The organism is Paraburkholderia unamae, from assembly GCF_003268775.1.
Lineage (GTDB): Bacteria > Pseudomonadota > Gammaproteobacteria > Burkholderiales > Burkholderiaceae > Paraburkholderia > Paraburkholderia unamae.
Map to the genome: position 1 here is coordinate 54,975 of NZ_QLSU01000022.1, position 53,571 is coordinate 108,545.

General features: G+C 63.3%; 68 protein-coding genes and 1 pseudogene (2 of these 69 running past the window's edge). 41 read left to right on the forward strand and 28 right to left on the reverse strand.

The genetic code is table 11. The annotated features are described in order from the left end of the window. Positions 1–71: pseudogene (gene phoU / locus C7401_RS29775) on the forward strand (phosphate signaling complex protein PhoU); it begins 637 nt to the left of the window's first position. 119 nt (positions 72–190) lie between these two features. Then, positions 191–409, forward strand: a complete 219-nt coding sequence (locus C7401_RS29780) for a DUF3188 domain-containing protein (protein ID WP_112175073.1) — start codon at positions 191–193, stop codon at positions 407–409. A 218-nt stretch (positions 410–627) separates the two neighbouring features. Here the strand turns inward: C7401_RS29780 and C7401_RS29785 are convergent, their stop codons facing one another. The 18 genes from C7401_RS29785 to C7401_RS29865 all read right to left on the reverse strand — a co-directional run bounded on the left by C7401_RS29785 (position 628) and on the right by C7401_RS29865 (position 14,486). Next, the gene (locus C7401_RS29785) at positions 628–909 is read right to left on the reverse strand and encodes a hypothetical protein (protein WP_112174976.1); all 282 of its coding nucleotides are present in this window, start codon (positions 907–909) and stop codon (positions 628–630) included. Positions 910–1,342: 433 nt separating this feature from the next. Further along, positions 1,343–1,612: a hypothetical protein gene (locus C7401_RS45365; RefSeq protein WP_133254420.1), complete on the reverse strand. Its 270-nt coding sequence runs from the start codon at positions 1,610–1,612 to the stop codon at positions 1,343–1,345. Between the two features lie 318 nt (positions 1,613–1,930). Then, on the reverse strand, positions 1,931–2,716 hold the full coding sequence (locus C7401_RS29790) for an IclR family transcriptional regulator (RefSeq protein WP_112174977.1): 786 nt from the start codon (positions 2,714–2,716) through the stop codon (positions 1,931–1,933). Positions 2,717–2,761: 45 nt separating this feature from the next. Next, positions 2,762–3,247 (reverse strand): hypothetical protein, encoded by a 486-nt coding sequence (locus tag C7401_RS29795; protein ID WP_112175074.1) that lies wholly within the window; start codon positions 3,245–3,247, stop codon positions 2,762–2,764. Further along, positions 3,244–3,570 carry a (2Fe-2S) ferredoxin domain-containing protein gene (locus C7401_RS29800; RefSeq protein ID WP_112174978.1) on the reverse strand — a complete coding sequence of 109 codons (327 nt, stop codon included), beginning with the start codon at positions 3,568–3,570 and terminating at the stop codon, positions 3,244–3,246. The genes C7401_RS29795 and C7401_RS29800 overlap by 4 nt, the downstream gene beginning before the upstream one ends. A 10-nt stretch (positions 3,571–3,580) precedes the next feature. After that, positions 3,581–3,880, reverse strand: a complete 300-nt coding sequence (locus tag C7401_RS29805; protein WP_112174979.1) for a ferredoxin family protein — start codon at positions 3,878–3,880, stop codon at positions 3,581–3,583. After that, complete coding sequence (locus C7401_RS29810) at positions 3,877–5,187, reverse strand: FAD-dependent monooxygenase (RefSeq protein WP_112174980.1); 1,311 nt, start codon at positions 5,185–5,187, stop codon at positions 3,877–3,879. The genes C7401_RS29805 and C7401_RS29810 overlap by 4 nt, the downstream gene beginning before the upstream one ends. A 10-nt stretch (positions 5,188–5,197) precedes the next feature. Continuing rightward, a complete protein-coding gene (locus C7401_RS29815; protein ID WP_112174981.1) occupies positions 5,198–6,316 on the reverse strand; it encodes an electron transfer flavoprotein subunit alpha/FixB family protein in 1,119 nt (372 codons plus the stop codon). Continuing rightward, positions 6,313–7,161, reverse strand: coding sequence for an electron transfer flavoprotein subunit beta/FixA family protein (locus tag C7401_RS29820; protein ID WP_112174982.1), 849 nt, complete (start codon positions 7,159–7,161; stop codon positions 6,313–6,315). Before C7401_RS29820 ends, C7401_RS29815 begins: the two co-directional genes overlap by 4 nt. 12 nt (positions 7,162–7,173) lie before the next feature. Beyond that, positions 7,174–7,512, reverse strand: a complete 339-nt coding sequence (gene nifW / locus C7401_RS29825; protein WP_112174983.1) for a nitrogenase stabilizing/protective protein NifW — start codon at positions 7,510–7,512, stop codon at positions 7,174–7,176. A 5-nt stretch (positions 7,513–7,517) separates the two neighbouring features. After that, on the reverse strand, positions 7,518–8,303 hold the full coding sequence (gene cysE, locus C7401_RS29830; RefSeq protein ID WP_112175075.1) for a serine O-acetyltransferase: 786 nt from the start codon (positions 8,301–8,303) through the stop codon (positions 7,518–7,520). A gap of 17 nt (positions 8,304–8,320) precedes the next feature. Then, positions 8,321–9,457, reverse strand: a complete 1,137-nt coding sequence (gene nifV / locus C7401_RS29835; protein WP_112174984.1) for a homocitrate synthase — start codon at positions 9,455–9,457, stop codon at positions 8,321–8,323. 312 nt (positions 9,458–9,769) lie between these two features. Continuing rightward, positions 9,770–10,105: an ISC system 2Fe-2S type ferredoxin gene (gene fdx / locus C7401_RS29840; RefSeq protein WP_112174985.1), complete on the reverse strand. Its 336-nt coding sequence runs from the start codon at positions 10,103–10,105 to the stop codon at positions 9,770–9,772. A gap of 15 nt (positions 10,106–10,120) precedes the next feature. Continuing rightward, positions 10,121–11,995: a Fe-S protein assembly chaperone HscA gene (gene hscA / locus C7401_RS29845; protein ID WP_112174986.1), complete on the reverse strand. Its 1,875-nt coding sequence runs from the start codon at positions 11,993–11,995 to the stop codon at positions 10,121–10,123. A 23-nt stretch (positions 11,996–12,018) separates the two neighbouring features. After that, positions 12,019–12,342 carry an iron-sulfur cluster assembly protein IscA gene (iscA, locus tag C7401_RS29850; RefSeq protein WP_112174987.1) on the reverse strand — a complete coding sequence of 108 codons (324 nt, stop codon included), beginning with the start codon at positions 12,340–12,342 and terminating at the stop codon, positions 12,019–12,021. An 11-nt stretch (positions 12,343–12,353) separates the two neighbouring features. Further along, positions 12,354–12,728, reverse strand: a complete 375-nt coding sequence (erpA, locus tag C7401_RS29855) for an iron-sulfur cluster insertion protein ErpA (protein WP_112174988.1) — start codon at positions 12,726–12,728, stop codon at positions 12,354–12,356. A 29-nt stretch (positions 12,729–12,757) separates the two neighbouring features. Continuing rightward, a complete protein-coding gene (iscU, locus tag C7401_RS29860; RefSeq protein ID WP_112174989.1) occupies positions 12,758–13,201 on the reverse strand; it encodes a Fe-S cluster assembly scaffold IscU in 444 nt (147 codons plus the stop codon). Positions 13,202–13,247: 46 nt separating this feature from the next. Next, the gene (locus C7401_RS29865; protein WP_112175076.1) at positions 13,248–14,486 is read right to left on the reverse strand and encodes an IscS subfamily cysteine desulfurase; all 1,239 of its coding nucleotides are present in this window, start codon (positions 14,484–14,486) and stop codon (positions 13,248–13,250) included. A 283-nt stretch (positions 14,487–14,769) separates the two neighbouring features. Here C7401_RS29865 and nifA point away from each other — a divergent pair, with 283 nt between their 5' ends. The 18 genes from nifA to C7401_RS29955 all read left to right on the forward strand — a co-directional run bounded on the left by nifA (position 14,770) and on the right by C7401_RS29955 (position 28,472). Next, the gene (gene nifA / locus C7401_RS29870) at positions 14,770–16,482 is read left to right on the forward strand and encodes a nif-specific transcriptional activator NifA (RefSeq protein WP_112174990.1); all 1,713 of its coding nucleotides are present in this window, start codon (positions 14,770–14,772) and stop codon (positions 16,480–16,482) included. Between the two features lie 369 nt (positions 16,483–16,851). After that, on the forward strand, positions 16,852–18,453 hold the full coding sequence (gene nifB / locus C7401_RS29875; RefSeq protein WP_112174991.1) for a nitrogenase cofactor biosynthesis protein NifB: 1,602 nt from the start codon (positions 16,852–16,854) through the stop codon (positions 18,451–18,453). Between the two features lie 62 nt (positions 18,454–18,515). Next, entirely contained in the window at positions 18,516–18,710 is a 195-nt protein-coding gene (locus tag C7401_RS29880) for a 4Fe-4S binding protein (protein WP_112174992.1), read from the forward strand. A gap of 68 nt (positions 18,711–18,778) precedes the next feature. Next, the gene (locus C7401_RS29885; protein WP_112174993.1) at positions 18,779–19,174 is read left to right on the forward strand and encodes a HesB/IscA family protein; all 396 of its coding nucleotides are present in this window, start codon (positions 18,779–18,781) and stop codon (positions 19,172–19,174) included. Between the two features lie 15 nt (positions 19,175–19,189). Next, positions 19,190–19,789 (forward strand): hypothetical protein, encoded by a 600-nt coding sequence (locus tag C7401_RS29890; protein WP_112174994.1) that lies wholly within the window; start codon positions 19,190–19,192, stop codon positions 19,787–19,789. Next, complete coding sequence (locus tag C7401_RS29895; RefSeq protein ID WP_112174995.1) at positions 19,786–20,622, forward strand: 4Fe4S-binding leucine-rich repeat protein; 837 nt, start codon at positions 19,786–19,788, stop codon at positions 20,620–20,622. The genes C7401_RS29890 and C7401_RS29895 overlap by 4 nt, the downstream gene beginning before the upstream one ends. Beyond that, positions 20,615–21,025: a nitrogen fixation protein NifZ gene (locus tag C7401_RS29900; RefSeq protein ID WP_112174996.1), complete on the forward strand. Its 411-nt coding sequence runs from the start codon at positions 20,615–20,617 to the stop codon at positions 21,023–21,025. Before C7401_RS29895 ends, C7401_RS29900 begins: the two co-directional genes overlap by 8 nt. After that, positions 21,022–21,297 (forward strand): nitrogen fixation protein NifZ, encoded by a 276-nt coding sequence (locus C7401_RS29905; RefSeq protein WP_110387924.1) that lies wholly within the window; start codon positions 21,022–21,024, stop codon positions 21,295–21,297. Before C7401_RS29900 ends, C7401_RS29905 begins: the two co-directional genes overlap by 4 nt. 104 nt (positions 21,298–21,401) lie before the next feature. After that, on the forward strand, positions 21,402–21,698 hold the full coding sequence (locus tag C7401_RS29910; protein ID WP_112174997.1) for a DUF3024 domain-containing protein: 297 nt from the start codon (positions 21,402–21,404) through the stop codon (positions 21,696–21,698). Between the two features lie 22 nt (positions 21,699–21,720). Continuing rightward, the gene (locus C7401_RS29915; RefSeq protein ID WP_112174998.1) at positions 21,721–22,869 is read left to right on the forward strand and encodes a cysteine desulfurase family protein; all 1,149 of its coding nucleotides are present in this window, start codon (positions 21,721–21,723) and stop codon (positions 22,867–22,869) included. Positions 22,870–22,896: 27 nt separating this feature from the next. Continuing rightward, positions 22,897–23,115: a putative nitrogen fixation protein NifT gene (nifT, locus tag C7401_RS29920; protein ID WP_042270809.1), complete on the forward strand. Its 219-nt coding sequence runs from the start codon at positions 22,897–22,899 to the stop codon at positions 23,113–23,115. A 1-nt stretch (position 23,116) separates the two neighbouring features. Continuing rightward, entirely contained in the window at positions 23,117–23,398 is a 282-nt protein-coding gene (locus C7401_RS29925; protein WP_112174999.1) for a hypothetical protein, read from the forward strand. Beyond that, on the forward strand, positions 23,385–24,548 hold the full coding sequence (locus tag C7401_RS29930; protein WP_112175000.1) for a DegT/DnrJ/EryC1/StrS family aminotransferase: 1,164 nt from the start codon (positions 23,385–23,387) through the stop codon (positions 24,546–24,548). The genes C7401_RS29925 and C7401_RS29930 overlap by 14 nt, the downstream gene beginning before the upstream one ends. A 12-nt stretch (positions 24,549–24,560) precedes the next feature. Then, positions 24,561–25,412, forward strand: a complete 852-nt coding sequence (locus C7401_RS29935) for an SIR2 family NAD-dependent protein deacylase (protein WP_112175001.1) — start codon at positions 24,561–24,563, stop codon at positions 25,410–25,412. Positions 25,413–25,457: 45 nt separating this feature from the next. Beyond that, a complete protein-coding gene (locus C7401_RS29940; protein ID WP_112175002.1) occupies positions 25,458–25,754 on the forward strand; it encodes a 2Fe-2S iron-sulfur cluster-binding protein in 297 nt (98 codons plus the stop codon). A gap of 12 nt (positions 25,755–25,766) precedes the next feature. After that, complete coding sequence (locus C7401_RS29945; RefSeq protein ID WP_112175003.1) at positions 25,767–27,386, forward strand: flavin monoamine oxidase family protein; 1,620 nt, start codon at positions 25,767–25,769, stop codon at positions 27,384–27,386. Continuing rightward, positions 27,383–27,757 (forward strand): hypothetical protein, encoded by a 375-nt coding sequence (locus C7401_RS29950; RefSeq protein WP_112175004.1) that lies wholly within the window; start codon positions 27,383–27,385, stop codon positions 27,755–27,757. Before C7401_RS29945 ends, C7401_RS29950 begins: the two co-directional genes overlap by 4 nt. A gap of 343 nt (positions 27,758–28,100) precedes the next feature. Then, the gene (locus C7401_RS29955; RefSeq protein WP_224043835.1) at positions 28,101–28,472 is read left to right on the forward strand and encodes a Fis family transcriptional regulator; all 372 of its coding nucleotides are present in this window, start codon (positions 28,101–28,103) and stop codon (positions 28,470–28,472) included. A 348-nt stretch (positions 28,473–28,820) separates the two neighbouring features. On the opposite strand, the gene C7401_RS29960 is transcribed toward C7401_RS29955, so the two are convergent. The 9 genes from C7401_RS29960 to C7401_RS30000 all read right to left on the reverse strand — a co-directional run bounded on the left by C7401_RS29960 (position 28,821) and on the right by C7401_RS30000 (position 34,525). Then, entirely contained in the window at positions 28,821–29,075 is a 255-nt protein-coding gene (locus tag C7401_RS29960; RefSeq protein WP_112175005.1) for a hypothetical protein, read from the reverse strand. Next, entirely contained in the window at positions 29,072–29,509 is a 438-nt protein-coding gene (locus C7401_RS29965; RefSeq protein WP_112175006.1) for an Ohr family peroxiredoxin, read from the reverse strand. Before C7401_RS29965 ends, C7401_RS29960 begins: the two co-directional genes overlap by 4 nt. Positions 29,510–29,585: 76 nt before the next feature. Beyond that, positions 29,586–29,822 (reverse strand): FmdB family zinc ribbon protein, encoded by a 237-nt coding sequence (locus tag C7401_RS29970; RefSeq protein WP_112175007.1) that lies wholly within the window; start codon positions 29,820–29,822, stop codon positions 29,586–29,588. A gap of 19 nt (positions 29,823–29,841) precedes the next feature. Next, the gene (locus C7401_RS29975; RefSeq protein ID WP_112175008.1) at positions 29,842–30,276 is read right to left on the reverse strand and encodes a thioredoxin domain-containing protein; all 435 of its coding nucleotides are present in this window, start codon (positions 30,274–30,276) and stop codon (positions 29,842–29,844) included. A 10-nt stretch (positions 30,277–30,286) separates the two neighbouring features. Next, positions 30,287–31,048: an ankyrin repeat domain-containing protein gene (locus tag C7401_RS29980; RefSeq protein WP_112175009.1), complete on the reverse strand. Its 762-nt coding sequence runs from the start codon at positions 31,046–31,048 to the stop codon at positions 30,287–30,289. Next, on the reverse strand, positions 31,045–32,688 hold the full coding sequence (locus C7401_RS29985) for a nitroreductase family protein (protein ID WP_112175010.1): 1,644 nt from the start codon (positions 32,686–32,688) through the stop codon (positions 31,045–31,047). Before C7401_RS29985 ends, C7401_RS29980 begins: the two co-directional genes overlap by 4 nt. A 17-nt stretch (positions 32,689–32,705) precedes the next feature. Next, on the reverse strand, positions 32,706–33,329 hold the full coding sequence (locus C7401_RS29990; RefSeq protein WP_112175011.1) for an ankyrin repeat domain-containing protein: 624 nt from the start codon (positions 33,327–33,329) through the stop codon (positions 32,706–32,708). Between the two features lie 87 nt (positions 33,330–33,416). After that, positions 33,417–34,025, reverse strand: coding sequence for a hypothetical protein (locus C7401_RS29995; protein ID WP_112175012.1), 609 nt, complete (start codon positions 34,023–34,025; stop codon positions 33,417–33,419). A gap of 80 nt (positions 34,026–34,105) precedes the next feature. Beyond that, positions 34,106–34,525 carry a group II truncated hemoglobin gene (locus tag C7401_RS30000; RefSeq protein ID WP_112175013.1) on the reverse strand — a complete coding sequence of 140 codons (420 nt, stop codon included), beginning with the start codon at positions 34,523–34,525 and terminating at the stop codon, positions 34,106–34,108. Between the two features lie 394 nt (positions 34,526–34,919). Here C7401_RS30000 and nifH point away from each other — a divergent pair, with 394 nt between their 5' ends. The 21 genes from nifH to C7401_RS30105 all read left to right on the forward strand — a co-directional run bounded on the left by nifH (position 34,920) and on the right by C7401_RS30105 (position 52,669). Further along, on the forward strand, positions 34,920–35,801 hold the full coding sequence (gene nifH / locus C7401_RS30005; RefSeq protein ID WP_112175014.1) for a nitrogenase iron protein: 882 nt from the start codon (positions 34,920–34,922) through the stop codon (positions 35,799–35,801). A gap of 107 nt (positions 35,802–35,908) precedes the next feature. Then, entirely contained in the window at positions 35,909–37,372 is a 1,464-nt protein-coding gene (nifD, locus tag C7401_RS30010) for a nitrogenase molybdenum-iron protein alpha chain (RefSeq protein WP_112175015.1), read from the forward strand. A gap of 90 nt (positions 37,373–37,462) precedes the next feature. Further along, the gene (gene nifK / locus C7401_RS30015) at positions 37,463–39,022 is read left to right on the forward strand and encodes a nitrogenase molybdenum-iron protein subunit beta (RefSeq protein WP_112175016.1); all 1,560 of its coding nucleotides are present in this window, start codon (positions 37,463–37,465) and stop codon (positions 39,020–39,022) included. A 13-nt stretch (positions 39,023–39,035) separates the two neighbouring features. After that, complete coding sequence (locus C7401_RS30020; RefSeq protein ID WP_112175017.1) at positions 39,036–39,356, forward strand: hypothetical protein; 321 nt, start codon at positions 39,036–39,038, stop codon at positions 39,354–39,356. A gap of 148 nt (positions 39,357–39,504) precedes the next feature. Further along, on the forward strand, positions 39,505–39,984 hold the full coding sequence (locus tag C7401_RS30025) for a hypothetical protein (RefSeq protein ID WP_112175018.1): 480 nt from the start codon (positions 39,505–39,507) through the stop codon (positions 39,982–39,984). A gap of 265 nt (positions 39,985–40,249) precedes the next feature. Next, entirely contained in the window at positions 40,250–41,128 is an 879-nt protein-coding gene (locus C7401_RS30030; RefSeq protein WP_112175019.1) for an LLM class flavin-dependent oxidoreductase, read from the forward strand. Between the two features lie 192 nt (positions 41,129–41,320). Beyond that, complete coding sequence (locus tag C7401_RS30035) at positions 41,321–42,055, forward strand: HD domain-containing protein (RefSeq protein ID WP_112175020.1); 735 nt, start codon at positions 41,321–41,323, stop codon at positions 42,053–42,055. 192 nt (positions 42,056–42,247) lie between these two features. Next, a complete protein-coding gene (gene nifE / locus C7401_RS30040; RefSeq protein ID WP_112175021.1) occupies positions 42,248–43,741 on the forward strand; it encodes a nitrogenase iron-molybdenum cofactor biosynthesis protein NifE in 1,494 nt (497 codons plus the stop codon). 21 nt (positions 43,742–43,762) lie between these two features. Then, the gene (gene nifN, locus C7401_RS30045) at positions 43,763–45,178 is read left to right on the forward strand and encodes a nitrogenase iron-molybdenum cofactor biosynthesis protein NifN (RefSeq protein WP_112175022.1); all 1,416 of its coding nucleotides are present in this window, start codon (positions 43,763–43,765) and stop codon (positions 45,176–45,178) included. After that, on the forward strand, positions 45,175–45,588 hold the full coding sequence (gene nifX, locus C7401_RS30050) for a nitrogen fixation protein NifX (protein WP_112175023.1): 414 nt from the start codon (positions 45,175–45,177) through the stop codon (positions 45,586–45,588). The genes nifN and nifX overlap by 4 nt, the downstream gene beginning before the upstream one ends. Then, a complete protein-coding gene (locus C7401_RS30055) occupies positions 45,581–46,075 on the forward strand; it encodes a NifX-associated nitrogen fixation protein (protein ID WP_112175024.1) in 495 nt (164 codons plus the stop codon). Before nifX ends, C7401_RS30055 begins: the two co-directional genes overlap by 8 nt. Before the next feature lie 14 nt (positions 46,076–46,089). Then, positions 46,090–46,287 (forward strand): CCE_0567 family metalloprotein, encoded by a 198-nt coding sequence (locus C7401_RS30060; RefSeq protein ID WP_042270764.1) that lies wholly within the window; start codon positions 46,090–46,092, stop codon positions 46,285–46,287. A 21-nt stretch (positions 46,288–46,308) separates the two neighbouring features. Beyond that, on the forward strand, positions 46,309–46,614 hold the full coding sequence (gene fdxB / locus C7401_RS30065) for a ferredoxin III, nif-specific (protein ID WP_112175025.1): 306 nt from the start codon (positions 46,309–46,311) through the stop codon (positions 46,612–46,614). Positions 46,615–46,624: 10 nt separating this feature from the next. After that, the gene (locus tag C7401_RS30070; RefSeq protein WP_112175078.1) at positions 46,625–47,194 is read left to right on the forward strand and encodes a nitrogen fixation protein NifQ; all 570 of its coding nucleotides are present in this window, start codon (positions 46,625–46,627) and stop codon (positions 47,192–47,194) included. Positions 47,195–47,292: 98 nt separating this feature from the next. Beyond that, complete coding sequence (locus C7401_RS30075) at positions 47,293–47,910, forward strand: globin family protein (RefSeq protein WP_181565724.1); 618 nt, start codon at positions 47,293–47,295, stop codon at positions 47,908–47,910. Next, complete coding sequence (locus C7401_RS30080) at positions 47,898–48,449, forward strand: DUF2325 domain-containing protein (protein WP_112175026.1); 552 nt, start codon at positions 47,898–47,900, stop codon at positions 48,447–48,449. The genes C7401_RS30075 and C7401_RS30080 overlap by 13 nt, the downstream gene beginning before the upstream one ends. 73 nt (positions 48,450–48,522) lie before the next feature. Further along, a complete protein-coding gene (locus tag C7401_RS30085; protein ID WP_112175027.1) occupies positions 48,523–49,509 on the forward strand; it encodes an LLM class flavin-dependent oxidoreductase in 987 nt (328 codons plus the stop codon). A gap of 97 nt (positions 49,510–49,606) precedes the next feature. Further along, positions 49,607–50,281, forward strand: coding sequence for a molybdate ABC transporter permease subunit (gene modB, locus C7401_RS30090; protein ID WP_112175028.1), 675 nt, complete (start codon positions 49,607–49,609; stop codon positions 50,279–50,281). 17 nt (positions 50,282–50,298) lie between these two features. Further along, positions 50,299–51,051 (forward strand): molybdate ABC transporter substrate-binding protein, encoded by a 753-nt coding sequence (gene modA, locus C7401_RS30095; RefSeq protein ID WP_112175029.1) that lies wholly within the window; start codon positions 50,299–50,301, stop codon positions 51,049–51,051. A 12-nt stretch (positions 51,052–51,063) separates the two neighbouring features. Further along, on the forward strand, positions 51,064–51,855 hold the full coding sequence (locus tag C7401_RS30100; RefSeq protein WP_112175030.1) for an ABC transporter ATP-binding protein: 792 nt from the start codon (positions 51,064–51,066) through the stop codon (positions 51,853–51,855). A gap of 1 nt (position 51,856) precedes the next feature. Next, complete coding sequence (locus C7401_RS30105; protein WP_112175031.1) at positions 51,857–52,669, forward strand: TOBE domain-containing protein; 813 nt, start codon at positions 51,857–51,859, stop codon at positions 52,667–52,669. Positions 52,670–53,150: 481 nt separating this feature from the next. On the opposite strand, the gene C7401_RS30110 is transcribed toward C7401_RS30105, so the two are convergent. Next, positions 53,151–53,571 carry the 3' portion of an ABC transporter permease subunit gene (locus tag C7401_RS30110; protein ID WP_112175080.1) on the reverse strand. It continues 1,262 nt past the right edge of the window, so the window shows 421 of its 1,683 coding nt (coding positions 1,263–1,683); its start codon lies beyond the right edge, outside the window; its stop codon occupies positions 53,151–53,153.

Genomic DNA, 53,571 nt, shown 5'->3' on the forward strand with positions numbered 1-53,571 from the left:
ATGTTGTCAAGGGCAAGGACGTCCGTCACCTTTCGCGTGATCGACTTGAGCGCGAGGCCCTGGACGATTGAGCGCGGCATGGCAGCGACATGAAATCTCAATGGTCGTAGGCGAGGTGGCCGTCAGCTGGTTGGGAGTTGAGGTTCGTGAAGTGTACGTAGTGAATACGCGCGTGTTGTGGAGTACGACAATGAAGATGTCTCACAGATTGCAGTCCCATTCCGCCGGACCGGTTTGGGGGCTGGTTATGGGGATGTTCCTCGTGGCGATCGGAATCGTCATCTGGATCTATGCGAAGTCATCGCAACCTGGCGACTCACTGGATGAATCGCTCGCAATGGCTGCGATGCTTGTTGGGGTTTTTCTGGCTGTCTATGCCGGACGGGAAATCAGCCGCGCACGACGATGATATCCGCGCGCAACAGTCGTCGGGAATGAACTGTTGACACGTCTGGTGGATGTCCGGCGTTGGGCCGCACGCATCGAACTGCGCCGGGCCCGCGACACGGGAGGAGCGGGTAGTGACGCCCGTGCTGATTTGCGCTATGCCGCAAGCCCTGATCGATCCCGTAGCAATGTCTGGTGCCGCAGCGACAGGTGTACTCGCTGTTTGAATCGCGCCCTCATTCAATGCTGGTAAGCCATGATAAACGCGCCCAGTCCTCCAACCACCAGGGCGAGCGGACACAACGCCGACGACCAGCCCTGCTGTATCCGGATTACGGTGTCGTAGAAACGCCATACAGCCACGACGCCGCAATAGGCTGTAATGACAGTGCCGGCTCCGCGAAGAGCTGGCAGCCACTGATGCCACACGGCGAGGCAATAAATACCGAGGGCGATGATCGCAATACCGACCGCAGCATCGCAAACTTTACTCGGCTGCTGGTTGCTCGTCGGGGCGTTCATTACGATTGCCCTTTATTTCGTTGAGCCGTGTCTTCGGCTCTCAGATCAGGCGACTCTGGACCACTGCGGGAGGGCCATGGACGGCCGAGATGGCTTCGGACATGGCTCGCGAAATCCCGGAGTTCCGCTCGCATGTACCACGGCCACCATGCGAGGTGGTAAAAAAGCACAAGCGAGCGTCGCCGACCGCGCAACCAGCTGCGCGGAATGCGGTCGGTCGGAAAGTCCTCAAGGGAGCGGTAGCCCAGCGTACAGACGCCTATCGTCATCCATGCGATTGCAATGATGAATGTCGCCAGGCAGAACGAGCCAGCGACCAGGAAATGACAAGCGGTGCGCAGATCTCCAGCGACGAGCGGTTTCTCATGATTGATCGCCCCTCCCGCGCTGTGGCTGCCGGTTCACGTGAGGCCTTGCTACAAATATAGCAGTTCTATGAAAGCACCCAAGCGTTGCAAGAGCGCGCCATGCTGGCAGCACAACCCGATGCTTCTGTTAGCCCGAGGGTGCTCGAGTTGGGCCACCCAGCGTCACGATCTTGCGGGCGAAATCCCCACCGGAAGCTGCCGGGCGCGAGTTTGAAGAGCGAACGGACCTGCCAGCCCATGCGCCCGGATATCTCTTCCAGTTTGGCGGCGCCAGCAAGTTGCATCACTTTCTCTGGATCAATTTTCTGCTGGCAGCCACGCATGGTTTTTTGCACTGCTGGGGGCTCTCCGTGCGCCAACATCAATATGCAGCCGTTGGTTACATGCCGGAGCGGGAGTCTTGCGAAATTGAGTGATACGCAGTTGGTCGAGCGGCTGTTCATTCAGCGACAGGTTCACGACCAGTCGCTTCTGGATTGCCCCGAGTGGTTGGATCGGTCAGCACATCTGGAATCTCAACGAGTGTCGACAGGCAGTCTTCAGGAACTGCCTGCCGCGCCGGATGCCGCACTGAGCACGTTGGAGGCCAACAAGCCGCACGTTGACCCTGATACGGGACTCGCGCTTGGCTCAGTCGACTATATTGTCGCCATTCATCTGCACATTCTCTTGGTATGCGGTGCGGGGCGATCGGAGAGAGTGGAAATCGCTGTGCTTTCGTCGTTGTTCGGCGACCCCGGCAGTGGGAACTGTCCGCCCAATTGCTGGCTTAGCGCCTGGGCGCTTTCACGGACAGACGCTATCCATGAGCCTTGTACCCGCTGTAACGGAACGATCAGGGTAATTGCGCCCAGCACGTCTTCAAGGGGACCAAATACCGGCGCTGCGATGCCCGCGAGTTCGGGTGAGCGGTCCCCGGCGAGCAATAGCACCTGTTCATTGCGGATCTGCTCCCCGAGCGCGGGGTCGCCGGTGTGCATGTAAGCCTGCAATACCCGGCCTGCCGCGCCCCTGCCCAGGGGGAGCAGATCTCCCGTTTCAATGCTGTCCCTGACCGCGTGCGGCGAGGCGATTCGATGAAGACATAGCCGGAATTCACCCTGGCGGACGTAAAACGCGGCGCTCTCACCGGTCGTTCTGACCAGTTCGTGCAGCGCAGCGACGGTCCAGTGCGAAAGAGAAAAGGACCGCATGTAAGCTGCATGGAACCTTGCAACCGCAGGCCCCAGGACGTAACGCCCATCGGGTTGCTGCGCAACGGCGTGCGCGTGGATGAGCGAGGCGATCAGACGCAGTATCGTGCTCTTATGGAGGCCCGTGTTGTTCGCGATCTCTTTGAGCGACAGGCTGCCGTTACCGTTTGCCAGTGCGGACAGCACACATAGCGCCCGATCGACAGCAGCGACTCCGGACGGTGGCGGATGGCTGATGGTCGGCATGGTGGTCGGGTGGCGTTGGGGCACGACGAGCGGACGGCTACGTGGTTACTGGGACCTGGATTGTGTTAGCAATCCCTCCACGACGCCGAAACCGAGGCGGTCGGCCGGATCGAGTACTCGGAGCTTCTCGACAAGTTGGCGAGCCACCACGCGCTCGCCGCGCCGCACACTGATGAACGCCAGCGCCTTGAGCGTAAAGAGCCAGAAGCGGGCGGGCCCAGGCATGGAGAAATCGGCGTCTGTGGGCTGAACCGCGCGCCAGTCACGATCGATTGACGCCTGTGCCGCAGCGACGGCGAGGCCCTTTCGGGCGACCTCGTTCGCCGGCTCCAGTTCGCCTCGGCTCGCGTGGAACTTGTAGAGCAGATAGTACGGAGGCAGGCAATTTGGAAACGTGAGCACTGCCGTCCATAGCGCGGCGCCCGCCCGCTCGGGCCCCATGCCGCGCGCCTCGTCAACGAGACGCTTCACGGCAGGCGGGACTTCACCACCGAACAGTTCAGTGGACTCGACGCCAGTGAACAGGTTCACCACACAGCCTCCGGTGCGATGAGACGTGCGACCGGCGTGCCGCCTTCGAGATGCGAGGTGAAGATCTCCGCCACGTCGTCGGGTGTCACGCTGCGATAGAGCACCGCTTCCGGATAGACGATCACGTTGGCCCCCTGGTCGCAGGGGCCGAGGCAACCGGAATATGTGATCGCGACAGTTTCGTACGCGTTGCGCTTTTGCTGCTCGGCCCAGAAAGCCTGAACAAGGGCGACCGAGCCCTTGCCACCTCCACAAGAGCCGCGTGGATGCTGCGCAGGCCGGTTCTGGGTGCAAACGAAGACATGTCGTTGCGGTTTGCTCATTGCCGTTTCCTTAGCCAAATTTGAACAGGATGCCGTGCCCGCCGCGCGGGTATTCCCATTCGATGTTGTTGTGCTCGGCGCACAGGATGCGGCAACTGCCGCATTCGAGACACCCATCCGTGATCAGCGTGACAGAGCCGTTGCCTTCAGCCTTGTAGCACGATGCCGGGCACACAAAGGTGCAGCTTTTCGCGCCGCACTCGCTGGTACAGACATCCGCGTTCCTGATGCGGATATGCGGCCGCCCCGCGTCCACACGGTAGCGGTTCTGGAACAGTTTTTCCTCGACGTTGACAGCGACGGTGTTCATCGAAATGCCCTCCAAAGTTTGTATGCGTCGCCCATGAGGCCGGTGAGCGAGCGACCTTTGCGAAAGCTCGCGATGACCTCCTGCTTCTTGGTCGTTTTGTCGACGCCGTCGACGGTGATCATTGTCCGGGCGGCGTTCGCAACGAGGTCCGGGTAGGTCGTGAAGAACTGCGGATTGCGGTGCAGAATCCCCGGCATGTCGCGGTATTTGTGCAGATCCTTCATCACGAAGCTGCCATCCAGCGCGGCCTTGTACGGCGAAAGTGCATTTGCACGGTAGCCTCGTCCGGCCGCTTTCGCGTCGATCACCGTTTCGGCGGCGAGTCGCCCGGTCGTCATCGCGAGATTGGAGCCCTCGCGATGTGCGGCGTTGACGAAGCCGCCCGAGTCGCCCACGATCATCCAGCCGTTGCCGTATACCTGCGGGATGGCGTGGAAGCCGCCCTCGGGTATCAAATGCGCGCAATACTCTTTCATTTCCCCGCCGGCAATCAGCGGCGCGATGGAAGGGTGGCGTTTCATCTGTTCGAGCAGTACGTAGGGACTCGTCCGGTTCGGATTCCTCTTGAAGTCGCTCAGCATGCAGCCGACGCCGATGGTCAGCGACTCCTTGTTCGTGTAGAGGAATCCCGTTCCCATCATCCCGTCGGTGATCCGGCCGACCATTTCGATCACGACGCCTTCTTCTTCGCCAATGTTGAAACGCTGGCGAATCGTCTCTTCGGGCATGAAGAGAATCTCCTTCACGGCCAGCGCGACGTTGTGGGCCTGGATTTCACCGTGGAATCCGGCCTTGCGTGCAAGCGTGGAGTTCACGCCGTCTGCGAGGATCACCACGTCTGCGTAGACGTCGCCCTGCTCGCGATCGCATTGCACGCCAACCACCTGGTCGCCGTCCATGATGAGATGGTTGACCGTCGTCTCGCAGATCAGTAGTGCGCCGGCTTCACGCACCTTGGCCGAGAACCACTTGTCGAACTGGGCACGGATGATCGTGTAGCGGTTGTACGGTGGCTTGTTGTAGTCATCGCTACGCATGTGTGTGCCCACGAACGACGTGTCATCGAGCATCCACATGCGCTGCTCGATGATGTGGCGCTCGAGCGGAGCATCGTCCCGAAAGTCGGGAATGATTTCTTCAAGCGCTTTCGCGTAAAGGATCGCACCTTGCACGTTCTTGCTGCCTGGATACTCGCCGCGTTCAATCTGGAGCACTTTCAGGCCGGCCCTGGCCATCACGTAAGCTGCGGCGTTACCGGACGGCCCGGCGCCGACGATAATTGCATCGAACTGCGAGGGTTTCTTCATCATGTTCTCCTCACGCGGCCTGTTTGCCGCGCAGCGCCAGGTGATCCGCGAACGCCTGCGTGAGCGCCGGCAGCACCTGTAGCGCATTGCCGACGATACCGTAGTGCGCAAAATCGAAGATCGGCGCGTTCGGATCAGTGTTGATCGCGACGATCACGTCCGAGCTTTCCATGCCGACGCGGTGCTGGATTGCGCCGGATATGCCGGCCGCGATGTAGAGCTTCGGCCGCACGGTCTTGCCGGTCTGGCCGACCTGGCGCTCGGCGTCGACCCAGCCCGCCTGCACGCATGGACGCGTAGCGCCGACTTCGCCGCCCAGCACGCGAGCTAGCTCGAACACTAGACGAAAGTTCTCCGGATTCTTCAAACCTTTGCCGCCGCTGACGATCACGTCGGCATAGGGCAGGTTGATCCGGTTGCTGTTAGCGTCCGCGATGAAGTCGAGCAGCTTCGTGACGATCTCTGTTTCGATCATGCCGAGTGTTTCCTGCACGATCTCGCCGCTGCGATCGGCCTGCGCGTTCGGCATCGCCATCACACGCGGACGTACCGTGGCCATCTGCGGTCGATAGGCGAGCGTCATGATCGTGCACAGCAGCGAACCGCCGAAGGTCGGCCGCGTGGCTGCGAGCGCGCGCGACGCCGGGTCGATGTTCAGCTCTGTGCAGTCTGCGGTGAGACCGGTGGCGAGCGTCGTGGCGACCGAGCCCGCGAGATCGCGCCCCATCGAGGTCGCGCCGAGCAGCAGGATCTCTGGCTGATACCTGTTGACGAGATCGGTGAGCCCCTTCGTGAACGGCTCGTTGCGATAGCCAAGCAGTGCCGGGTCGTGCATCACGTAGGCCTTGTCAGCACCGAAGCCAAACGCCTCGGCAGCGAACCGTTCAAGCGGCTCGTCGGGGCCGCCCAGCACGGCGACCGCTACGTTGCCGCCAAGCTTGTCGGCGAGCTTGCGCGCCTCACCGAGCAGTTCCCACGATACGCTGTGCACGTGGCCGCGATCGTGCTCCAGAAAGACCCAGACACCTTTGTAGGATTTCAGGTGTTCGGGCAGTTCGAGGTTGCGACCGCCGGCGCGCTTTGCGGGTGCAGCCGGTTGTTTGTTGTTGGGGACGGCGGGCGAGTTCATGGAGTTTCCTTCATCAACAGATCTGCTTCCAGCGTCGGATGGCGGGTAAAGATCTTTTGCAGCAGATTCAGCGACACGTCGCGCAGGCTTGAGGTATCGAGTTCGAGCATTTCCGCTTTCTCGCTGCGGGGCGTGGGGCCGAACACCTTGCTGACCACGGTCGGCGAGCCTTTCAGCCCGATCTTGCTGATGTCTTCGATGCCGGCCTGTTCGCGGTTCCATTTGCGCACCGGATAACCCGCTGCATGGATCATTGAGGGCAGTGATGCGAAACGCAACTCGTTGGTGTTCTCGAGCATCGTTACAAGGCACGGCAGTGCGGTTTTCAGCACCTGCACGCCGCCTTCAGCGCGGCGCTCGACGACGATCGTGCGCGCATCAAAATCAGGTTCGACGATCCGCGACACGTAGGTGAGCAGTTGCAGCCCCATGCGTTTCGCGATGCCGGGACCGACCTGCGCAGTGTCGCCGTCGATGGTCTGCTTGCCGGTGAACACGATGTCCACGGCCTGCTCTTTTGCGATCTGCCGGATCGCGGCAGCAAGCGCGTAGGAGGTTGCGAGTGTGTCGGCGCCAGCGAACGCGCGGTCGGTGACGAGCACCGCGTCGTCAGCGCCGTAACTGATGCACTTGCGCAGCGCATCTTCGGCCTGTGGCGGTCCCATGCAGAGCATGGTGACCTTGCCGCCGAAGCAGTCCTTCAGCCGCAGCGCTTCCTCCAGCGAGAACAGGTCGTACGGGTTGACGATCGCCGGCACGCCCTGGCGCATGATGGTGTTGGTGACAGGATGAACCCGGATTTGCGCTGAATCCGGAACCTGCTTGATGCAGACGACGATGTGCATGGCGGCTCCAGATCAGGCGGCATCGCGGGCCGGTAACGACGCGCGCAGGTTGTCGAGGGAGACGTGCTGCCTTCCGTCCACGTCCTGAAAGACCTTGAACACTTTTTCCTCGGCGGGCGTGGAGATAACGAAATCGTTGTACGCCTTCAATAGCAGGCCGTGATAGAGCGCAAACATTGCCGCCTCGTTGTCCTGCGGCAGCGCATCCTGTTGACGGATGTACTGGAAGAAGCGCTTGAGAATATGCAGACGGCTCACGTTCACCACTTTCTGGTCGAAGCTAATGCGGAAAAACTGGAGAAAATCCTCGGCGGACGAGAGGCTCTCCAACTGCTCGATGAATCCTTGCATGTTGGCTACTCCCCAATGTACGAAGCGGACGATGACGGAAAGCGCGTGGCCTGCGCACAGGACTCGTCGCAGCATCCGCACTTGCTGGCTGCGGCGCACGGGCCGGTATGCGCGGTCTGCTCAAGATGCGCCACGCGCTCAAGCAGACAGGCGAGAGCCTTGCCGACCGGGTCGGGTATCAGATGGTGGTTCAGGTCGAAACCATAGGGAGCAGGCCTCGTGGCCCGTGCGACGATGCGCCCTGGTATGCCGACCACGGTGACCCCCTCTGGCACCGGGTCGATGACGACGGAGTTGGCTGCGATGCGGGCGTGGTGCCCGACCACAATGGGACCAAGAATCTTCGCTCCCGCGCCGACGACGACGTGGTCACCGAGCGTCGGATGCCGCTTGCCCGGATGCCAGCTCGTGCCGCCGAGCGTGACCCCGTGATAGAGCGTGACATCGTTGCCGATTTCTGCGGTTTCACCGATTACGACGCCCGCGCCGTGATCGATGAAGAAACGCTCGCCGATCACTGCACCCGGATGGATATCGATATGGGTGAACATCCGTGCGACATACGAAAGCCAGCGCGGCGCATAGCGCCAGCCGCGACACCACAGCGCGTGGCCGATACGGTACGCCGTGATCGCGTGTATGCCTGGATAGATCGTCCATACTTCGAGATGGCTCCGTGCAGCGGGATCACGTTCGTGGACGCAGCGAAGATCCCCCCGCAGCAGCGTCCACCACGAACGCCTCGATGCGTCCAGTGCATACTGCGGTGCGGACGATGCCGCGTCAGGCATGGTGCTTCGAAGCTCGCTCATGACACTGTCTCCAGCGCGCCGTTTGCTTCGGCCAGGAATCGGTACAGATCGCTCTCGCTCGGCGCCTGCTTGTACTGGATCGCGAAATGACGGATGCGGTGGAGCAGCATTGGGACGAGCCGATCGGCGATGCGCAGGCCGAGCGCATCGTAAGCCTGGCGCACACTCTGGGAACCCGAGTGCTTGCCGAGTACTACTAAGCGCTGCCGGCCGAGTTCGGCGGGATCGAATCCTTCGTAGGTAGTCGGGTGCTTGGCGATACCGTCGGCGTGAATGCCCGACTCGTGTGTGAAAACACCTGCACCGACGATACTCTTGTTGAGTGAGACGGTGCGGCCAGATGCCTGTTCAACCAGGCGTGAGATGCCCAGCAGCGCCGTGGTGTCGACTCCGGTGTCGCGGCCGAGCAGGTGACGCGTGCCCATGACGACTTCCTCGAGGGCGGCATTGCCAGCCCGCTCGCCGAGACCGTTGACGGTCGTATTGGCGTGCGTGGCGCCCGCGCGCAGGGCGGCGAGTGTGTTGGCCGTGGCCAGTCCGAGATCGTCGTGCGCATGTATCTCGATTTCAAGATCGACCACGCCGCGCAGCCGTGCGATAGCTTCGTAGGTGGAGAACGGGTCCAGCACGCCCAGCGTGTCGGCAAAGCGAATCCGTTGCGCGCCACATTGCTGAGCATGCTGTGCGACCACAGCCAGGAATGCCGGGTCGGCACGGGAAGCGTCTTCCATCCCGAGCGAGACCTTGCGGCCGCTTTTTGCCGCGTTGGTGATCACGCGCGTGACCTGCCCGAGCACCCAGCTGCGCGGTTGCCGCAGCTTGTGCTGAAGGTGAATGTCCGAAACCGGAATCGACAGATGGACGATGTCCGGGTTGCAGCGCAGGGCGGCGGCAAGGTCGTTGTCGGTGAGCCGTCCCCAGACCATCATGCCCGCATGAAGGTTCAGGTCGACAATTGCCTTGATGCAGGCGATTTCATCTTCGCCCATGGCAGGGATGCCGATTTCGAGTTCGGGGACTCCTGCGCGTGATAGCGCAGTGGCGATTGCGCATTTCTCTGCGATCGTGAATGCGACGCCGGCTGTCTGCTCGCCATCGCGCAGCGTGGTGTCATTGATGATCGGGTTGGACATCGGTGACCTCTCTGGTTGTTGCAGACTTGGATTGCAAGGGCTGTGCCAGGCGATATCACGGCGAAAATCAGCTTTAACCGTATGATTTTCGTCGGCGCGTGTCGTTTCCGAAGCGGGGGCTGCCGGTTGTCCGTGTCGTGAATGTCCTGTTTCGAACAGGCGCGGTAGTGTTCGGATGGTACGGGCAGCGCTGGGTCTTCCGCGCCGCGCGTAACTGACTGTCATGGACAGAGAAGGAGAGGCAAGGGGAGCCCGATATCGGTGGATCCCGGATGATTGCTGCGACGGATGAGTGCTCGCGAGCCGGAAACGTCAGTGCTCGCGCGCGAGGTTGCGCGTATGTCTTGGCAGTTCGATGACCAGATCGATGTCTCGCAATTTCACGCAGCAGGCAAGGCGCGACTGCGCTTCGAGTCCCCATGCATGGTCGAGCTGGTCGCTTTCGTCGTCCTCCGGCGGCGCGAGCGATGTGCCGCCTTCGCGTATGTACACGTGGCAGGTCGCGCAGGCTGCCACCATTTCACAGGCATGTTCGAGCGCGATACCCGAGCGCAGCAGGTTTTCGCACAGCGACGTGCCGCGCCTGGCTTCGACGATCTGTCCATCGGGGCACAGCTCGGGGTGGGGAAGTACGTGTACGCGAGGCATGGTGTCGTTCGTCCCTCAGGCAAGGCTGTCGAGTTCACGGCCAGCTAGCGCCTTTCGTATCGATGCGTTCATGCGCCGCGCAGCAAATTCTTCCGTGGCCTGGGACAGGTCGGCGGCCGCCATTTTGAGCGGCCCGAGGGATGCGCCGGTCTCGAGTGCATCGGCCACACGGAAGGTGGCCTGCCGGACGTTGGCCAACTCTTCGGCCGATAGCAGTGCAGCATCGCTCGCGAGTGCGGCCCCGGTCGCATCCAGCAGACGCCGTGCGTCGACCTGCGCTTCGCGCAATGTGCGCAGTTGCATGTCATCGAGCGAAGTTTCAATCGCCTCTTTCAGCATGTCAGCCACCTGCGCGTCGGTGAGACCGTACGACGGTTTGACGTCGACATGTGCTTCAATACCGGTCGTCTGCTCGCGGGCGGTAACGGCAAGCAGGCCGTCGGCGTCGATCTGGAACGTGACGCGAATACGTGCGGCACCGGCGACCGCGGGCGGAATGCCGCGCAATTCGAACCGCGCGAGGGAACGGCAGCCCGATACGGCTTCACGTTCACCCTGCACGACATGAATCGACATCGCGGTCTGTCCGTCCTTGAACGTCGTGAATTCCTGTGCTCGCGCCACGGGTAACGTGGAGTTGCGCGCGATGATCTTTTCGACGAGGCCGCCCATGGTTTCGAGGCCGAGCGATAGCGGGCACACGTCGAGCAGCAGCCAACTTTCGCCGTTGCCGTTGCCGACCAGTACGTCGGCCTGTTTGGCCGCGCCAAGCGCGACGACCTGGTCGGGATCGATGTCGACGAGTGGGTCTCGCCCGAAAAATTCGCGCACCGCTTCGCGTGCGAGCGGCATGCGGGTCGAGCCGCCGACGAGGACCACACCGCTAATATCGGTCGTCCGCAGATTCGCATCGCGTAGCGCACGACGGGTCGCGGCAAACGTGCGATCGATCAGCGGTTGGCAGAGCGCAGCGAAGGCTGCGCGGGACAGGGCTCGTTGCCAGACAGTGCCATCCGTTAGCGTCATTGCGACACTGGCCGTTTCCGATTGCGAAAGCCCCTCTTTTGCGGCGCGTGCGGCTATCAGCAGGCTGCGTTGTTCATGCGGTGCGAGCGATGCGAGACCGGCAACACCGTTTGCCTCACATAGCCATTGCGCAATCGCCTGATCGAAGTCGTCGCCCCCGAGAGCTGAATCGCCACCCGTTGCGAGCACTTCAAAGACACCCTTCGAGAGACGCAGGATCGAAATATCGAAGGTGCCACCTCCCAGATCGTAGACCGCGAAAGTGCCCTCAACCGCGCGGTCCAGGCCGTAGGCCACCGCCGCTGCGGTTGGCTCGTTCATCAACCGCAGCACTGTCAGTCCGGATAGCCTTGCGGCGTCCTTTGTCGCCTGGCGTTGCGCATCGTCGAAGTATGCCGGTACGGTGATGACCACGCCCGCGAGTTCTCCGCCGAGTGACGCTTCGGCCCGAACACGCAGAGTGCGCAGGATTTCCGCCGACACTTCCACTGGCGAGCGCTCACCCGCAACGGTCGCAAGGCTCACCATGCCGGGACGATCGATAAACCGGTACGGCAGGGTGTCGGCATTGGGCAGATCCGCAAGGCGTCGCCCCATGAAGCGTTTTACCGAGACGATCGTGTTTGCAGGATCGTCGGCCTGGTGTATCTGCGCGTCGCGCCCTGCCTGCACTTCGCCCGAGGGAAGGTAACGCACGACGGACGGCAGCAGGGTTTCGCCCGCGGTATCCACCAGCACCCGGGCCGCAGCGCTCTGTACGGTGGCCACGAGCGAATTGGTCGTGCCAAGGTCGATTCCGGCCGCGAGCCGGTGCTGGTGCGGGGCGGCGGCGCGGCCTGGTTCCGCGATCTGTAGCAGGGCCATGGTCAGGATGTCCGGTTGGTGGTTCAGACGGCGAAACTTTCCCCGCATCCACAGTTCGCGGTCGCGTTCGGGTTGTGAAATTTGAATCCCTCGTTGAGTCCCTCGCGTACAAAGTCGAGTTCGGTGCCGTCGAGCATAGGCAGACTGCGCGGATCCACAACGATCATCACGCCATGGGCTTCGAAGCATTGGTCCTCCGCGGCGGGCGCATCGACGAACTCGAGCGCATATGCGAAGCCAGAGCACCCGCTTGTCTTGACGGCGACTCGAAGTCCGACGCCGCTGCCGCGCTTTTGCAGGGACTTCTCGACGTGCCGTGCCGCAGCGGGGGTGAGTGAGATGGTCATGATCTGCCGCCTCACACGGAAAACGAGCTGCCGCAGCCGCAGGTACTCTGGGCGTTGGGGTTCTGGATGACGAAGCGCGCGCCTTCGAGGCCGTCTTCGTAATCGACTCGCGCGCCGAGCAGATACTGCTGGCTCATCGCATCGACCAGCAGCGTGACGCCGTCGGTGACGGTTTGCATGTCGTCTTCGGCAATCTGGTCGTCGAAGGAGAAACCGTACTGGAAGCCGGAGCACCCGCCGCCCGAGACATAGAGCCTGAGCTTGAGCAGCGGGTTGCCTTCTTCCTCGATCAGCGATGCGACCTTGGCAGCGGCGCGTGGGGTGAAATCTAGAAATGCCGGCGTCGCATTCTGAGGGGCGACGCCCGTGTGTTGAAGCGATTCCATTGTGCTTATCCTCGTTCGGGTGAGCGCGTTCAGTTTGCGCCGGACGCGCAGGCCGGCTGATCCGTGGTGAGGTCGACGTCGTGCGAATCCGCTGCGCGCTGGCGCGATCGGAAGTCCGCGACCGCGGCCTTGATGGCGTCCTCTGCGAGGATCGAGCAATGGATCTTCACGGGCGGTAACGCGAGTTCCTCTGCAATCTGGGTATTCCTGATCGACATCGCTTCATCGAGCGTCTTGCCCTTGACCCATTCGGTCACGAGCGAACTCGATGCGATGGCCGAACCGCAACCGTATGTCTTGAACTTCGCGTCCTCGATTACACCGTCTCGGTTCACGCGGATCTGGAGCTTCATGACGTCACCGCACGCCGGAGCCCCAACCATCCCTGTGCCGACCGCATCGTCGTCTTTCCCGAATGAGCCGACATTGCGGGGATTTTCGTAGTGGTCGAGAACCTTGTCGCTATAAGCCATGACGTGCTCCACTGGACTACCAGAGTGAAATGAAAAGGCCGGGGTGTCAGTGCTCGGCCCACTGGATGGAATGAAGATGAATGCCGGCCTGCGCCATGTCCCACAGCGGGCTCATGTTGCGCAGGCGGTTGACTACCTGAGTCACCTGGGCAATCGTGAAGTCGATTTCCTCCCCGGTTGTGAAGCGACCGAGAGAGAAACGGAGCGACCCGTGTGCGAGCGTGTCGTCGCGGCCCATCGCGCGCAGCACGTAGCTCGGCTCAAGGCTGGCGGACGTGCAGGCGGAACCAGACGACACGGCGACGTCCTTCATGCCCATCAGCAGCGATTCGCCTTCGACGTACTGGAAACTCACGTTCAGGTAGTGCGGCGCCCCGCGGGCGAAGTCGCTGTTCAGGGTGACGGCCTCGATGGTCTGGAGTCCGATCCATAGACGCTCGCGCAGAGAGCGGATCCGTTTGTTGTCCGCATGCATGCATTCGCGCGCGAGCCAGAACGCCTCACCCATGCCGACGATCTGGTGTGTCGGCAGGGTACCCGAGCGCATGCCGCGCTCGTGACCGCCCCCATGCATCTGCGCCTCGATCCGCACGCGTGGCCGGCGCCGTACGTAAAGAGCGCCGATGCCCTTCGGTCCGTAGAGCTTGTGCGCCGAGAACGACATCAGGTCGACCGGTAGCGTGTCGAGATCGATCGGAACCTTGCCGGCCGCCTGGGCGGCATCGACGTGTAACAGCACGCCGCGCTCGCGGCACAGCGCCCCGAGCGCCGCGATGTCCTGGACGACACCGGTTTCGTTGTTCACGAGCATCACCGATGCGAGCACGGTGCCAGGCGTCAGCGCAGCCTCGAACACGGCCGGATCGACAAGGCCGTCAGGTTGTACCGGCAGCACGATGACCTCGAAGCCATCGCGCTCGAGTTCGCGCATCGTGTCGAGCACGGCCTTGTGCTCGGTCGCAACCGTCACCACTCGGTTGCCGCGCGAGCGGTAGAAGCGCGCGGCACCCTTGAGCGCGAGATTGTTCGATTCGGTGGCGCCTGAAGTCCAGACGATTTCGCGAGGGTCGGCGTTCACGAGGCTCGCCACCTGCTCGCGCGCCAGTTCCACGGCTTCCTCGGCGGCCCAGCCGTAAGCATGCGAGCGGCTTGCCGCGTTGCCGAAGATCTGGGTCATATATGGCAGCATGCGCCGCGCGACGCGCGGGTCGACCGGCGTGGTGGCGGCGTAGTCCAGGTAGACGGGCTGGATACGGCGTTCCTGATCGCGTGCGACATCCGGCATGGCGGGCTCCTCGGCGACGGATGAGAGACGGGCGACAATTTGCAACATCTGTGCCATGGCTTTTTTTTCGGTTGTATCGTTCCTTTCGAACGACAGTTGTTTTTTTTGTCCGTAACCTGTACTGCACGGTGGAGCGGACTTGTTGCGTTTGTAGGCTTTGTCGCCACGAGTGCAAACTCAGACGCATGTTTGTCTGGCATGGGCTGATTCTTGCTTTATCGCGTCTCATGCTGTTGTTGCGCAGTGGTGCCGCGATCGGGCCATCGCACGAGCGGAGGGATTCATGCAGAAGTCAGGTGCGAGCGAGGCCCGTCGTGAGCTCGACGCGGTCTACGAAGTCAGCAAGACACTCGTTTCGTCGCTGGATGTCGCACAGACGTTCCGGATGTCGCTGCAATATCTGTTGCACGCTCTCGACTGGACGCGTGCGTTCGTCGTACTGGCGCAGTCCGACGGGCAACTGCATGGACTTTGCAGCGCGGGCCTGTCGGGCGATGAGCATCGGCGGGTCCAGTTTCTGCCGGGAGAGGGGATCGTCGGGCGCGTCTACAAGAGCGGCATGCCCGTGATCGTGCCGGATGTGCGCGACGAACCCGCATTTCTCGACCGGACAGGCAGCGCCGGGGGCGACGCCAATGCTCACGTCGCGCTGCTCGCAACGCCAATCCGGCAGGAACGGAACACGCTCGGGGTTCTTGCGGTGTTTTGCGACAATCCGGGCGGCACGCGCAGGTTTGCTGGCGACCTGCACCTGATGAAGATCGTGTCGACGTTGATGGGCCAGGCGTTGCAGCTTCATCGCAGCGTGAGCGCCGCGCACGACCGGATGCAGGAAGAGGCACGTCGCATGCAGAAGACGATCAAGCCGTTTCAGGCGCTTGATCAGGTAGTGGGGGTGTCCGAGCCCATGCAGGAGATCTTCGCGCAGGTTCACCAGGTGGCCCCAGCGCGAACCACGGTGCTGCTGCGAGGCGAAAGTGGCACAGGCAAGGAAGTGATTGCCCGATCGATTCATCGGCACTCGCCGCGCAGCGAGCACGCGTTCATCTCGGTGAATTGTGCGGCGCTAACAGAATCGTTGCTCGAGAGCGAACTCTTCGGACACGAAAAGGGGGCCTTCACGGGCGCCCAGGGTCAGCGCAAAGGCCGGTTCGAACTGGCGCACGGCGGCACGCTGTTCCTCGACGAGATCGGGGACATTTCGCCGTCGTTTCAGGCGAAGCTGCTGCGCGTGTTGCAGGAGCGGGAATTCGAGCGGGTGGGCGGCGCAACGCCCGTGAAGGTCGATGTACGACTGATTCTCGCGACCAATCGAAACCTCGAGCGAATGGTGAAGGAGGGGGAGTTCCGGGCCGACCTGTATTACCGGATCAACGTGGTCAGCATCCAGCTGCCGCCATTGCGTGAGCGGCGCGAGGACATTCCGGCAATGGCGCAGTATTTCCTGGATCGGTTCAATCGCGACAATGGCCGCGCGCTGCGCTTCAGTCCCGACGCGATGCGCGTGCTGACCGGTTGTTACTGGCCCGGCAACGTTCGGGAACTGGAAAATTGCGTTGAGCGTACCGCGACGATGACACATCACGAGATCATCGACCGCCTTGCCTTTCTGTGCCAGGAGGACCGGTGTCTGACTCGCGTGCTGCATCACCTCGAACGTGAGGACGCAGTTAATCCCGTGCGTCTTTCCGACATTCCGATCCGCGAGATTCCTGCATCGCATGGCGGGCACAACCACCCGGGTTCCGATGAACGCGTCACGCCGTTCTCGATGCCCGGCGAGCCGGCCGATGACGAACTTTCGGGGGGCACGTCAGACGGCAATCCGCTTGTCGATGACGAGGAGCACAAGCCAGAAGGCGAGCGCGAGCGGCTCATCTGGGCAATGGAGCGCTGCGGCTGGGTCCAGGCGAAGGCGGCGCGGCTGCTGCGGATCACGCCTCGGCAGATCGGCTACGCACTGCACAAATACGGCATCGAGGTTCGCCGCTTCTAGCCGGCTACCGCCCGCGGCATGGACGCCGGGCACTCTTGCGCGATGAGATCGAAGGCACCGGTAGTCCGACATGCGTCACCCGGTGCACCTATTCCTTTTCGACGACAAGTTCCGCGCAGCGTGCGCGCGAGTTGTCGCAACCTGCGCAGCGTGCGGGCGGCGGCTCGCTGACCACCGCAGCGGTGCCGGATGTGAGCTTTGTCGGAACAGCGACAGACGACGCGGTTCTTGTTGGATTTGAACCCTGTGCATCGCCGACAAAATATACAGGAAGGCGGTCAAACCGCTGTTGAGGCGGACACTTTCCATATGGCATGGATCTGGCTTTAAGCCTTGCACGTGGCCACTGTCGGTTGCGAGGAGAGTTCCATGCAAGATAGCGCGAACGCAAGCCTGCTGCCCGCTGCCGCCTATATCGGCATCGGGCAGATCAAGCCCCTTGGCGCGACGATCGAAGGACCCGCAACCGGTGGCGGCTGCGGTACTCACGGCGGCGACGGCAAGGCGAGTTGTGGCACGTCGGGTGGTCCCAACGACATGCCGCCTGACGTGTGGGAGAAGGTCAAGAACCACCCGTGCTATTCGGAAGAGGCGCATCACCACTACGCGCGTATGCATGTGGCCGTCGCGCCCGCCTGCAATATCCAGTGCAACTACTGCAATCGTAAGTACGACTGCTCGAACGAGTCGCGTCCGGGTGTGGTTTCACAGAAGCTTACCCCTGAGCAGGCCGTGAAAAAGGTAGTCGCAGTGGCAAGCGAGATCCCGCAAATGACCGTGCTGGGCGTTGCCGGTCCGGGCGACTCACTGGCGAACCCGAAAAAAACGTTCGACACGTTCCGCATGCTCCAGGAGCAGGCGCCCGACATCAAGCTATGTCTGTCGACCAATGGGCTTGCGTTGCCCGATCTGGTCGACGAGATCTGCAAATACAACATCGACCACGTGACGATCACGATCAACATGGTCGATCCTGCGGTCGGCGAGAAGATCTATCCGTGGATCTTTTGGGAACACAAACGCGTGACCGGCTACGAGGCCGCCCGAATCCTGCACGAGCAGCAGATGAAGGGACTCGAGATGCTCACTGCTCGAGGCGTGCTCACCAAGATTAATTCGGTGCTGATTCCTGGTATCAACGACGAACATCTGATCGAAGTCAATCGCGAAGTAAAGAAGCGCGGCGCATTCCTGCATAACATCATGCCGCTCATTTCCGAGGCAGAGCACGGAACGTACTTCGGGCTAAACGGCCAGCGCGGCCCGAGCGCGCAGGAACTGAAGGCCGTACAGGATGCCTGCATGGGCGGCGCAAACCTGATGCGTCACTGTCGCCAGTGTCGTGCCGACGCGGTCGGCCTGCTCGGTGAGGATCGCAGCGAAGAGTTCACGCTCGACAAGATCGAGCAGATGGAAGTGGTCTACGACCTCGACCGGCGCCGCGAATATCAGGATCGCGTGGAGGCGGAACGCGAGGCGCAGCATGCGGCGAAGCAGGAAGCGCTCGCCGCCGCCCGGGCGATCGACGTGGCCGACGACCTGAAGGTACTGGTGGCGGTCGCAACGAAGGGCGGCGGGCGTGTCAACGAGCACTTCGGCCATGTCACCGAGTTCCAGATCTTCGAGGTGAGCGCTGCGCAAGCCCTCTTTGTTGGTCATCGCCGCGTGGATCTGTACTGCCAGGGCGGCTACGGCGACGACGAGCAGTTGCCGTCGGTTGTGCGCGCGATCAACGACTGTCACGCGGTGCTCGTTGCGAAGATCGGCGCGTGTCCGCGCGATGAGCTTTCGCAGGCCGGCATCGAGCCGGTAGACCAGTACGTCGGCGAGTTCATCGAGAAGGCGGCACTCGCTTGGTTCAACGACTATCGCGGCCGCATTGCGAGTGGCTCGATCGTGCACGAGGACCGCGGCGACGCAGCGATCCGGCAGGGCGCGTTCACGGGCGCTGCCGCGGGGGCGGCTGCCTGAGCAGTAACGCAAGCGTCGCGCCCGGCGCGAGTCACAAGATCATCATTACAAGGAGTGTCCCCATGGCCCTGAAAATCATTGCCTCGACCTGTACCGGCTGCTCGGCGTGTGAGCCGGAGTGTCCGAACGTTGCCATTAGCGAGAAGGGTGGCATCTTCGTGATCGACCCAAAAAAATGTACGGAATGCGAAGGACACTTCGACGCGCCGCAATGCGTGGCCGTGTGCCCGGTGGACGGCTGCATCGTCCAGGTCTGAGCGGGCCTCGCCGCGCATACCGCGCAGCGCAGGAAGGGGCGTTCACCCAACTGGAGAAAAACCGCATCATGCTGCCCAATGTCATTCTTACTCCCGCAGCCGAGAAGTTCATGCGCCGTATCGTACGTTTCTCGGGGTTGCCGGCTGGCGCCGGTGTCCGCCTCCTCGTGAGCCCAGGCGGTTGTTCGGGCTACAACGCTGAGTTCAGTGCACAGCCGCAGGCGCAGCCAGGCGAGCAAGCGGTGGAGGTCAACGGTCTGCGCCTGTTCCTGCCGGCCGAGAGCCGCCTGTTGCTAGAGGGCGTCACGATCGACTTCGTCGACACGCCGACACAGTCGGGGCTGACGTTCGCGAATCCGAACCAGGCACCGTGCGCGTGCAGCAGTGCCGGGGCGAGTGAGCCGGGTGTGGCACGCATCGACGTCGGCGCGATAGGTCGCGGCGGACGGCCGCTCGTTTCCTGAAGCCGGAGCGACAGCATGGATCTTCGTGAGCAGGGTGTTACTTCTGACGGTGGCGCCGGTGGTATTGCGGACGCGTTGGCGACGTTTGCCAGGTGCGCCCTGGGCGGTGCTCTGCCAGCCCAGGCTACCGCGCTGATCGACGCCGCGGGCCAGTTGCGCGATCGCCCGGATGATGCGGTGGCGCTGTTGGAGCGTGCGCGTGCCGACGCGCCGGGGCACCCTGCGCCGCTGATTGCGTTGTACCGCTTTCATTTTTACGGGCATCGGCTGGCGCAGGCGCGCAGTGCGGGAGAAGAGGCACTGGCAGTTGCACGTCGCGCGCTCGGGGCAGGTTTCGGCGCCATCCCGCCGACAGGGGACGCCGTACGTCACGACGCGGCCGTGCGCTTTTATCTCTTCACGCTCAAGGGCCTCGCCTACCTGCAACTGCGACTCGGCGAGCGACAGGCAGCCCGCGCCCGGTTGGCCGAACTGCGCTGGCTCGATCCCGACGACGTGCTGGGCGGTGCGTTGCTCGCTCACGTGCTGGCCCGACACGAGGGCGACGACGATGCGGACGACGCGTTCACCTCGTCTGCGCATCCTTCGCGCGGCTGGGCGGGGTTGCCGTTATGAGCACCCTGAACCACGCTCGCGCGCCCGAGGGCGACATTCCTTCTCTCCACTGGCAGGGTGGTCAGGTCGACTGCTCTGTGTGCGCGCATGCGGCGCTACGCGCGGTGCCGGGCGCCGCCGGGTGCGAGCCAGGCCATGCGTGCGTGCAGGACGCGTACGCGCGCCGCATCGACCGCTTCTTCCGCTGGCATCCGGAGTTGGGCGATGCACATCTTGAACATCCGTACTTCGAAGTGCGGGCGATCGCGGCGCGCCATGCGGACATATTCAGGCTTCCCGCGATGATTAGTGATCCGGACGAGACCGTGCGCCTTCAACTGGCGCTGCGGTTACCACAAGCGCACCTCGTGAGGCTCGCAGATGACCCGCACCGTGAAGTGCGGATTCGCGTCGCGCAACGGCTCGCCCCGGCCACGCTCGCGACCCTGCGCACGGACCCGGACTACGGCGTGCGCGAGTGGGTTGCCCGGCGTTTGCCGGTTGCGCTGCTGCCGCTGATGGCGAGCGATCCGGACTGGGTGGTGAGAGTTCGCGTGGCCGAGCGCATCGACATGCCCGCCTTGTTGCGCTTTGCGGGCGACGGGGAAGCCGAGGTGCGCCGCGTCGTTGCAGCGCGTCTGCCGCCGTCGTTGCTGGGGCAGTTGATCGACGACCCGGACTGGCGCGTGCGGTGGGAGGTGGCATGCCGCGCGGATCCACGTGTGTTGAGGACTTTGCTCGACGATGCCGACGCGGAAGTTTGTGCGATGGCGCGCGAGCGGCTGTGGCCGTCCAGAGCCGTATCGGCGCCGGACGATACGGTCCGATCGTTCGAAGGAGCCGGACATGGGTGACATCAACCGCGATGACGACGCGATCGAGGTTGCGTTTCCCCCTCGCTTCAGCTTCGGCGAGCGGGTGATCGCGCGCTCGGTGATCCGCAACGACGGCACGTATAACGGCAAGGATATCGGCGAGGTGCTGGTGAACAAGGGCGATATCGGTTACGTCACCAGTATCAACACCTTCCTACAGCAGTTCTATATCTATGCGGTTGATTTCGTCGTGACCGGCCACCGGGTTGGCATGCGGGCGAAGGAACTGTGCACGCTCGACAACCTGCCCGACGACGTGCTGGCGCGGCTTGGCGAGCGCGCCGTCAGGCTGCGTACGATCGGCACCGGTGAAGCCGCGAATGAAGGCGATGCAGCCCGCGGTACATCGGCGGGCAAAGAAACGGAGGGTCGTGCGCAATGAACATCGAGCCGCTCCAGCCAGCTTATTCGTGGGGGTTGCGCGTCGTCGCGCTGGACGATTTGTCCAACGACGGCAGCTATCCCGGCCGCAAGGATGGCGAGTGCCTCGTGACGGCAGGCGCGTTGGGTGAAATTGTCAATGTGGGACAGGTGGTGGAGACTGGCGAGCCTGTGTATCTGGTGGAATTCGGCCGGCAGGTGGTCGGTTGCACCGAGGACGAGATCGCGCCTGCGCCGGCCGGTCTGCTGCCGGAAGACGGGGTGGGCGCGTGACGATGTGGCCGGACCGGACCGTGAGCATCGTTGAGCCGAACGACCGGAAAGCCGCGTACGGGCCGGGTGGAGGATGCGCCACAGGGACGCCGGTAGCCGATTTCATGCTGCACCAGATCGAGCGGGCGCTGCGCAACCGGCTGCGCTATCGCTATGTGCAGCCGCGTGTGGTGCGCGAGCAGGATGGTTATCGCGTCGAGAGCCCGTGTTGCTCGCGCAACGTCGAGCCGCACGGTGGTGTCATCGATATCGCGTGGCTCGCGCGAGACATGAATGACATGTGGCGTCTGCATGCGCGCGACCATGAGGCGAGTCGCTGGGTGGAGCAGTGCGCGAGTCTGGACCTGCCGATGCTGCTGGATCTCCTGTGCGTGGATGCCGCGCGCGTGTTCTGGCCTTGAAGGGCGAATCCTGGAGTCTGTGATGATCTATCTCGACCACAACGCAACGACGCCGCCCGCACCGGGTGTTGTGCAGGCCATGCTGTCGGTGCTGACCGACGTCTGGGGCAATGCTTCCTCGCAGCATCCGCGTGGACAGCAGGCGAAGCGGGCGCTCGCGGCCGCGCGCGCAACGGTGTCTCGCCGACTGGGCTGCAAGCCCACCGAGGTGATTTTCACGAGCGGCGCTACCGAAGCGAACCATCTGGCCGTGCTCGGCCTGCATGCGGCCGCTGGCTGCGAACGCCGGCGGATTGTGTTCAGCGCGGTCGAGCATGCGGGCCATCTCGCACTCGCAAGGGCGCTTGAGACGCAAGGCGTTCCCGTGGACTTCATCGGCATGAATCCGGACGGCACACTCGATCTGGACAGTGCGGCCCGGCTGATCGGCACGGACGTCGCACTCGTGTCGTTGATGGCGGTGAACAACGAGACGGGCGTGCGCATGCCGGTCGACGAAGTGCGTGCACTCGCGCATGCCGCAGGCGCTCGGTTGCATGTCGATGCGACCCAGTTCATCGGCAAGGTGCCGTTCGATTTCGCGCGGTTCGGCGCCGACGCAGTTTCGCTCTCCGCGCACAAGCTGCGAGGGCCGAAGGGCATTGGCGCGTTGTTGCTGCGGCAGGGGAGCACGCTGGTGCCGCAAATGCAGGGCAGTCAGGAGCGGCGACGGCGCGGCGGCACAGAAAACCTGCCCGCGATTGCGGGGTTTGCGGCAGCGCTTGACCGGCTTGGCGATATCGAAACTGAGGCTACCCGGGTTGCACAGTTGCGCGACACGCTAGAACGCGGACTGCAACGTGCGTTGCCGGACATGCATGTGTTCTCCGCGTGCGCGCCGCGTATTGCGGGCACCAGCTATCTGAGATTTGGCCTTCTGCCAGCGGACGTGGTCCTGCAGCGCATGGAGCAACTGGGCGTGTCGGCGTCGTCCGGTGCGGCTTGCTCTTCAGGCGGCAGCGAGCCTTCGCACGTGCTCGCTGCGATGGGCGTGCCGCGCGACGAGGCGCTGGCAGCCGTGCGGCTGTCGCTCGGCGAAACCACCACGGCGCGTGACATCGAGTACCTGCTGGCCGCGTTGCCGCCGTTGCTTGCGCCGCTGCTTGGAACTTGCGCCTCTCAAGCAGCATAACCCCCCACGAACCCTGGAGTGTCCGTCGTGAAAGTCATGATCCGCAAGGATAGCAAGGGCGTGCTGAGCGCTTATGTACCGAAGAAGGACCTGGAGGAACCGATCGTTGCGATGGCGTCGCCCCGTATGTGGGGCGGTCTCGTGACCCTTGGAAATGGCTGGCAGCTTGAATTGCCCGAGATGGCGGACGACACCGCGCTGCCCATCACCGTGGAGGCGCGGCGGATTGCCGCCGCGGAGGAGTGACATGAGTCTGAGCGAGGAACAGGTACGAGCCATTGCCGACGCGATTCGCACGGCTCCCACGCTGCCGGATGCGGCGGCACGTTGGCGGGAGCGTTTTCCCGGCGTGCGGACCATGCGCATCAGTGCATCCGAGATGCATGACGAAACGCCCGCATTGCAGTTCGGCGAGCGCCGTGTCTATTACGCGAGGCTGGACGGGATGTGCGTGTCAGTCACGGGGCAGGCGGATGAGGCTGAAATGCTGATCTTCACGGAGGGCGGGGCCAGTGATGGAGATCGATGAAATTACGTTGAGCGAGCCAGAGTGTGGGGCGCGCGAGATCGAACTCGTGAATGCCGTGCTGCAATCGTCGCGCTGGAGCAGCGGGCCGATGCTCGAATCGTTCGAGGCCGCGTTCGCTGGCTGGAGCGGGCGAGCGCACGCGATCGCGGTCGCGAGCGGCACCCTCGGAGCGTGGATCGCGCTGCGCGGGTTGGGTATCGGTGAGACCGACGAGGTGATCTGCGCATCGCATACATGGCATCAGGTCGCACAGGCGATCACGCTGGCGGGCGCCACGCCGGTATTCGCCGACATCGACTACTGGAGCGGGTGCCTGAACGTCGAGAAGGCGCGTCAGAAGATCAGTCCGCGCACGCGCGCGATCCTCGCTGGCAACACTAACGGGCATCCGGCCGCCTGGGGGCCGCTGCGCGATCTCGCCGGGGAACACGGCCTGCGGCTGATTGAGGACAGCACCGAGGCGCTCGGTTCGCGCTACAGGGGGCGCAGTGTCGGCACGTTTGGCGATGTGTCGCTATTCGACTTCTCGGCGCCTTCGGCTTTATGTGCGGGCGAAGGCGGGATGCTTGTCACGGATGACGAGGGCCTCGCGCACGAGTTGCGTTACCTGCGTCAACGGCGGGTTGCGGACCGCGAATCGGTTTCAGTCGGATCCCGGGTGCCGTTGCAGGCGGGCATGAGCGAGCTGACCGCGGCGCTCGGGCTCGCGCAACTGGCGGGGGTCGACGAGCGTCTTGCGCGGCGCAAGCAGGTGGAGGCCTTGTATCACGAGCAGATGCAGAGCTTCGAGGGCATCAAGCCGCCGTATCTGGCTGAAGACGTCGAGGAGGTGCACTGGATGCTCTACGTCGTGCATCTTGGCAAGCGTTTCACGCAGAGCGCTCGTGCGCAGATGATCGACGACATGAAATCGTGCGGTATCGAGACGGCAGCTTACAGCCAACCACTGCACGAACAGTTCCATTACATGAGCGCGGGCGACGCGATCGGACGCAAGCGTGGTGTGCTGCCCGACACCGAGCGCATCGGCGACCGCGCGCTCGCGCTGCCGCTGCACAGCCAGCTTGACGCCGACCAGGTGAAATACATCGTCAAGACATTGAAAGACACGGCGACGAACGTCGGCGCGGGCGCCGCCATCTATCTCTGAGGTATACGACCTATGAGCCTTTGTCCTGTTTCCGTCGACACCATCGCCAGCCAGATCGAGGCTGGCAGCGTGATCCCGTACCTCGGCCCGGGTATGCTCGCGCTGTGCCCGGATGCACGTGTACCGGCGACACCGGATGCGCTTGCGCAGATCATGACGGCTCGCGTTTCCGTGCCGCACAAGATCCGCAACCGGCTCACGCAGGCCGCGCAGTTTATCGAGAACTTCAAGCACCGCAAGTCGGTGGTGAGCATCATGAACGAGGCGTTCGCGTCGGCGCCCACGCCGTCTGCACTGCACCGGGCCCTGGCCGCGAGCGGCGCGGGACTGTACGTCGACTGCTGGTACGACGACACCTTCGCGACGGCGCTGGCTGATGCGCGTGCGCACGGCTGCTGGGCACAGGTGCAGGGGCTGTCGCAATCCGAGCACTTCGGTCAATGGTTCGGCGCTTACGACCCGAGCGGCGGGCCACTTGCCGATGTACCTGCGGCAGGGGCGCTGCTCTACAGGCCGATCGGCGCCCGCGCCCCTGCCGCCAACTATCTTGTGTCGGACAGCGATTATGTAGAAGTGCTGACCGAAATTGATATCCAGACGCCGATTCCGTCTGCCGTGCAGGCGTGGCGAACGGGACGCAGCTTCCTTTTTCTCGGCTGCCGCTTCGATGACCAGCTCGCGCGCAGCTTCGCGCGCCAGATCATGAAGCGCTCCTCTGACACCCACTGGGCAGTGCTGCCCGACGAGCCCACCCGCATGGAGGCGCGTTTTCTGGACGAACAGCGGATCACCCGCATTGCCATGCCGCTTGCGGCCTTCGCCGACGAACTAGTGAGCGCGCTGCAACCCGCCCTGGCCGCCTGAGCCAGTTCCCGATTTGACTCACTACGACACCGCGCAAGAACCATTATGACGACACTCACCGTATTGCCCTCGGGCAAAACCTATGACGTAGCGGCAGGCACCAGCCTGCTGAAAGCTCTGCTCGAAACAGGAGAGGCCATCGCGCACAAGTGTGACGGCAAGGCCGAATGCGGAGCGTGCCACCTGTTCGTCCAGGAAGGGCGCAAGAGTCTCTCGAAGATTCAGCGCGTGGAAAACGAGAAGCTCGACTCGATCGTCGGGGTGGGCTCGAAATCGCGCCTGGCGTGCCAGGTAGTCCTCGGCGAGGAACCCGTGACCGTCGAGCTGCTCGGCTTCGTCTGACTCGGGGGCATCATGGCCGCCAACGAAGTTCCGGTGCTTGAGGTCGTTATCGTCGGTGCAGGGCTGTGCGGCCTCGCGCTGGCGCGCACGCTGCATGGCCAGGGTTTGCCGTTCCTGCTCGTCGAGGCGCGCGAGCGCCTGGGCGGCCGGGTGTTGACGCGGCGTTGTGAGGTAACGGGCCAGGCGCTGGACCTCGGCCCGACATGGTTCTGGCCCGACACTGAGCCGCGTATTGCCGCGTTGCTTACGGAGCTCGGGCTGGAGAGCGTGCCACAATCCGACCCCGGAGATGCGCTCTGGCTGACGGACCCGAACCGGGAGCCTGAGCGGCGTGAGGAACCCGGTGGTATCCATGCTGGCGCCTGCCGCATCGTGGGCGGGGCCGTGCGTCTGGTCGAGGCGTTGGCGGCCGCGGTGCCGCGGGAGCACATCCTGACGGGCCACGCGCTTCGCATGGTCCACGATCGCGGCGCGTGGTTCGAATTGCAGGTGGTGCACGGCGATCGCGCTTCCACGTTGCGTGCCCGGCGGGTCGTGCTCGCGCTGCCACCGCGCCTCGTTCACGAGCGTGTCGCGTTCGATCCACCATTGCCGACGCCGCTGGCCGATCTGCTCGCGGCGACGCCCACCTGGATGGCGGCGGCCGCGAAGTCGCTGACGACGTATGACCGGCCGTTCTGGCGGACCGCAGGCCACTCGGGCAGCGCGTTCGTGCGGCATGTTCAGGCGACGCTGGGTGAGGTGTTTGATGCGAGCGATGGAGCCACTGATGCGGGGGCGCTAGGCGGTTTTCTTGCGCTTAACGCATCGCAGCGCAGGAATTTCGAGCGCGGCTTGCCCCTGTTGATCGAAAGCCAGCTGGCCCAATTGTACGGGGTTGAGGCGCATTGCGGTCAGTCGTATCGACTCGACTGGGCAGGCGAAGCCTGGACCTGCAGCGATGCGGACAGGGAAAGCCTGCCCGCATGGCCGCAGGCCGACCCGGCGCTGCGTGGCGGCTGGCTGGGCGGCCGGTTGTACGTTGGGGGCAGCGAGACGGCGGGTCACGGAGCGGGCCACATGGAGGGCGCGCTGGACGCTGCGGCGCGCATCACCCGGGCGCTGGTTCTGCCTGGCGGTCAGCGCGCGATGGCAGGCATGCCGGTCACGATGGAAGAAGCCGTGGCAAGTTTCATCGCGACGGTGTCCGGTTGCCGCGAATCGGCACCGGCGCACTACCGGCAGCACGTCACGCGCCTGATGTCGAGCCAGTCTACCGCGCAACTGACCCAGCATGCCCTTCTGGCTACGGTCGAGCAGGTCTACAGCGAAACGCTGGCAGCGATCGACGCTCTGATGCCGGTGCTCAACTCGGGCGACGCCGGGCCGGTGCATCTCGGTCGGCATGGATTGACGCCGAAGCTGCTCGCTGCGTTCCAGGGCTGGAACCGCAAACTGCTGGACTGGGCGCTGGAATTCAACGCAACGTCGTGCGCATTGTCGAATTTCCCGGAAGAGCATCAGCCTGACGCAGAACTGCAGCGCGTGATCGCACTGGATCTGGCGGCCGCCTGGCGCGAGTTCGCACTGACGTTGAACGAGCGTCTCGTCGATGCAGTGACACATACGGGCTTCATGCAGGAGTCGGCATGAGTGGTGTCAGTGCGATTGAAGACAGCGCGCGCCTTGCGATCGTCGAGCAGTCGGGGATTGTAGTGGTCACGCTGATCGAAGGACTGACACGCGACGAGCTGCTGTGTTCGCGGCTTACACGCCAGGAGGTGCATCGGCAACTAACGCGTCTGGCTGACGGCGCTGACGGGTTGAGTCCCCGGATTCGGGCCGCGATGCCGGAAATTGACTGGGACGGCTGGAGATGGATGCGTGCGCAACTGAAGTCGCAGGCTGGCACAGCAATGGACGACGCGCTGTGGTTTGCCTGCGAGTCGCTGGTTCCAGCGACGCTGCTGTGGCTGCGTGTGCATCGGCAGAGCCAGGGCGCGCTGTTTCAGATGACGCCATGAACGACCGGCTGATCCTGCGCTGCAACGCTCGCCGCCCGATTCACGGTGCCGGTGCCGGAAAGGCAGGCACCGGGGGCCGGCTGCCCGGCCTAAAAAATTGATGCGTATTTATCTTCACCGGATTCTGTGTCGCTTCACCGCTATGGCGGACAACGCTCCAGCCCTTGCCGTCCGGTTGATGACGTGGCTTCGGCCCTTGAGTCTGGATATGGCAATGCCGTCATGCCCCGACTTGCAACCCGGTTCACCGCTATCGCGCTTTGCAGACATGACCCAACGCCCGTTCGCTTCCCCCCGCTGTAAGGCTTTGCAGTTGCCCATGCCCCGAGCCAGACTCGATCGTATGTCGCTCGAGTATCATCTGATGCTGGAAGCGTTGCGCACCGGTCACGGTGATGGCCGCATGGCATCGAGGCTGGTCGAGATCCTGTTTCTTGCCGAGTTTCTCCACGAAGCGGGATACGGAGACGGGGATCCAGAACGATTCGAGCAGATCGAAGCGGCACTGGCAAGGTGCAGTCAACGCGGCAACACGACTGGTGACTGGCACATCACGGACGACGATGACTATGCAAGCGTGGGGCAATTGCTAGCGGTGCACGATCAGCAGCTTGCATGTGCCCCGCTTCAGGCTGTCACGCTTGCGACCGAGCGCCTGTGGAAGCTGGTTGCGAAGACGGCAGTAACGAGTGCCCTGATACAAAAGGCGGCGTAGACGCCGCCGCAGGCGAGGCCCCGCAAGCAGTTGCAGGTTTGATGTGGAGAGCGGTTGGCACCGAAAACACATGCCGCAGTGGCAAGCTGGCCGGGGAACTGTTCGACGCATACGTGGTAGGCGCGAGAAAGACGAGAACGACTGCGACGACGTTACAGTGCCCAGGTACTCGGCGTCATCCAGACGCTGATGCTTGAGCAGCCGCTGGCTGTTGTGCCCGGTCGGGTGCGGCCTTAGGCGCGGCGCGATTGCGCTCACCTGGGAGCGGAAATCGATGGCGGCCAGATTTCGCGATGCGGAGGCGGTCGAGTCATCTCGCAGATCGGGCGAGGCATCGTCATTTGCGATTCAGAAGTCCTTGCACTTGCCCCATGGGTGACTGCCGGCGACGACGCAGGCCTTGATGCCGGCGCGCGCAAGTGCATCCTGATCGCGGTAGAACGTGGCCTCATGCACGAGCGTTCCGGATTGCGTCGTGATGCCGACATAGCGTGCGGCCCTGCCGATCCCGCACTGGTATCCGCCACCCGGGTCACCGGTCCGGCGGACATTGCCGTCCCAGTCGATGAAATACCCCGTTGCCTCGTCGTCGGCCCGGCTCATGTCGCTACCGGTATGTCGACCACCGCCTTCAGGTTGAGCGTCATGTTGCCTTTTGTCGCGTCGGCGTATGGGCAGATGCCTTTCGCTCTCTCCATCAGGCTGTCAGCGGTGGGCTGATCGAAGGTGCCAGCCATGAAAGCCGTCAGGCTGAGTGCCATCCGGTACGCCCCTTCGAAGTTCACGTACATCGACAGTGTCGACTCGATGTAGCAGCCGCGCAGCGGCAGCCTGTCCTGTCGGGCGATATGCCGTACCGAATGTTCGAAGCATGCGGCGAACGCGGCGGCAAAGAGTTGCTCGGGATTGATGCCCTCTTCCTTGCCACCCATTTCCCGCGGCACGGTGAGTTTGAGCTTGAGGCTACCGTCGTCGCTCTGCACCTGGCCGGTCCGTCCGCCCTGGGTCAGCATGGTGGTTTTGTAGACGAGATCCATGTGGCTTCTCCTGTGGACCGGAGTGGGCGATTCAGCGCCTTACTCTGGTCTCATCCAAGATGGTGGCTGTGCAGATTTATCGCAGCAGCTTGCTGCGTTCTGCGGCCGAATAATTGCTCAAGTGTCCTTCACGCGCGGCCTGGCGGCGAGCGGATGCGATGATGGCCTTGCTGCGTCCGGGCGCAACCGGAGCGCTGACCTGCTTGTCCAGGGCGGAGCTGCCGCAGTGAGGGCAAACGGGTGCCGTGCCGGCGCGCACCAGCGTTTCGAATTGCTGGCCGCAGGCCTGGCATCGATAGTCATAAAGAGGCATGGTGAGAGTCTCGTGCAGATCAGGTGGAGGATGCCGTACAGTCTTCCGTCGCCGCCGCGCAGCCTTCGAGCGGTCGCGCAGCATCGCTGGTCGGCGCATGCGCGCCGAGCCCGACCCATTCGTGCACGCGGCCAGCTTCGAAGCCCACCATGCGTGTATTGGCGACTTCCATCAGCGGTCTGCGGATCAGCAGCGGGTCGGCGAGCAGCCGTGCGAGCGCATCCACGCCATCGAACAATTCGGGGACGATCCGTCCCGACTTGACGTCCGGCGCCGCGCGGTTGAACCATTCGCGCACCGGCAGAGGCTCGAGGAAGGCAAACAGCGTTTTCGGTGTCCACGGCCAGCGCAGCAGGTTGCGAACCTCCAGCGTGTGGCCGGCAGCGACGAGCAGCGCCTTCTGTTTCGCGTTGCCGCCGCAGCCGGGTTTTTCGTAGAACGTAATATGAGCCATGATGGGGCCTTCAGCGTGGGCGTAGCAGTTCCAGGCACTCGAGCGTGGCCGCCATATCAAGTGCCGTGAAGTCGTCCTGGGTGCGGATGAGCGGATCGGCGCCGAGTGCCAGCAGTGTGCGCACGATATCGTGCTTGCCCGAGGAGGCCGCATACATGAGGCAGGTGGCCCCGGTGGCGTTGGTATGATCGAGCGGCAGTCCTGCGCCAGCGAGCCGCTCGACACCGGCCGGCTCGCCGTGCACGCAGGCAAACCAGAGTGCCGTGTTGCCATCGGCGTTGACGGCATTGAGTATCACGCCGTGTGCGAGCAGCGCATCGACCATATCGTGCGTGCCACGCCATGCGGCCACCATCAACGGCGTGTTCTCGTGTGCGCCTCGTCCGTCGGGGCCGGCAAAGCCCTGGTGAGCGAGCCAGTTCGCAAGTTCGGGCGGTATGGGCTGGCCAGGCGGATTCGCCGGATTCGCGGCCAGGGCGGTCTGGCCGCCGATCAGGTCACAGACCTCCGTAAAGCCGAAGTCCGCGAACATGCGTGCCCAGGTCTGGCTCGCCCTGCCGTGATAGCAGTAGATCAGGATGGGACGCTTGCGCGCCGTCTTGAGCAGCAGGGCGTCCTGGTTCTCGCGCGATAGTCGTAGCGAGCCCGGCAAGCCGTCGCGAGCGTGGCTCGCGGCGTCACGAGCATCGAGCAGCAGCGAATCCGGATGCTGGCCGAACCAGGCGTCGAGCTCATGGACCGTGAGGCGACGAAAGGTGCGCTGGCCGTTCATGGCGTGTATTCCTGCGGAAGATTGCAACGGTAGGGCGGTTCGCTGACAATGCGGGGATCATCCAGCGGCACGCCGACGCTAAAGTGGTAGAGCACCTGCCAGCGGTCCGGCCGATCACTGTCGAGGCCGAGAAGTTCGTGCACGGCATCGTCGAAGTAGCAGCCGATCCCGGTGCCGCGCAGTCCGGCGGCTTCCGCTTCGAGGTAGAGCGTGTGGCCGATCAGGCCGGATTCGCGCAGTAGCTCGCGGTAGCGTTCAGGACCGTCGACGGATACGGTGCGCAGGTCGGCCAGCAGCGCTACGACGAATAGCGCGTCGGCGGCAATAGCCTGATGACAGCTCAGCGTGCGCAGCGTCCGGGCTAGAGCGGGGTTCGCCGCCAACTGGTGGAACGGCATCCCGACGGGTGCGTTGCTGACCGGCTTCAGAGGGAGGTCGGGCATGGCGTTCTGCAGGCCGTCCCGCGCACCGGGATCGCGTAGCAGCAGGTAGGCGCCCGGCTCGAGACCGTTGATCCGGTGCGCGAACAGCACCGCATGCACGCGTGCCGGCGCGGACGACGTATCCCATGGGACCGGCGCCAGGTTCTCGCCGACGCTAGGCATCAGCGCGTCCATCATCGGCCAGAAGCGCAGCACGTCCAGCCGCGCGCGCGGATCGAAGCGCTGGGCGCTGCGGCGTGCGCGGATCAGCGTGGCAGCGCGCGCTGCGGTGGCTGGCAACAGGCTCCGCCTTGCTGTGCCGGGCTGCGATGCGGTAACGCACGCCGCCTGGCGCGAGTTCCTGGCCACCTCGTTGATCGCGGGCCAGCGGTACATCGGTCGGGGATCGAGCCGGTTTGCGCGGCCCTGCCACGATGAGGCTGTCGCACGGGGCCACGCTGCGGGTGCATTGCCGCGAAGGACAGGGTTCACGTGCAGCAGCTCGAACAGGGCCTCGGGTTCCTCGTGCTCGGCGTCGCCGAAGTCTTCTTCGCGGTCCAGGCCAAGCAGCGCTGCAATGGTGGCATGGTCCAGCCCGGTTTCGCGGATCCTCCAGCCGGTCACTGCGGCTGCGTAGCGCAGCGCGCCGGTCGCGTGACCCATGTCGAGCTGGCAATAGCGGAACGCACGCTCCCCGTACTTCCATGCCTCCCGCCAGTAGATCGAGCTGAATCCGATCAGCATGCGCGCGCCGGCGAGGCCGGCGTCGCCTGGGGCGAAGCGGGCGCGTCTTTCGAGCGCGTGCGCTTTCGATGCATAGTGGTAGAGGCCGTCGTCGATATCCGGTATGCCGCTCGTGAGCAGATAGACTTCAGTCGGATGCAGGTTGCCGCTCGACGGATTGCAGCGCAATGCCCAGCGATCCGGTCCGGCTTGTTTCCATGCCGACAGGGCGAACGAGAGTTCGAACAGCAGCCCGACGCTTGCCAGTGTGGGTGCGCGCGACGTAATGGCGCCCGGCGAAAACAGGTTGGCCCAGGGTGTGTCATCGGCGTCGGCCGTCAGCGGCAGTGTCGTGACAGGCGCGCCCGCGAACCGCCGGAACGGGTCGGGCTGGGCGTCCCAGTCCAGCGTTTCGGGGCCGGCCGCATAGCGCTCCAGCCGGTGCTTGGTCCGTTCATGGTATCCGAGCACGATAGATGGTTTTCCGGTCGGCATGTCCGGCCTCCATTGCGTCATGCAGCCTTGTCTCCAGCCATATGGGCGGAGATTGCCCCACGCTGCGGATCGGCGCGTTGCCTCTCCGGCGCGCGGGGCGCGTCTTTCGTCCCGCCGCCTAACCGGCGGGACACGCGGAGCAGTTCGAAGCCGCGCTCCGCCGCCATGTCGAGCGCGTTTCGTCCATCCGGCGCATACAGACCCTCGCTTGCGCCATGAGCGAGCAGGAGTTGCATGAGTTCGACCCGTCCGCTGGCCGCCGCCTGCATCAGGCAGGTAATGTCGTCGTCGTTCGCGTGGTCGATCTCGGCGCCTTCGTTGATCAGCCGCAGAATCGGCGCGGGTGCTCCGCCAAGACACGCATACCAGAGCGCTTGATTGCCGGTGTCGTCGAGCGCGTCGACGCGAACGCCGTGGGCGAGCAACGCCTCTACCAGACCATCATCGCCGTGCAACGCCGCAAGCATCAGCGGCGTCGTACCTTCGAGGCCGCGCGAATGGGCATCGGGGAAGTCGTGGTTTGAGAGCCATGTCGCGAGCGCGGCGGGCACGCCGCCCAGCGGCTTCGCGTCCGAGGATGGCGTAGGACGGCGATTCCCGCTTTCGCGCACGAAGGGGACGGTGTCGGTGTGCAGTGACATGGTCACGCTCCGGCTCGGAAAAAGGGGTAGTGTGGGGTCGCCGGGGAGCGACGAAGCGGCGATCCCCGGCCTGGTCACTGGAAATCGTCAGACGGGACGGTTTTCGTTGGGGTTGCGCACCGGTCCCATCAGTTCGAGGCCTTCGCTGTAGGTGATCGTGTCGAAGGTCACATCGAACTTGATTGCCGCATCGGCGACCGCGTCGAGCTTGCCGGCCGTGTCCTTTTTCTTCAGGTCGTTCTTCTCGAGGTAGAGCAGTTCGAGCATTTCGTTATAGACCGTCGATTCGAGAATCGGCAGCACGTAGAACATCGCGCCCTTGTACGGTACCTGGTAGCGTTTGCTCAGGTCGATGTTGTCGCAGAACAGAAAGTATTTTCCGCCTGCGCTTAGCGTGTCACCGAGCACGTCGGCGACATCCTTCAGATATTCGAAGCTCAGCAGCCAGCCGGCGAAGAACGGCAGATGTTTCTCGCCGATCGAGGCAACGGCCATGACCTGATCGCACGTCAGTTCGGGTGGGCGCGCTTCGTCGGCGAGCTTTGGTGCGAAGCGCAACGCCAGTTCGCCGCGGAATCCGACCCGGCCGAACTGGTTCGTGAGTCCCTTGAGAACCGGATTGAGCAGCCGGCCTTCATGTTCGAGGCGGGCGAATGCGGTGTCGTCGAGTTCCTTGCGGGCGAGCGTGGCGGTCATGACGGAGTCCTTTGCATCGTAAAAGTTGGGGCGGGCGGAAAATATCCAGAATCGTTGGGTAAAGAAGCGCGAATCGCGAATCAGGTTCCGGTGTTTCGCATCCAGTCTGCAATTCTGAGGAATGCGTGCATCAGTTCGTCGCGTAGCGCTGGGGCGATGCCTGTTTCGTCGAGCGCCGCACGCATGCAGGAAAGCCACGCATCACGCTCGGCTGCTCCGATCGGGAATGCCGCGTGGCGCATGCGCAGCCGCGGTTGTCCGCGCTCGTCCGAATAGCGCTTTGGGCCGCCGAGCCATTCGCACAGGTAGCGGACCAGCACCGTCTTTACCGGCGCGAGGTCCGGAGCATGCATAGCGCGAATGTCGCTTGCGTCGGGCCGCGTGTCCATATGCCGGTAGAACGCATCGACGATGCGCGTTACCGCCGGCTCTCCGCCAATGGCATCGAAATGGGTCGAGGTGCGTCGTACGTCGACGGCAGCAGTCGTGAGCGGGTTCATGGCGTCCTTGAGTGCAACAAACGTACCAGCGACAAAAGAGCCGGATCCGACGTGCATATGTGGGCCAGGCCGCGCGGCGGCGGTGTTGTTTGCGACGAAACGCGCACGGTTTGTCGGGAAGCCGACAACTGCGGTCCCCGCCCGGTATGAGCGGCGGGGGCGCTGCACACGCGTGACAGGTCCGGTTTATCGGGGATTCCGAAGATTCGCTCTGAATTGGCACGAAAGCTGCACTGGAGCAGTCCGCGCGGACACACTCCGGCCGATGCGTGACTCGACAGAAGAAGACCATACGGACACCGCAGGCTGAGGACATGGTCGCGGCTTTGCAGCCCTGAATCTCAACCCTGATTTCTAACCCAGCTTTCAACCTTTCCAGAACTGGAGAACGTCAATGTCTAAACTTCGTCAGATCGCCTTTTACGGCAAAGGCGGGATCGGCAAGTCCACCACGTCGCAGAACACACTTGCGGCGCTTACCGAACTCGGGCAGAAGATCCTGATCGTCGGCTGTGACCCGAAGGCCGACTCGACCCGCCTGATTCTGCACGCGAAGGCGCAGGACACCATTCTCTCGCTTGCCGCAGAAGCCGGCTCGGTGGAAGACCTCGAACTCGAGGACGTGATGAAGATCGGCTACAAGGACATCCGCTGCGTCGAGTCGGGTGGTCCGGAACCGGGCGTCGGCTGCGCCGGCCGCGGTGTCATCACGTCCATCAACTTCCTCGAAGAGAACGGCGCGTACGACGGCGTCGACTATGTCTCCTACGACGTGCTCGGTGACGTGGTGTGCGGCGGCTTCGCGATGCCGATTCGCGAAAACAAGGCGCAGGAAATCTACATCGTGATGTCGGGAGAGATGATGGCGATGTACGCGGCCAACAACATCTCGAAAGGCATTCTGAAGTATGCGAACAGCGGTGGCGTGCGTCTTGGAGGTCTCGTGTGCAACGAGCGCCAGACCGACAAGGAGCTCGAACTGGCCGAGGCGCTGGCCGGCATGCTCGGTTCGAAGCTGATCCACTTCGTGCCGCGCGACAACATCGTGCAGCACGCGGAGCTGCGCCGCATGACGGTGATCGAGTTCGCGCCCGAATCGAACCAGGCGAACGAGTATCGTCAGCTCGCGAAAAAGGTGCACAACAACGCGGGCAACGGCACGATCCCCACGCCGATCACGATGGATCAGCTCGAAGACCTGCTGATGGAGCACGGCATCATGAAATCCATCGACGAATCGCAGGTCGGCAAGACGGCTGCCGAACTGTCCGCCTGAACCCGCGCTGAGCCGCCCGCCCGCGCGTATCGCTGGCATCGCCTGTATCGGGCGGTGCGCGCGGGCCGGCATCCAGCGATGCACAATCCTCAAGTATGGAGCATTCCATGACCGCCACGGTTGAAGAGCGCAAGGCCGCGAACAAGGCCCTGATCGACGAAGTGCTGAAGGCCTATCCCGAAAAAATGGCCAAGCGGCGCGCCAAGCATTTGGGCACCTTCGAGGAAGGCAAGCCCGACTGTGGCGTGAAATCCAATATCAAGTCGCTGCCCGGAGTGATGACGATTCGTGGCTGCGCGTATGCCGGCTCGAAGGGGGTCGTCTGGGGCCCAATCAAGGACATGATCCACATCAGCCACGGTCCGGTCGGCTGCGGCCAGTACTCGTGGGCGGCGCGCCGGAACTACTACATCGGCACGACCGGCATCGACACGTTCGTCACGATGCAGTTTACGTCGGACTTCCAGGAAAAGGACATTGTGTTCGGCGGCGACAAGAAACTCGACAAGATCATCGACGAGATTCAGGAACTGTTCCCGCTGAACAAGGGCATCTCGATCCAGAGCGAGTGTCCGATCGGTCTGATTGGCGATGACATTGAGGCCGTGTCGAAGAAGAAGAGCACGCAGTACGAGGGCCACACGATCGTGCCGGTGCGCTGCGAAGGCTTTCGCGGCGTGAGCCAGTCGCTGGGGCACCACCTCGCGAACGACGCGATCCGCGACTGGGTATTCGACAAGACGGATCCGGAAAAGCGCCCGGAATTCGAGTCGACGCCGTACGACGTTGCGATCATCGGCGACTACAACATCGGTGGTGATGCGTGGTCAAGTCGCATTCTGCTTGAGGAGATCGGCCTGCGCGTGATCGCACAGTGGTCGGGCGACGGCTCGATCGCGGAGTTGGAGAACACGCCGAAGGCGAAGTTGAACGTGCTGCATTGCTACCGTTCGATGAACTATATCAGCCGGCACATGGAAGAGAAGTATGGCATTCCGTGGGTCGAATATAACTTCTTTGGCCCCACGATGATTGAGAAGAGCCTGCGGGAGATCGCTAGCCACTTCGACGAGACGATCAAGGCGAATGCCGAGAAGGTTATCCAGAAGTACCGCCCGTTGGTGGACGCGGTGATCGCGAAGTTCAAGCCGCGCCTGGAGGGCAAGAAAGTAATGCTGTTTGTGGGTGGGCTACGCCCGCGCCACGTGATCGGCGCCTACGAGGACCTCGGCATGGACGTCGTCGGCACTGGCTACGAATTCGGCCACAACGACGACTATCAGCGCACGACGCACTACGTGAAGGATGGCACGTTGATCTATGACGACGTGACCGGCTACGAATTCGAGAAGTTCGTCGAGCAGGTGCAGCCGGACCTTGTCGGCTCGGGCATCAAGGAGAAGTACGTATTCCAGAAGATGGGCGTGCCGTTCCGCCAGATGCACAGCTGGGACTATTCTGGCCCTTATCACGGCTACGACGGTTTCGCGATCTTCGCGCGCGACATGGACATGGCGATCTCGAGCCCGGTGTGGAGTCTCGCGAAGGCGCCGTGGAAAAACGCCGCATAAAAAACCCTTTTCCAGGCGCAAGCGGTCGGCGGCCAGCGAGGCTGCCGCTTCGGTCGCCGACCCCATCGATATCGATTCAGGAGTTTCGCCATGCCACAATCTGCCGACAAGATTCTCGATCACGAACTGCTGTTCCGCGAGCCGGAATACCAGGAAATCTTTCGCACAAAAAAAGAGAATTTCGAATTCAACCATCCGGACGAAACCGTCAAGCAGGTGGTTGAATGGACGAAGACTGAAGATTACAGGCAGAAGAATTTTGCCCGCGATTCGCTGACGGTCAATCCGGCGAAAGCATGCCAGCCGCTGGGCGCGGTATACGTGGCGAACGGCTTTCACAAGACGCTCAGCTTCGTGCACGGTTCGCAGGGCTGTGTCGCGTACTACCGTTCGCATTTCTCGCGGCACTTCAAGGAGCCCACCTCGTGTGTCAGTTCGTCGATGACCGAGGATGCCGCAGTGTTCGGAGGGCTGAATAACATGATCGACGGGCTCGCGAACGCATACAACCTGTACAAGCCTGAGATGATCGCGGTATCGACCACCTGCATGGCGGAGGTGATCGGCGATGACCTCGACGCGTTCATCAAGAACAGCAAGCAGAAGGGCAGTGTGCCGGAAGAATATGACGTTCCGTTCGCGCACACGCCAGCGTTCGTCGGCAGTCACGTGACCGGCTACGACAACGCACTGCTCGGGATTCTCAAGCATTTCTGGGACGGCAAGGCAGGTACGACGCAGCCGTTGGTGCGCGTGCAGGACGACAGCGTGAACTTCATTGGCGGCTTCGACGGCTTCGTGGTCGGCAACATGAAGGAAATCCGGCGGATCTTCGGACTGTTCGGAGTGAAGGTCAATGTGATCTGCGATCCGTCCGAGACGTGGAACACGCCGACCGACGGTGAATTTCGCATGTATGAAGGCGGCACGACGAAGGAGGAGGTCGAGCAGGCGTTGCACGCGAAAGCGACGTTTGTGTTTCAGGAATATTGCTGCGAGAAGACCAGCAAGTTCATCGCGGAGCACGGGCAGGAAGTCGTTGTGCTGAACGCGCCTGTCGGCGTCGCGGGAACCGATCGCTTCCTGATGGAAATCTCGCGCGTGACCGGCAAGCCGATTCCCGCAGCGCTCGAAAAGGAGCGCGGTCAACTCGTCGATGCGATGGCGGACAGCCAGGCGCACCTGCACGGCAAGCGCTTCGCCCTGTATGGCGATCCGGACCAGATGCTCGGCTACACGCAGTTCCTGCTTGAGCTTGGCGCGGAACCGGCGCACGTGCTCGCGACCAACGGCAACGACGCCTGGGCGGGGAAGGTGCAGGCGCTCTTCGATGCATCGCCGTACGGCGCCGGCTGCAAGGTCTATCCGAAGCGCGACCTGTGGCATATGCGCTCGCTGCTCTTCACGGAGCCGGTGGACTTTCTGATCGGCAACACGTACGGCAAGTACCTGGAACGCGACACGAAAACACCGCTGATCCGAATGGTGTTCCCGATCTTCGACCGTCACCACTATCACCGCTATCCGACGTGGGGCTACGATGGCGCGCTGCGCACGCTCGTGATGTTGCTCGACGAGTTCTTCGAGACCCTCGACGCGAACACGATCGTAGCCGCGAAGACGGACTACAGCTACGACATCATCCGTTGATTGGAGCGCGGTCATGGCAGATCCGGTACTGATCAAGTTCACGCAGGACGGCCGCAGGGTCGAGGTGATCGACGGCTGGGTCTGCCTGGCTGGCGTACGCGAGGCGGACCAACTGGTGCCGTTGCTCGAACACCCGAACCGGCAGGCGATCGCGCGCCATGTTCCGGGAGCGACGCACGTGGCCGGGCGCTTGCCGCTCACGCACGCAGAGGCGGCAATCGCATTGGGAGCGCTCTGCGCCGCGCAGCGCCAGTTCGACGCAAGTCCGACCGGCATAGCCCAGCGTATTCGAAAAGCTGTCTGGGCGAAGGTCGCTGCCGAGGGCGTCGAATAGCATGCATGGCTCGTGCTGGAGCGGGCGATGGGGTAGCGTGCGACGCGACAACGGTCATGTCCGAGCGCGCCTGTCGCGGCGCCTTCCCGGAGGACGCTGATACGGGATCCACTGGCACTTTAATGAATCGGCGTACTGGGGGCGACCCGTGATCTACGTGGTGGAACTACCTGCGGGAGGCAAGCCCAAAGCCTGGTTTGCGTACGATGAGGCGGACTTCGCGCGCAAGGTCGCAGCGTCGGACCCGCTTCGGCCGGAGGAAATATACGATTCGGTGACACCCCGTGAACTCCTCGAATTCAGCGGTCAAGCGCCGGATGTCGACGCGCGGACGCAATACCCGTCGATTTGCGCAATCGGCGATGCGCATGGCTGGGACACGCCGCTCTACCGCGCGGACTATCTGCTCGGCCGCGGCCTTTGCCAGCATGAGCCAGTGACGCTGCTCGACGCGTCGTTGGCGGCGCTCAATGCGCGCGGACACTGTCTTGTCTACTTGAACGATCGCGCGGCCATCGGGGCATTCGAGGGGGCGGATCCACGTCTTGCGGGCAAGTCGCACTGGGATGCGCGGCGGGCGCTGTACGAGCAACTGGTGGCGCTTGAAGTTCTCGCGGATGACAACTGATGCGTGGCGGGGAGAGTGCGATGACGCCGCATGCCGTGACGCAGGTCGACGAGCCACACGCGCACATCAGGCGTCCCGACTGCGATCTGACCGTGAACGCTGGCAGGTTCTGCAAATTGCGCTCGAAGCCGGCCGCCGGCAGCGCCGCGAGGCGGCGTGGTATGCCGTTAGCGCATTGCTGCCGGTGGCGTTCGAATTGGTCGAAGAACTGCGCCGGAGTGCGCCGGCCGGGTTCGAATTTCGTGACTGATCCTGGAATTCCCGAATGAAGCTGCGCCTTGGCACGCTATGCCTGTTTGAAAACCCGACCGGAGAGGATGGCCGCGCATTGATCCGGCAATTCGTGCTTGCGCGCGAAGCGGACCGCATGGGCTACGACGATGTCTGGCTGGTCGAGCGCCACGGCGATGCGAGTCGCCCAAGCGGCGCCATCACGACGTTGCTCGGGCACTTGTCGGGCGTTACGTCGAAGGCGCGTGTCGGCGCGGTGCTTCTTCCCGAAGGGCGTCACGGCCTGCAACTCGCAGAGGATCTGGCTACCGTCGAACTGTTGAGCCGCGGGCGTCTTGCGCTCGCGGTGGACGCGCAGGACGTCGCGTCGGCCGATGCGGTTCTCGACTCGTTGGACTGGTTGCGGGCTCGGCTCGACGGGGGACACCACGACAACGATCTGATACCGCGCCCGTCCGGCGAGCGTCCGCTCGCCTGGGCACTCACCGCAGACGTGCATGTGGCACGCAGCATCGCGGCGCGAGGATTCGGATTGTGTTTGCCACCGGATCTACCGCTCGATGCAGTCTCGGCGTTACTCAGCCATTACCGCGACGCCGTGCCAGAAAACGGCGACGGCGCGCGGCCCATGCCGATGCTTGTCCGCTACGCGTGCCCGGCCGAGACGCACGACGAGGCGCTGGCTATCGCAACGCTTTACCTCAACGCGCGAGTGGGCGTGGAACATGCTGGCGGCGTTCTGGCCCATTCGCTGGTGGGCAACCATGCTGAGGTGGCCGCGCAGATTCGCGGGCTCGGAGCAGAACTCGGCCTGTATGGCATCCTGATCATCCCCATGAGTGCGCATTTCGATACCGCCAAACATATCCTCGCGGACATGGTGGACGAAGTGCGACCGTTGCTCGACGACTGAAATGGATAAGGGTGACAGCACGTGCGAGGAGGATTGCAAGCCCTGTCCGTTTGTTGGCGCGCGTGGGTGCTCCGCCGACGCGCGGGTGCAGCGCAGGGAGACCACGTGAACTGGGCACAGGATTTAGTCCGTTACGCACTGTGAGCGGCCCAGACCGAAGCCGCGACGCTCGGCGCTGCCGAACAGGCACATATGGTCACCGCGGTGCAGATGGATGCAGTCGAGCGCTTGACGCCGCGGCAGCGCGGTCAGGTGCTCGGGCGTGCGCTGATGGCGCCGCGCCCGGTCGGTTTCTTCCTTGCCCTGCGCGACTGCGCGGGACTCAGGCGCCTGCTGCCTGAATTCGATGCACTCTTTGGCGTGCCGATGATCACCGACGCTCCGGAGGCTGTCGACGCGGGCGAGCATCAGTTGCGCGTGCTGGCCGAAACGGCGCGTCGCGGTGCGCCGCTCGCGGTGCGCGTGGCTGCGCTGTTGCACAAGATCGGCATGGGACGTACGCCGCCTGAACGATGGGCTGGCCATCCGGGCCACGAAGTCCCCGGTGCCGCGCTGCTGTCGTCGCTCGCGAGTCGCATTGAGTTTCCGCCAGATGCGCTCGATCTGGCCCTGCTTGCGATTGCCGAGGCCGATTGCGTGCATCGCGCGAGCGACATGCGTGCGGCAGCCATGGCCTCGCTGCTCGAGCGGGTGTGCGCAGATACCCGGACTGCGCGTTTCGAGCAATTACTGCTCGTGTGCGTCTGCGACTACGCCGCATATCCTGGGCATATCGATGAGGATTACGTAAAGGTGAAACGTTTGCGCCGGGCGCTGGCCGCGTATTGTTCGGTGAACCAAGCCACTGACCCAGGTGCGTTGCTTGAAGCGCGGGCACGGGCCATTGCCCGGTCGGTGTCCCGACCACGCGAGCGCGACGCAGGATGACGACGGCGGCCGTCAGCCACTGTCGCGTTTGCTTCGTCCAGACGTGTCGCAATCCGTTCAAATCCTCCAAACGGCGTTCCGATGTCGACATTCGGCGACGGGACGACCCGCGAGGACGCCGCCTGGTGTACAGCACAGCCGTGGTACAGAACTTGCCAGTCACGATGAAACCCGTATCGTCAGGAGCCTGCCATGTCCGCCTCGCTCAAGGCCAAGATTGCTGAAGTGTTTGATGAACCCGGTTGCGACAAGAACCAGGGAAAAAGTGAGAAGGAGCGCAAAAAGGGTTGCACCAAGCAGTTGTCGCCCGGCGCGGCGGCGGGAGGCTGTGCGTTCGACGGCGCGAAGATCGCATTGCAGCCGATCGTCGACGTCGCGCATCTCGTGCATGGGCCGATCGCGTGCGAGGGAAACTCATGGGACAACCGTCACGCCGCGTCGTCGGGCTCGACGCTTTACCGTACCGGCTTCACTACCGACATCAACGAGCTCGACGTGGTCTATGGCGGCGAGAAGCTACTGTTCCGGAGCGTGCGGGAGATCATCGAGAAGTACGATCCGCCCGCCGTATTTGTCTACCAGACCTGCGTGACCGCGCTGATCGGCGACGACATCGAGGCGGTCTGCAAGCGCGCGTCGGAGAAGTTTGGCAAACCGGTGATTCCGGTGAACTCACCTGGCTTCGCGGGGCCGAAGAACCTCGGCAACAAGCTTGGCGGCGAGGCGATTCTCGATTACGTGATCGGCACGCGCGAGCCGGAATATACGACGCCGTACGACATCAACATCATTGGCGAGTACAACCTGTCGGGCGAGCTGTGGCAGACGAAGCCGCTGCTCGACGCGCTCGGTATCCGCGTTCTTTCGTGCATTTCCGGTGACGGCCGCTACAACGAGATCGCGAGCTCGCATCGCGCGAAAGTCAACATGATGGTGTGCTCGAAGTCGATGATCAACATCGCGACGAAAATGCAGCAGCGCTACGGCATTCCGTACTTCGAAGGTTCGTTTTACGGAATCGGCGACATGAGCGACACGCTGCGCCAGATCGCGAAGCTGCTGGTGCAGCAGGGTGCGCCCAAGGACCTGATCGGGCGTACCGAGTGCCTGATAGAAGCCGAGGAAGCACGGGCCTGGGCGCGGATTGCCCGCTATCGCAATCGGCTCGAAGGCAAGCGCGTGCTGCTGATCACCGGTGGCGTGAAGTCGTGGTCGGTGGTCGCCGCGCTTCAGGAGGCCGGTCTCGAGATCGTCGGCACGAGCGTCAAGAAGAGCACGAAGGAAGACAAGGAGAAGATCAAGGAGATCATGGGTGACGACGCGCACATGATCGACGACATGACGCCGCGTGAGATGTACAGCATGCTGCGCGACGCGAAGGCGGACATCATGCTCTCTGGCGGTCGCTCGCAGTTCGTTGCGTTGAAGGCGCGCATGCCGTGGCTTGATATCAACCAGGAGCGCCATCATCCCTACGGCGGGTACGAAGGCATCGTCGAACTGGTGCGTGAAATCGATCGCGCGATCTACAACCCGGTGTGGCAGCAGGTGCGCATTCCGGCGCCGTGGGGTGACGATGGGCAGACGCTCGGCGCTTTCGCATCTGCATCGCCGGTTGTGCAGGCGGCGCCGGTTGCCGGCGTGCATGCGTGGGTGATGGGCCTCGAACCGGGCGTGGCGGCCTGAACGCGACGGAGAGCGAACACCATGGCCATCGTCGTCGAATCGAAGAAAGCCTGTGCGGTCAATCCGCTGAAGATGAGTCAGCCGCTCGGTGCGAGCTATGCGTTCATGGGGCTCGACGCCTGCATGCCTGTGATGCACGGCTCGCAGGGTTGCACGTCGTTCGGCCTCGTGCTGCTGGTGCGCCATTTCAAGGAGGCGATTCCGTTACAGACCACGGCGATGAACGAGGTCACGACCATCCTTGGCGGATACGAGAACATCGAAACGGCGCTGCTGAACATCCGCAAGCGGGCAGCGCCGAAGATCATCGCAATCTGCTCGACGGGACTCACCGAAACCAAGGGCGACGACGTGGAGGGCTATCTCGCGATGGTTCGCAAGCGCAAGCCCGAGCTCGACGACACCGAACTCGTATACGTGTCCACGCCCGATTATGTCGGCGGGTTCGAGGACGGCTACAGGCACGCGGTTACCGCTGTCGTGAAAGCGATGGTCAAGCCGCTGCCGAGCGTCGCCCGGCAGGTCACGCTGCTGCCAGGTAGCCATCTTTCGCCTGCCGATATCGACGAGCTGCGCGAGATCGTCAGTATGTTCGGGCTGGATGCGATCGTCCTGCCGGATCTGTCCGGTTCGCTCGACGGCCACATCGCACCGGACTGGCGGGGCACGACGCTCGGTGGCACGACGCTGGAGCAGATTCGTGCAGCCGGCGCATCGGCCTTCACGATCGGGGTAGGTGAGCAGACCCGCGAGGGTGCGCAGGCGTTGCAGGCGATTGCCGGCACACCGTTCGAAATATTCGAGCGGCTCACCGGGCTCGAACCCAACGACCGGCTGTTGCAGCGCCTCGCGCAATTTTCTGGCCGGTCCGTGCCCGCGAAGTACCGTCGGCAGCGCAGCCAGTTGCTCGACGCGATGCTCGACGGCCACTTCTACACCGGTGGCATCAAGGTGGCGCTCGGCGCCGAGCCCGACCTGTTGCTCGCGCTCGGCGCGCTGCTGCACGAAATGGGCGCTGAGTTGAGAGTCTGCGTCAGCACGACCACTTCATCATCGCACACGCTACTGCCGGCGACCGAGGTCGTGCTGGGCGACCTCGAAGACATGGAACGAGCCGCGGGCGACTGCGATCTGCTGATCACGCATTCGCATGGCCGGCAGATGGCTGAGCGGCTGGGCAAGCCGCTAATGCGCGTCGGCTTCCCCGTGTTCGATCGCGTAGGCAACGCGCACCGCTGCCAGGTCGGCTACCGCGGCACGATGAACCTGATCTTCGAGATCGCGAACCTGATGATCGAGCAGATCGCCCATCACCGTCCGGGGGACTGGCCGTTGCCGCAATCGTCGGTCGATCTGGCAGCGCGCGATCCGGCGCGCGAAGTGAAGATTCCGGTCGTCACGGCCATGCCCGAACCCAATCAGGAGCACACAGCATGAAGATCGCTTTTGCGACCCAGGACCGGCAGTACGTCGACGCCCATTTTGGCTGGGCGAAGAGCATCGTAATCTACAACGTCACGCCCGACGGGTATGAGTTTGTTGAGGCATTCGACTTCGGCGGCAAGCTCGAGGAAGACGGCGACGAGGACAAGCTTGCGCCGAAGCTTGAAGCCGTAAAGGACTGCGCGATCCTGTACGTTGCCGCGATTGGTGGTTCGGGTGCCGCGCGCGTGGTGGCGCTGAAGATTCATCCAATCAAGGTGCCGCAGCCGGAACCAATCGAAGAGATTCTCGCCAGGCTGCTGGGCGTGCTCAAGGGCACACCGCCTCCATGGCTGCGCAAGGCGCTCGCGAAGGACGGCGAACGTACATACGATTTCGAAGACGACGAGGTATCTCATGGCTGAAGCCATCACCGATCACACGGCCGCGGACGCGGCCAGCGACGAGGCGCTGCTTGCAACGCCGTTTATCCAGCAACTTGTCAGGCAGATGCGCGCGCAGGACACCCACGGCACGTGGGAAGGCAGGACAGACCTTCAGTTGCTCAAGCCGTACATCCTGACGCCGGATGAGCGTCGCGCAATTCCGATCATGGGCGACCCGGACCCCGAGACCCTGTGGCATCTGGAGCTGTTCTACAACGCCATCGCGGTGGCGATCGAGCGCGAGACCGGGCAGATGGTGTCGCCAATGATGAAGATGAGCCACGAGGGATTCGGCCGCATGGTGCTGATCGCGGGGAGGCTCGTGGTCGTCAACAAGCAGCTTCGTGACGTGCACCGCTTCGGCTTCCCTTCGCTTGCGAAACTGGCTGCGGCCGGAAGCGGGTTCCTGGCCGATGCCGTCGGGATGATCCGGGCCTATCCGTCCGTCGCGCAGTACGGCACCTGAGCAGGGAGCACACGATGACCGATGCTGTCGAACTGAAGGCGCGTTTGAAGAAGCTCAACGCGCAGGCCACTCAGGCGAAGATGGATCTGCACGACCTGTCCGAGGAACTGCCGACGAACTGGGAGCAGATTCTCACCGTCGCACAGCGTTGCCACGATGCGCACGCCGCCTTGATGGAAGCGCGCAAGGCCGCCGCCGCGGCTTGCGCGTAACCCCGCACGCAGGAGGCAAAGATGAGCGATATCTTCAGCGTGAAGCTGCCGAGCGGCGAGACCTGGACGCCGACTTTCGTGTCCACACTCGACGAGCAGAAGTGCATTGGTTGCGGCCGGTGCTTCAAGGTTTGCCCGCGCGGTGTACTGGAGCTCGTGGGGCTCGACGAGGAGGGCGCGCACGTCGCGCTCGACGGCGAGGACGAAGACGACGAATACGAAAAGAAAGTCATGACCATCGCCCACCGTGAACTGTGCATCGGTTGTACCGCCTGCGCGAAGATCTGTCCGAAGAAGTGCTACACGCACTCGGCGGCGCATGTCTGAGCATGCCGTCATGGACTTTCACGCCACGTTGATGCGCCATGCTGTGAGTCCAGGAGACCCCACCGTACTGGCTCTTGCGGGTGTATTGTCGGGCGCCTTCGATCAATACGGTGCGCACGTGCTCCCGATCCCGGGACTCGACGCGAGCAAGACACGCTGGCTGCTCTCGCGCTGGTTCCCGGGGGGCGATGCCGCGTTGCCGTTCGCATGGGAGGGGATGGACGGTACGTCGCGGTGCAGGTCGCGTTACGACGAAGTGGAAGATCTGGTGACGTTGTTCAAGGACCACGCCGATCCCGATGCCGGTACGGCCGAGGAGGCTGAGTGCATTGCACATGCGCTGGCCGGTGCGTGCCTGGGCACCAATCACCTGTGGCAGGACCTGCAACTGCCTTCGCGACGCGAACTCTCTGCTTTGCTCGGCTACTGGTTTCCACGGCTCGCCGCCAAAAATACCCATGACATGAAGTGGAAAAAGTTCTTTTACAAGCAATTGTGCGAACGGGAAGGACTGTTTGTCTGCAAGGCGCCGAGCTGTGGTGTGTGCTCGGACTATGCGCACTGTTTCGGGCCGGAGTAGGCAGGCTCGGTGATCCAGGCGTAGTCCTTGCTTCGTTCTGGTTACCGTTATGTATTTCGGTATATAACCAACAAACTGGACACGATATCCGACACGCCATGGACCCGACATCTGAAGGCGCGCCGCGGGCGCGCTGGACACCTTGTACGCGCGCCTGTTACCGGACATTGCACTGGCCCGTGGCGCATGCTTTCCGCGATCGGCCTGCGCAGGGCTCGCGGGTCGTCTGCCCGCCACTGCCGGCGCCGTCGCACCGCCTGCTTGCGATCTGTGCGGAAGCCGGTCTGCGCGAGCTGGTGCGGCAGCACATGAGGCGCCTGCGTACTACGCCGCTCTTCGCGCACGCGGGCGATTGCTTCGACTGCGTAACCGAGCGGGTGGCGGACTATGTTGTCGAGGCCTGTGGAGGGCCGCTCTACTACAGCCAGCGGCATGCGCATCTTCAGGCGGGGGCAGGGCTGCCGCTGCTGCTCGACGAGGAAGGGCGCGAACTATGGCTCGTGCAATTGTGGCATGCGTTCGACGACGTGAACTTTCCGCCTGCGCTACGCGCGGACTTCTGGGGTTGGGCCGAACCGCTGTCCGTGCAGTTGCTTGCCCCGCGTGCGCGTCATGAGGCGCTTACCCGCTATGCGTACGACACGGTACGCAGCTGGTTCACGACGTCGACGTCACTGGCGCGTTCGCTGGACGACGAAGCATCATGGCAGCGCTGACTGGAGCAGGCCGACCGGAATGCGGGCACACGGCTGTGAACCACGCCGCCCCGATCACGGCCACGGATGCGGACGTCGAGCGACTGCGGGCGCACGTCGCCAGTCTGGCGCGTGAATTGCAATGGATCGAACGGATGTTGCTCGACAGCGGCACGATCGACGCGTTGCTGCGTGGGCGGCGTTTCGTCTATGTCGGTGGCCGGCCCCGGAGCAACGCGGTGCTGCGCGAGTGGCTGGCGCGCGCGGGAGGCGTGTTCGTGCATCACGTCTCGCTGATCGACGCGGATCCCAGCGACCGGGCGACCCGGTTTGCCGCGCTGTTGCCGCGCACGGATGCGGTGCTGTGCCCGCTCGACACCATCGACGCCGGGTCCCTCGTCGCGCTGCGCAACATCTGTGCACACCACGGCGTTCCGTGGGTGGCACTGCGCACGTCGAACCTGGCGAGCTTTGTCGCCGGGATATCGCGGGCGGATCATCGGCGGCAACGGCTTGCAGCGCTGCCGCCATTCGCATACGGGTGGCGCAGGCTGCGCTGAGTGTGCCTGCGGATTGTTTGGCTCCGGCGTTGTGCCGGAGCCAAACGACGACTTGAATCGGTGAAGCGACAAAATGTCGGAATTACTACAACGCTATGGTGTGTTTCTGAACGTCGAAAACCCCGACAACGACGCGCGCGACGCGCTCCGGCAGACTGTTCGAACCGGCGTCGAGGCGGAGCAGATGGGGTTCCACGACGTCTGGGTGGCCGAGCACCACTACAGTCCGTTCGCGATCGGCAGCGCGCTGACCGTGCTGCTATCACACATCGCGGCGCTGACGTCGACGATCCGGCTCGGCAGCGGCGCATCGCTGCTCGCACTGAACGACCCGCTGCGCGTTGCGGAGGATATCGCTGCACTCGACCTGCTGAGCGGCGGGCGCATAGAGTTCGGTGTCGCGCGCGGTGGGCCGTTTCCGGAGCAGTATCGTCCCTCGGGGATCCAGTCCGTGGATGTCGCGCGCGAACGCATGCATGAGGCGCTCGATTTGATCCGGCGGCTATGGAGCGAGCCGCAAACACATTTCGACGGACGCTTCTTCCGGTATGAAGGTGTCGCAGTCTATCCGCGTCCGTTGCAGCGCCCAATGCCAGTCTGGCTCGCGAGCCTTGCGGGGGACTCACTGCGCATTGCTGCGGAGCACGGCTATGGCCTGATGGCGACGCCTTCTTCGGATCTCGGTCAAATTGCGGAGCAGGTGGCCGACGAACGCGCACGGCGCGGCGCCTTTCCGTTTGCTATCGCGCGTTTTTTTCATTGCGACAACGATAGCCGTCGCGCGATCGAGCACGGTGTCGCGGCAGTGCGCGCGTATCCCCGTCTGATGGGCGTGCGGTTCCCGCCGGGCAAGCTGCCACCTATGTTCTCGCCGGACGCAACGGAAGCCGTGATCCTCGCGAACGCGATCATCGGCGATCCAGGGCAGTGTGTGGCGCGCGCGAAAGAGCTGGGCGAACGGCTCGGCCCGCACCGGCTGCTGCTCAAGCCCGCCACACACGATGCCCATGAGGCGCGTGCCTCGCTCGCACGGTTCGCTTGTGCGGCGGGCCTGATCTGATCCGACGGGCGTGCTGCTGCGGCAGCACCGGCCCACGAATGGCCCACATCTTGCAACAGGTGATGTGAAGCCTGATTCATAACGTGGAGTGTCGGTAATGTCGGATTCCCTTCATCGGATGGACTGGTCGCCGTTCTGGTTGTCGCTGCGCGTCGCGGGGGTCGCGACGGTGTTTGCACTCGTCGCCGGGATTGCCCTCGGCTGGTTGTTCGCGCGCCGGCGCTTCCCCGGCAGCGCTGTCGTCGAAGCTGTCTGCATGCTGCCGCTCGTGTTGCCGCCGACCGTGATCGGCTATGCGTTGCTGGTCGCGGCCGGGCGGCGAAGCGTTGTCGGCGGTTGGCTCTACCGGCAGGCCGGCTACACGATCGTCTTCAACTGGCACGGCGCTGTGCTCGCGTCGGCGATCGTCGCGTTGCCGCTCGTGCTGAAGTCCGCTAACGCGGCGTTCGCGGGCGTGGACCGTTCGCTCGAGGCCGCGGCGCGGACGCTGCGACAGTCGCAGTGGTCGGTGTTCGTGCGCGTCACGCTGCCGCTCGCGTGGCCCGGCATCCTTGCCGGCACGCTGCTCGCGTTTGCACGCGCGATGGGTGAGTTCGGTGCGACGCTGATGGTGGCGGGCGACATCCCGCATCAGACGCAGACGCTGTCGATGGCGATCTACGACGCGATGCAGGACGGCCGCGATCAGGCTGCGTTGTTGCTGGTGTTCGTCACGTCGATCCTGTCCATCGCTGTGCTCGTGCTGTCTGGCCGCTTTCTTTCCCTTCGCTGATTTCGTGGAGCCCTTTCGTGAAACGTCTTCTCGCCTTCCTGTTCGTCGGTCTGGTCGCGGCAGCGCCGTGTGTCGCGTTCGCGCAGCAGCTGACCGTTTCTGCCGCAGCCAGCCTGACCGACGCGTTCAAGGAGGTGGGCGCGAAGTTCGAGGCGACACATCCGGATGTGACGGTACGCTTCAACTTCGGTGCATCGGGCATGCTGTTGCAGCAGATCCGTCAAGGCGCACCAGTCGACGTGTTCGCGAGCGCCGATGAGCAGACTGTCACGCGCGGCGTCGAAGCCGGGCTGTTCGACGAATCCACGCGCCGCGATTTCGCGACGAACGCGCTGGTGCTGATCGTGCCAGCCGCACAGGATTCGCCGGTGAAGAGCGTGATGGACCTGTCGAATCCGGCGGTGCGGCGGATCGCCATCGGCAAGGTGTCGACCGTGCCGGTAGGCCGCTACACGCAACAAGCGCTCGAAAAGGCGATGCTGTGGGATGCGCTTGCGCCGAAGTTTGCGCAGGCAGACAGCGTGCGTCAGGTACTGGATTACGTCTCCCGGGGGGAAGCCGACGCGGGCTTCGTCTATCGCACCGACGCCGCGCTGATGCCGGGCAAGGTTGAGATCGTGCAGGCAGTTGGCGGACACGATCCGGTGACCTACCCGGTCATCGCAGTTAGCGCGAGCCGCGAAAAGGCGCTCGCGAAGGCGTTCCTGGATTATCTGCTGACGCCTTCTGCGCAGGATATCCTGAAGCGCTACGGTTTCTCGCAGTCCTGACGCCGCCGCACGATGATTGACATCGATCTCGAGGCGACCATCTCTGATGGCGCGCGACATTTCGCTCTCGGAATGCGGTTCGTGTCCGACGCGACGGTGATCGCGCTTTACGGACCTTCGGGCGGCGGAAAGTCGATGACACTCCAGGCGATCGCGGGGCTGCTCAGACCGCAGCGCGGACATGTCAGGATCGGCGACCGCGTGCTGTTCGATTCTGTGCAGCACATTGATCTGCCGCCCGAGCAACGCGGCATCGGCTATCTGTTCCAGCACTACGCGCTGTTTCCACACCTGAGCGTGCGGGAGAACGTCGCGTTCGGGTTGACGAACTGGCGGCGCCGAAGGCTTGCACCAGTCGACACTCACCGCGTCGACGAATTGCTGGAGATGTTCGGGCTCGCCGCGCTGGCGGCGAGCCGCCCGGCGACGTTATCAGGCGGTCAGCAGCAGCGCGTCGCGCTGGCGCGCTCGCTCGCGTGTCGTCCTGGCCTGCTGCTGCTCGACGAGCCATTCGCCGCACTGAACCCGCTGTTGCGCGAGGATCTGCGCAGGCAGCTTGCCTGCGTGTTTGCGCGCTGGAATTTGCCAGTCGTCATGATCACGCATGACGTTGACGATGTTCTCGCGTTGGCGCAGGTCGCGTTTGTCGTGGAGCGCGGCAGCGTGACCCGCGAAGTCGACGTTCGGCGAGACCAGCCGCGCGCGGTGACGACCTGCTCGTTGTTGCCCGAACGTACGGTCGAGCCGCTCACCGCGAACGCGTACCGCGTGCGCGAGCTGCTCCACGTGCAGGCGGAATGTTGACATGCGCCGGAACGCGTCCGTCGCCGCCGGCGCGACGTTACTCGGGTCCGAGTTGAAGCTGGCCGGTCGTCTCGATGCGCGCTTCTTCGCGTTGATGGAGGCGATCGACCACACTGGCTCAATCAATCGTGCGGCCCGAACGGCAGGCTACAGCTACAAGGGCGCGTGGCTGTTGCTGGAAAGCGCGGCCAATCTTGCCAGCCAGCCGCTGGTCGAAACAGGAACGGGCGGCAAGGGTGGCGGCGGCACGCGCCTCACGCCAGCGGCATTCACGCTGCTCGACGCGTGGCGTCAGCTGGAGGCTGCAAACCAGGCATTCCTGCGCGAGCAGGAGGCGTGGCTCAACCGGTTGCCGGCTGTGGCCGGCCTTCTCAGGAGAATCGCAATGAAAACGACCGCGCGTAACCAGCTCGCCGGAACAATTGACGCTGTTATACCAGGGCCGGTTACTACCCAGGTGTCGGTGACGATACCGGGTGGCCAGCAGGTGGTCGCGACCATCACGACGGCCGCTGCCGGACGGCTGAAGCTTGAGCCCGGGAAGGAGGCGATCCTGCTGATCAAGTCATCGGCGATCGTGCTCGTGATCGACTTCGCCGGCTATACGCTGTCGGCGCGTAACCAGTTTTCCGGAACGATCTCGCGGGTCGAATGCGGTGCGGTTTCTTCGCTGGTTGTGCTGACGTTGCCGGGTGGCACCAGCCTGACTGCGAGCGTCACCAACGACGCCGTCGATGCACTGTCGCTGGCAGTCGGTATGCAGGCGACAGCTGTATTCAAGGCATATTCTGTGATGGTGGCCACCACGGCGTGACCTTAGGCGGTCTTCTGGTGATTACGCTAAAGCAGCCCAGTCAGTGATGGCAGCAAAGGCCGCCGAATGCCCCTTCGTCCCGTTCAGTCGAATGGGAGGTTGCAGTTAACGTAGACGAAATCTGAACGTCGGCGCAACCATCGATCTGAACGGCGCATTCTGGGCGGTGTGGAATTCGGCACTGATCTGCCAATATCAGTCGTGCGCCAACAGTTTGATAACGGGTGCCATTGATTTCGCATTCCCGTGTCAACCGCCGTTCGCGACGGTGATGAGTCTGTTGCGAACTCCGACTTCGTATTCAAGTTTGTGCGCTACCCGCTAACGCGCAGAACTATCTGTATCGATGCGGCCGGGGAAGTGCCGACCATGATTTAGACCGTGTCCCCAGAGAGATGAAACCGGTACTGACATACGACCGCGCCGTGCACCTGCGCGAACTGGGTGCACGGTCACTTATCGCATAGCGATTCGATCGTCATCACACGACGTCGCATTGCAGCATCACGCGCTTCATCGCAAGACGCATGAGCGCCAGGGCAAGCGACGTTACGACCATGATGCACGTGGAGTAAGCGGCGGCCTGCGAGACGAAGCCGTTTTCATCGAGTTGCATGACAGCGACTGAAGCGAGATTCAGCGCAGGCGTAACGAGAAAGACAACGGCTGACAGCGTTACCATTGAGCGCATGAACAAAAAGAAAAACACGCTCACAGCAGTTGCGGCGACGAAGGGAAGCACGGCATCCTGGAGTGCATGGCGTAGGCCGCCTCCCAGGCAATCCACGACTTCCTCGAGCGCTGCCGGCACCGCGCGCAACCCCGTGCTCATCGTGAGAAAGCCCTGCGTGTGATAGTGATAGAAGTTGCAGAGCACGATAACAGTGGCGCTGCCATAGAGC

Bases quoted from the DNA above. Each gene is read 5' to 3' on its own strand.
- C7401_RS29780 (WP_112175073.1), top strand. From the start codon at position 191: ATGAAGATGTCTCACAGATTGCAGTCCCATTCCGCCGGACCGGTTTGG.
- C7401_RS29785 (WP_112174976.1), bottom strand. From the start codon at position 909: ATGAACGCCCCGACGAGCAACCAGCAGCCGAGTAAAGTTTGCGATGCT.
- C7401_RS29790 (WP_112174977.1), bottom strand. From the start codon at position 2,716: ATGCCGACCATCAGCCATCCGCCACCGTCCGGAGTCGCTGCTGTCGAT.
- C7401_RS29800 (WP_112174978.1), bottom strand. From the start codon at position 3,570: ATGAGCAAACCGCAACGACATGTCTTCGTTTGCACCCAGAACCGGCCT.
- C7401_RS29805 (WP_112174979.1), bottom strand. From the start codon at position 3,880: ATGAACACCGTCGCTGTCAACGTCGAGGAAAAACTGTTCCAGAACCGC.
- C7401_RS29810 (WP_112174980.1), bottom strand. From the start codon at position 5,187: ATGAAGAAACCCTCGCAGTTCGATGCAATTATCGTCGGCGCCGGGCCG.
- C7401_RS29815 (WP_112174981.1), bottom strand. From the start codon at position 6,316: ATGAACTCGCCCGCCGTCCCCAACAACAAACAACCGGCTGCACCCGCA.
- C7401_RS29820 (WP_112174982.1), bottom strand. From the start codon at position 7,161: ATGCACATCGTCGTCTGCATCAAGCAGGTTCCGGATTCAGCGCAAATC.
- nifW (WP_112174983.1), bottom strand. From the start codon at position 7,512: ATGCAAGGATTCATCGAGCAGTTGGAGAGCCTCTCGTCCGCCGAGGAT.
- cysE (WP_112175075.1), bottom strand. From the start codon at position 8,303: ATGCCTGACGCGGCATCGTCCGCACCGCAGTATGCACTGGACGCATCG.
- nifV (WP_112174984.1), bottom strand. From the start codon at position 9,457: ATGTCCAACCCGATCATCAATGACACCACGCTGCGCGATGGCGAGCAG.
- fdx (WP_112174985.1), bottom strand. From the start codon at position 10,105: ATGCCTCGCGTACACGTACTTCCCCACCCCGAGCTGTGCCCCGATGGA.
- hscA (WP_112174986.1), bottom strand. From the start codon at position 11,995: ATGGCCCTGCTACAGATCGCGGAACCAGGCCGCGCCGCCGCCCCGCAC.
- iscA (WP_112174987.1), bottom strand. From the start codon at position 12,342: ATGACCATCTCACTCACCCCCGCTGCGGCACGGCACGTCGAGAAGTCC.
- erpA (WP_112174988.1), bottom strand. From the start codon at position 12,728: ATGGAATCGCTTCAACACACGGGCGTCGCCCCTCAGAATGCGACGCCG.
- iscU (WP_112174989.1), bottom strand. From the start codon at position 13,201: ATGGCTTATAGCGACAAGGTTCTCGACCACTACGAAAATCCCCGCAAT.
- C7401_RS29865 (WP_112175076.1), bottom strand. From the start codon at position 14,486: ATGCCGGATGTCGCACGCGATCAGGAACGCCGTATCCAGCCCGTCTAC.
- nifA (WP_112174990.1), top strand. From the start codon at position 14,770: ATGCAGAAGTCAGGTGCGAGCGAGGCCCGTCGTGAGCTCGACGCGGTC.
- nifB (WP_112174991.1), top strand. From the start codon at position 16,852: ATGCAAGATAGCGCGAACGCAAGCCTGCTGCCCGCTGCCGCCTATATC.
- C7401_RS29880 (WP_112174992.1), top strand. From the start codon at position 18,516: ATGGCCCTGAAAATCATTGCCTCGACCTGTACCGGCTGCTCGGCGTGT.
- C7401_RS29885 (WP_112174993.1), top strand. From the start codon at position 18,779: ATGCTGCCCAATGTCATTCTTACTCCCGCAGCCGAGAAGTTCATGCGC.
- C7401_RS29890 (WP_112174994.1), top strand. From the start codon at position 19,190: ATGGATCTTCGTGAGCAGGGTGTTACTTCTGACGGTGGCGCCGGTGGT.
- C7401_RS29895 (WP_112174995.1), top strand. From the start codon at position 19,786: ATGAGCACCCTGAACCACGCTCGCGCGCCCGAGGGCGACATTCCTTCT.
- C7401_RS29900 (WP_112174996.1), top strand. From the start codon at position 20,615: ATGGGTGACATCAACCGCGATGACGACGCGATCGAGGTTGCGTTTCCC.
- C7401_RS29905 (WP_110387924.1), top strand. From the start codon at position 21,022: ATGAACATCGAGCCGCTCCAGCCAGCTTATTCGTGGGGGTTGCGCGTC.
- C7401_RS29910 (WP_112174997.1), top strand. From the start codon at position 21,402: ATGCTGCACCAGATCGAGCGGGCGCTGCGCAACCGGCTGCGCTATCGC.
- C7401_RS29915 (WP_112174998.1), top strand. From the start codon at position 21,721: ATGATCTATCTCGACCACAACGCAACGACGCCGCCCGCACCGGGTGTT.
- C7401_RS29925 (WP_112174999.1), top strand. From the start codon at position 23,117: ATGAGTCTGAGCGAGGAACAGGTACGAGCCATTGCCGACGCGATTCGC.
- C7401_RS29930 (WP_112175000.1), top strand. From the start codon at position 23,385: ATGGAGATCGATGAAATTACGTTGAGCGAGCCAGAGTGTGGGGCGCGC.
- C7401_RS29935 (WP_112175001.1), top strand. From the start codon at position 24,561: ATGAGCCTTTGTCCTGTTTCCGTCGACACCATCGCCAGCCAGATCGAG.
- C7401_RS29940 (WP_112175002.1), top strand. From the start codon at position 25,458: ATGACGACACTCACCGTATTGCCCTCGGGCAAAACCTATGACGTAGCG.
- C7401_RS29945 (WP_112175003.1), top strand. From the start codon at position 25,767: ATGGCCGCCAACGAAGTTCCGGTGCTTGAGGTCGTTATCGTCGGTGCA.
- C7401_RS29950 (WP_112175004.1), top strand. From the start codon at position 27,383: ATGAGTGGTGTCAGTGCGATTGAAGACAGCGCGCGCCTTGCGATCGTC.
- C7401_RS29955 (WP_224043835.1), top strand. From the start codon at position 28,101: ATGTCGCTCGAGTATCATCTGATGCTGGAAGCGTTGCGCACCGGTCAC.
- C7401_RS29960 (WP_112175005.1), bottom strand. From the start codon at position 29,075: ATGAGCCGGGCCGACGACGAGGCAACGGGGTATTTCATCGACTGGGAC.
- C7401_RS29965 (WP_112175006.1), bottom strand. From the start codon at position 29,509: ATGGATCTCGTCTACAAAACCACCATGCTGACCCAGGGCGGACGGACC.
- C7401_RS29970 (WP_112175007.1), bottom strand. From the start codon at position 29,822: ATGCCTCTTTATGACTATCGATGCCAGGCCTGCGGCCAGCAATTCGAA.
- C7401_RS29975 (WP_112175008.1), bottom strand. From the start codon at position 30,276: ATGGCTCATATTACGTTCTACGAAAAACCCGGCTGCGGCGGCAACGCG.
- C7401_RS29980 (WP_112175009.1), bottom strand. From the start codon at position 31,048: ATGAACGGCCAGCGCACCTTTCGTCGCCTCACGGTCCATGAGCTCGAC.
- C7401_RS29985 (WP_112175010.1), bottom strand. From the start codon at position 32,688: ATGCCGACCGGAAAACCATCTATCGTGCTCGGATACCATGAACGGACC.
- C7401_RS29990 (WP_112175011.1), bottom strand. From the start codon at position 33,329: ATGTCACTGCACACCGACACCGTCCCCTTCGTGCGCGAAAGCGGGAAT.
- C7401_RS29995 (WP_112175012.1), bottom strand. From the start codon at position 34,025: ATGACCGCCACGCTCGCCCGCAAGGAACTCGACGACACCGCATTCGCC.
- C7401_RS30000 (WP_112175013.1), bottom strand. From the start codon at position 34,525: ATGAACCCGCTCACGACTGCTGCCGTCGACGTACGACGCACCTCGACC.
- nifH (WP_112175014.1), top strand. From the start codon at position 34,920: ATGTCTAAACTTCGTCAGATCGCCTTTTACGGCAAAGGCGGGATCGGC.
- nifD (WP_112175015.1), top strand. From the start codon at position 35,909: ATGACCGCCACGGTTGAAGAGCGCAAGGCCGCGAACAAGGCCCTGATC.
- nifK (WP_112175016.1), top strand. From the start codon at position 37,463: ATGCCACAATCTGCCGACAAGATTCTCGATCACGAACTGCTGTTCCGC.
- C7401_RS30020 (WP_112175017.1), top strand. From the start codon at position 39,036: ATGGCAGATCCGGTACTGATCAAGTTCACGCAGGACGGCCGCAGGGTC.
- C7401_RS30030 (WP_112175019.1), top strand. From the start codon at position 40,250: ATGAAGCTGCGCCTTGGCACGCTATGCCTGTTTGAAAACCCGACCGGA.
- C7401_RS30035 (WP_112175020.1), top strand. From the start codon at position 41,321: ATGGTCACCGCGGTGCAGATGGATGCAGTCGAGCGCTTGACGCCGCGG.
- nifE (WP_112175021.1), top strand. From the start codon at position 42,248: ATGTCCGCCTCGCTCAAGGCCAAGATTGCTGAAGTGTTTGATGAACCC.
- nifN (WP_112175022.1), top strand. From the start codon at position 43,763: ATGGCCATCGTCGTCGAATCGAAGAAAGCCTGTGCGGTCAATCCGCTG.
- nifX (WP_112175023.1), top strand. From the start codon at position 45,175: ATGAAGATCGCTTTTGCGACCCAGGACCGGCAGTACGTCGACGCCCAT.
- C7401_RS30055 (WP_112175024.1), top strand. From the start codon at position 45,581: ATGGCTGAAGCCATCACCGATCACACGGCCGCGGACGCGGCCAGCGAC.
- C7401_RS30060 (WP_042270764.1), top strand. From the start codon at position 46,090: ATGACCGATGCTGTCGAACTGAAGGCGCGTTTGAAGAAGCTCAACGCG.
- fdxB (WP_112175025.1), top strand. From the start codon at position 46,309: ATGAGCGATATCTTCAGCGTGAAGCTGCCGAGCGGCGAGACCTGGACG.
- C7401_RS30070 (WP_112175078.1), top strand. From the start codon at position 46,625: ATGGACTTTCACGCCACGTTGATGCGCCATGCTGTGAGTCCAGGAGAC.
- C7401_RS30075 (WP_181565724.1), top strand. From the start codon at position 47,293: ATGGACCCGACATCTGAAGGCGCGCCGCGGGCGCGCTGGACACCTTGT.
- C7401_RS30080 (WP_112175026.1), top strand. From the start codon at position 47,898: ATGGCAGCGCTGACTGGAGCAGGCCGACCGGAATGCGGGCACACGGCT.
- C7401_RS30085 (WP_112175027.1), top strand. From the start codon at position 48,523: ATGTCGGAATTACTACAACGCTATGGTGTGTTTCTGAACGTCGAAAAC.
- modB (WP_112175028.1), top strand. From the start codon at position 49,607: ATGTCGGATTCCCTTCATCGGATGGACTGGTCGCCGTTCTGGTTGTCG.
- C7401_RS30100 (WP_112175030.1), top strand. From the start codon at position 51,064: ATGATTGACATCGATCTCGAGGCGACCATCTCTGATGGCGCGCGACAT.
- C7401_RS30105 (WP_112175031.1), top strand. From the start codon at position 51,857: ATGCGCCGGAACGCGTCCGTCGCCGCCGGCGCGACGTTACTCGGGTCC.